Origin of the sequence: Novosphingobium subterraneum (assembly GCF_000807925.1) — a bacterium.
Lineage (GTDB): Bacteria > Pseudomonadota > Alphaproteobacteria > Sphingomonadales > Sphingomonadaceae > Novosphingobium > Novosphingobium subterraneum.
Map to the genome: position 1 here is coordinate 1 of NZ_JRVC01000006.1, position 54,950 is coordinate 54,950.

The following is a 54,950-nucleotide window of genomic DNA, read 5'->3' on the forward strand; positions in this document are numbered from 1 at the left end:
TCGAAACCGATTCGGGCACGACCACGGAACCGGCAAAATGCATGACCGCGCGCGTACCCTGTTCGGCAAAGATGCGCCCCAGAAGGTCGGCATCCTCGATATCGCCTTCGTAGAACGGCACATCATCGGGCACGGCGAAGCGGAAGCCGGTGACGAGATTGTCGATCACCGCGACCGGATGGTCCGCGTCCCTCAGCGCCAGCACGGCGTGGGCGCCGATGTAGCCTGCGCCGCCGGTGACGAGAACGGGAACCTTCGACATTGGCAATTCGCTCCGCTCTGGCGCAGGTTTCGTTGCTCCCGCGCGTTCATGGTTGCGACAGCGCGGGCGATTTACACGTCCGGCCGGGTCGCGCCTCACCCCTTACGGGAAAATTACGAATGAAAGCCAAACCGATCTTGTCTGCCGTCGCATTCCTTGCTGCAAGCTCCAGCGCGTTTGCCCAAGCCATGCCGCCGGGCAGACGGTGGGACCAGCCGATGGACCAGCGCATCGGGCGGCAAAACGGGCGGCAGAGTGCCGAGCCTTCGCGCAAGGTCGAGGTGGAGGCATTCCAGGCCGCCGATGCGGCATCTCTTCTGGGCAAGGGGCCGATCACCGTCGCCGCTGCCGAAGGCGCCGAGGCCGAATGGAAGCTGCCGGTCTATGAAGCCGCCGTCGTCGATCAGTTGGCCAAGCTTGGCTACGAAACGGCCGTGAACGGCGCGGAAGGCGGACAGATCGCGCAGATCGGCATTCGCCACGAGCAGGTCGTGCCCGAGGAAGCCAAGCGCAAGCCGGTTTCGGGCGCGATGGAGGTGGGCGTTTCCAATCGCGGCAACTACACCGCGATGGCGCTCAACATCGACCTGACCAAGGCGAAGAAGGCCATCGTCGCAACCCGGCTCGACGTGCGCATCCGCGACAAGGCGAGCAATCGCGTGCTGTGGGAAGGCCACGCCGAAGCGCAGACGCGCGAGGACGACGATGGCCTGAACAATGGCGCAGTTGCGGCAAGGCTGGCCTCGGCGCTGTTCGCGAAATTTGCCGATGCGCAGGTGGTTCCGGCGAGCTGACTGGAGCAGGTGTGCCAATTGGCATTGCGGTGAAATCCGCGGCGTAGCACCACCTGCGCCATGATCATGGGACGCAGAATGATGAAACGCCTTGTAGCCGCAATTGCCCTTGCTGCCCTGATGGCAACGCCCGTCAAGGCCAAGCCCGCACCGATCGAGGTCACGCGGTTTCACACCGCGCAGACGCTGCCCCGGCTGAAAGGCGCGGCGGTGATTGTCGAGGCGGCGCCGGGCAGTGACCGATCCAGCCTGGAAGATCAGGTCTGGCTTGCCGCGGTACAGAAGGAACTGTTTGCCAGCGGTTTTGGCAGCGCCACGCCGGGCGCCGCCGATGCCGTGGCCGAAGTGCGCGTCGACCGCGAGGTGCTCAAGCGCGAGAGGCAGCGCGGACCGGTGAGCGTCGGCGTGGGCGGATCGACCGGCAGCTATGGCGGCGGCGTGGGGCTGGGTGTCGGCATCAATCTGGGCGGAGGGCCGAAGGACTACGTCGTCACGCGCCTGTCGGTGCGCATCCGCGACCGCCGGACCGGCGAGGCGCTGTGGGAAGGCCGTGCCGAAAACCGCGAGAAGGCCAAGGCGAAGGAAGCCGACCCGGCGCTTGCCGCACCTCGCCTGGCGCATGCCCTGTTCTCGGGCTTCCCCGGCACGTCAGGGGATACTATCACTGTCAAATGACAGATATCCGCATCAATGCCGCGTTCGATTCCGGCAACATCGAAGTGCTCCAGGTTTCGGGCGCGCGTGCGAAGCTGGCGATCCGCAAGGACCGCGAATCAGAGTTCTTCCAATGGTTCCACTTTCGCGTCGACGGGGCTGCGGGGCGTGAGCTGGAGCTGAAGATCACCGGACTTGGCAATTCCGCCTATCCGGGTGGCTGGCCGGGGTATCGGGCAGCCTTCTCTGAAGACCGCGAGTTCTGGGGCCGGACCGAGACCAGCCATGATCCGGGCGAGGACGGCGGGACGCTGACCATCCGCCACACGCCCGAGGCTGGCACCTGCTGGTTCGCTTATTTCGCGCCCTATTCGATGGAGCGGCATCACGATCTGGTGGCGCAAACGGCGGCGCTGCCGGGTGTGACCCATCGCTGCCTTGGCACCAGCATCGAAGGCCAGCCGATCGACTGCCTCGAGATCGGCGAAGGCCCGAAGCAGGTCTGGCTCTATGCCCGCCAGCATCCCGGCGAATCGATGGCCGAATGGTGGATGGAAGGCGCGCTCGAACTGCTGACCGACCCTGCCGACCCACATGGCCGCAAGCTGCGCCAGCTCTGCCGCTTCCACGTGGTGCCCAACGCCAACCCGGACGGATCGTGCCGGGGGCACTTGCGCACCAATGCCGTGGGCGTGAACCTCAACCGCGAATGGCACGAGCCGACGCCGGAGCGTTCGCCCGAAGTGCTGGCAATCCGCAATGCCATGGACGAGGCCGGCGTGGACTTTGCCATGGACGTGCACGGCGACGAGGCGATCCCGCACGTGTTCCTTGCCGGATTCGAAGGCATCCCTTCGTGGACCGACGAGCTTGGCGCCTCCTACGAACGCTACCGCCGCATCCTGGAACGCCGCACCCCCGATTTCCAGACGCGGCGCGGCTATCCCATCGCCGCGCCGGGCCGCGCCAACCTGACGATGTCGACCAACCAGGTCGCCCACCGCTTCGGCTGCGTGGCAATGACGCTGGAAATGCCGTTCAAGGACAACGACGACCTGCCCTGCAAGGAACAGGGCTGGAGCCCGGAACGGTCGAAGCTGCTGGCGCGCGATTGCCTCGCCTCGCTGCTGGAGTGGCTGGAGGGTTAAGCCCTTTACCCAAAGTTAAGAGATGAGGGCGCATGGCTCGAGCATGGCCCGCACCATCGCCCTCATCCACGCGCCCCTCGCCGACTTCTCGGCGGCTGAACTGGCGCGCAAGGCGATCGTCCTCGGCTGCGCCGCTGCGCTGATCATGGCGGGCAAGCCGTTCCTGTTTTTCTGAGCTAGCACTGCCCAATCTAGGTCAAGTGGCAACGCCTGTGACCGCTCGCCGCTCTAGTCACGAAGCTCCAGAACCCGCTTTACCGCAAACCAAGTACCCCAATCGAAGGGTGCATCGCTCAGAGATCCGGACAGAGTCTCCGCAACCAAACTCATCAAATCGGCGTAGTGGCTCATGCACGCCGCATTTCCGGATCCACCGACGACTGCCCGCTCCCGCCATCGCTCGAACATGAATCCTGTACCGTCGACGCACTGGAATGCTTCGCCCCTGTACCTACCCACTTTCCGGTCAAACACATCCAAGAACAGTTTTGCCTGGCCTTTGCTAAGCGAGAAGCTTCTCTCGTATGCTGGCCCCGTCCCATCATATGCAATCGCGTAGATTGCGCCTTTGGCAGTGCCATCTAAGCGACGGTCCAACGAAATCTTGTACCGCCAGCGAGGCCATTCCGACAGAACCAGCCGCAAGCCGCCATTCGCTTCCGGGTCGAGACTATGGCGCTTTTCAAACTCACGAATGATCTTCAGATCCGCATCGTGCCATTCATCGCCAAGGACGAACTGGCGCTGTTGGGTTGTTCGGCTGTATTGGCGGTACGATTCATCCAGAACAAATAGTCCGACACCGTAGAGCACGATTGCGGCGGCCAAGAAGACAGTAGCGACGACGACGATCTTGCGAACCGATCTGTCGTTAAACTTGATCATGGCCGGGAGCTAGCCGCAAGTCAGCCAAGGCGACAATAGGGTTTGTCGAAGCTGGGCAAGAAGACCTTCAAGGTTGCGACAGGTTCCTTCGGAAGATCGCCGTCGCCCGGTGTTCGACATGGGGCTGCGCTCATTCTGCGATTATGCGCTCGGCATGACGGCTCAACAGGCGCGGCAAGATTCGCGGGAGTCTGCGAGGGGCGTCAGAAGGGAGCCAGGCCCCGTGTCGAGCACGGGGCGACGAGGGGTTTGGGGCTGGTTGGAGCGGGTAGGCTCAACCGCCGCTCCCCCTACAATATCTCCAGCACCTTTTCCTTCGGGCGGCACAGGCGGACGCCCTTTTCCGTCTCCACCAGCGGACGCTCGATCAGCTTGGGTTCGGCGGCCATGGCGGCCAGCACCGTCGCGTCATCGGCTGAGGGCAGGCCGCGTTCCTCGGCGTCGGTGCCACGCAAGCGCAGGCCCTGCTGTGGGGTGAGGCCGGCATCGCGGTAGAGCTGGGCGAGCTTTTCGGCACTGGGCGGGGTCTTGAGGTATTCGACCACCGTCACCTCCGCGCCCGCATCCTGCAGCATCGCCAAGGTGTTGCGCGAGGTGCCGCAGTTGGGGTTGTGCCAGATCGTTGCCTTCATCGCTGCCTCCTGCGTGTTCGATGCAAGCCTCATAACCCCGCGAGCACTGGCTGCAACGCCCGCGTTTTGACGCAGGTCAATGTTATTGCGAAAAATTCGCAAGAAACCCCTTGCAAGTGCGATTGACTCGCAATACTCGCCCTCTTGCGAATGATTATCGCAAACACGTGATCGTTAAGGGGACTACCGTGAACCGTCTTTCCAGCCTGCTGCTCGCCGGAACCGTGCTGATGCCTTCTGCCGCCTTTGCAGAAGATCTGGTGCCCGCAGATGCCGCGCTGGAGGCCGATGGAACCAACACCGTGATCGTCGTGACCGGCACCGCCGACGGCTATCGCCCGGTCGATGCCAATGCGGTGAAGACGCCGACCCCGCTGGTCAACGTGCCGCAGACCATCACCGTGCTTACCCGCGAGCAGCTTGACGACCAGGGCATCACCCAACTGGGCGATGCACTGCGCTATGTTCCGGGCGTGGTGCTCGGCCAGGGCGAGGGCCATCGCGACCAGATCAACCTGCGCGGCCAGAACACCACTGCCGACTTCTACCTCGACGGCCTGCGCGACGACACGCAGTATTACCGCTCGCTCTACAACATCGAGCGGGTCGAAGTGCTGAAGGGCGCCAATGCGCTCCTGTTTGGCCGTGGCGGCGGTGGCGGCGTGGTCAATCGCGTCAGCAAGACGCCCGACCTTGACCGAACCAAGGGCGAGGCCAGCGCCAATGTCGACAGCTTCGGCGCCTTTGCGCTGGCCGCCGACTGGAACCAGCCCCTCACCGAGACTGTCGGCGCGCGCTTCAACGGCACCTACGAGGAATTCGACAACCACCGCCAGGACTTCGAGGGCCGCTTCATCGGCGTGAACCCGACCATGGCCTTCCAGCCCGGCGAGAAGACCCGCATCGAGTTGTCCTACAACTATGACGACGACCGCCGTACCACCGACCGCGGCGTGCCCTCGGTAAACGGCAAGCCGCTGACCGGCTATGACGATACCTTCTTCGGCCGCTCGGACGTCAACATTGCGACGGTTGTAGCGCACATCGCGCAGGCCCGCCTCGATCACGAACTGGCCGATGGCCTCAGCTTCAACGTGCTGGGCCAGTACACCCACACCGACAAGTATTACGGCAACGTCTTCGCCGGCAGTGCGGTGAACGCTTCGAACCAGCTGACGCTCTCGGGCTATTCCAGCGCCAACGTGCGCGAAAGCTGGGTCGGGCAGACCAACCTTGTCTGGGAAGGCCGGACTGGCGGCATCGGCCATACCGTTCTGGCCGGTCTCGAGGTTTCGAGCCAGGACACCTCGAGCCTGCGTTCCGACCCGATCTTCAGCGGCTCCACCACCGTGACACTGGCCAAGCGCCTGACCATCCCGGCGGTGACTTTCGCCGCGCCCAGCCGTTCGACCTTCAGCCGGGTCGATACCTGGTCAGCCTACTTCCAGGACCAGATCGAGCTGGCCTCGTTCCTGCAGGTCGTGGCAGGGGTGCGCTTCGACGAATTCAGGATCAGCGCTGACAACCGCATCGCCACGACCACGGCCGCGCGCACGGACCGCAAGTGGTCGCCGCGCTTCGGCGTGATCGTCAAGCCGCAGGAGAACGTAAGCTTCTATGGCAGCTTTACCCGCACCTTCCTGCCACAGTCGGGCGACCAGTTCGGCTCGCTGGACGCCACGCAGGCGACGCTGGCACCGGAGGAGTTCGAGAACCTCGAGGCAGGCGTGAAGTGGGACGTGAACCCGAACCTCGCCTTCACAGCGGCGGCCTACCAGCTTGACCGCGAAAATTCGCGCTTCAACAACCCGGCCACCGGCTTCCCCGAGCTGTCGGGCAAGACCCGCGCCAAGGGTGTGGAGCTTTCGCTCGCCGGCCGCGTGCTGCCGCAGCTGCAGGTGAGCCTGGGCTATACGCTGCAGGACGGCGAAGTGCGTTCGCGGACCACGGCAGCTCTGCCCGGCACGCGGCTGGCACAGCTGCCGCGCCACCAGGCTTCGGCGTGGGCCCGCTACGACGTGAGCGACAAGCTGGGCCTTGGCGTGGGTCTGACGCACCAGTCGAAGAGCTTCACGACGATCAGCAACGCGGTAACGCTGCCGGCGTTCACGCGGATCGATGCCGCGGTATTCTATGACCTGTCGGAGAACCTGTCGGTCCAGCTCAATGTCGAGAACCTCACCGACACCGACTATTTCCCCTCGGCGCATACCGACAACAACATCTCCACCGGCGAGCCGATCAATGCCCGCCTGACGGTGCGCGCGAAGTTCTGAAACACCCCAGGCGCTCTCCCATTCCCCCCTCGCGAGGGGAGGGCGCCACCCCTTCAGCCTGCGCCGGGCGCCACGATCGCCGGTGGCGGAGCGGCGCTGATCGTCTCCTCGCCGCGCATCACGCGGGCGGCGCGCTGGATCGCGCGGGTCAAGCGCGGATAGACGCCGCAGCGGCAGATGTTGGTGATGGCGCGGCCGATATCCTCGTCGGTCGGGCTGGCGCTGGTGGTGAGCAGCGCGGCCGCAGCCATGACGATGCCCGGCGTGCAGAAGCCGCACTGGATTGCCTGCTCGGCCACCAGCGCCTGCTGCACCGGGTGCGAGCGGTCACCCGACAGGCCTTCGATGGTGGTGACGCTGCGGCCCTCGGCCTCGCCCAGCGAGAGGGTGCAGCTGGGCATTGCCTGTCCATCGACGATGACCATGCAGGCGCCGCATTCGCCGGTGCCGCAGCCGTACTTGGTGCCAGTGAGATTGGCCGCATCACGCAGCGCCCAGAGCAGCGGGGTATCGTCCTCGAGACGGTACTGCACGGGCTGGTTGTTGACGGTGAGGCGGGCCATGGCCTCCGCTTAGCGCGCCGCCACCGCTTCAATCAATCCCGCCAGCTGCGGTCGATCCTGTCGATGCGGCGGGTCCATGCGGCGAAGTCCGCCTCGCCGACGCGGCCGCCGGCATTGACCTGGCCGAGATCGCGCTGGTGGACCTTGATCACGTCCTCACCGACGTGGATCGGCGGGCGGCCCATCGAAAGCGTCGCCATCTGGATCTCGCAGGCGCGCTGCAGGCTCCACTGCGTGATGAACATCTGCTGCAGTGTCTGGGCCAGCACCACCGGGCCGTGGTTGCGCAGCATCAGCACGCGCTTGTCGCCAAGGTTGGCCAGCAGGCGCTCGCCCTCTTCGGCGCGGACGGTGACGCCCTCGAAATCGTGGTAGGCGAGCTGCCCAATGAAGTTGCAGGCGTAGAAGTTGATCGGCATCAGCCCTTCTTCGAGGCTGCACACCGCCATCGTCTCGGTCGTGTGGACGTGGCTGATCGCGTGGGCCCAGGGCAGGTGGCGGTGGAAATAGGCGTGCTGGGTGAAGCCCGCCTGGTTGACCGGATAGGTGCTGTCATCCAGCTTGTTGCCGTCGATGTCGATCTTGACGAGGTTCGAGGCAGTGACCTCGCTGTAGAGCAGGCCGAACGGGTTGATCAGGAACGCGCCTTCCTGATCCGGCACTTTCAGCGAGATGTGGTTGTAGATCGATTCGGACCAGCCCAGGTGGTCATAGATGCGATAGCAGGCGGCGAGTTCCTGCCGGGCATGCCATTCAGCGTCGCTGCATTCGATATTCGGCCGCAAATGGGTGGCCATGGCGCTCTCCCGCACATATCTGGTTGTTATGTGCAACTTGTATCGCATGACCAGCAACGTGCAAGCCATCGCGCAGATGTTCGCGCCGGTGGCCAATGCGCAGGTCAATCTGCCCGCCTTTTCCGAAATCTACCCCGATGCCGAAGCGCCCGTGCTGATTGCGCGGGGGCCGACGCGCAGGCTGGGCACGATGCGCTGGGGCTGGCCGCCGTTCGGCGAAGTGAAGCGCCCGGTGACCAATATCCGCAACCTCGCTTCGCCAATGTGGCGGGCAGCGCTGGAGGACCCGAACCGGCGCTGCCTCGTACCCGTCACGGCCTTCTCGGAGTGGTCGCAGACGCCGGACCCGGACACGGGACGCAAGCGCAAGCACTGGTTCGCCCTGAAGGAGCAGGAGTTGTTCGCCTTCGCAGGGCTGTGGCGTCCGACAGCGGAGGGGCCGCACTTTGCCTTCCTTACCTGCGGGGCCAATGCCGTGGTCGGGCGGGTCCATCCCAAGGCGATGCCCGTCATCCTCGGCACGGCGGAAGCCGCGCACCAGTGGCTGACCGCCCAAGGCGATGCGGCGGTGGCGATGCAGCGGCCCTATGCCGACGCGGCGATGGTGGAAATAGAGGTAGAGGAGAACGCGCCCGCTCCGTCGGCGCCGCGCAAGCCGGAACAGCCCAGCCTGTTCTGACGCCTACTTGTGATCATCCTCCCAGCGTCGCAGCACGCGGCGTTCGACCGCGCGGAACAGCGCGTCGAGATCTTCCGGAGCGACGTCGAGCACTTCGTCCCAATCTTCCAGGACGGCATCGAGGTCCGCACGCTCGTATGTGCCTGCCCATGTGCCCTTTGGCATGGGTGGTGCCTGAAGCGGAATGTGCGGCCATGGGTGGCCAGTGAAGTTGTTATAGAGCCACCCTGCGAAGACCAGTCCCAGCAGATTGGCGAGGAGCGGCAGAAGAAGCCCGATTGCGCTACTGGCAGGGTTAGTTGCCGCAAGCGCGCCGAGGATGGCACAGGCGCCGCCGGGTGGATGAAGGCAACGGGCCAGTGTCATCGTGGCGATCGCCATGCCCACCGCGAGGCCTACCGCAGTCAGCTGATCGCCGACCAGATGGCCTGCGGCAAGGCCGGTTAGCACAGCAACCATGCTTCCGCCGAGGACTGACCATGGCTGCGCGAGAGGGCTGGCAGGAACCGCGAAGACCAGCACCGCCGATGCACCGACAGGCGCGACGATCCATGGCGACTGCGGAGTGCCGGGGAGAAGTTTGCCGGCCACTGCTGCCAGCGCCACGCCGAAGAGCGCACCCACAGCGCCACGCGCCCAGCCGAGGCGTCCGCCGAAGCGCAACTGCCCCCATGCTGCGGGGCGCGGCAGCCTGATCATCGCGCAAGGTCCCCTCTCGTCCGCGCATGCGATGCGACGGTGGAATGCTGCAGGCAAGAAAAAAGGGGCTGGCCCGGAAGCCAACCCCTTGTTTCTGTTCTGCCTTGCAGCCGAAGCGCGATCGGCGCTTCGAGAACTGCCCGCCGAAGCGCGATTAGCGCTTCGAGAACTGGAAGCTGCGGCGGGCCTTGGCCTTGCCGTACTTCTTACGCTCGACGACGCGCGGGTCGCGGGTCAGGAAGCCGGCAGCCTTCACGGCGCTGCGCAGTTCGGGTTCGAACTTCGACAGGGCCTGGGCGATGCCGTGCTTGACCGCGCCGGCCTGGCCCGAGAGGCCACCGCCCTTGACGGTGCAGACGATGTCGTACTGGCCTTCGCGACCGGCGACTTCGAACGGCTGGTTGATCACCAGACGCAGAGTCGGACGGGCGAAGTAGACTTCCTGGTCACGGCCGTTGACAGTGACCTTGCCCGAGCCGGGCTTGAGCCACACGCGGGCCACGGCGTCCTTGCGGCGGCCGGTGGCATACGAACGGCCCTGCGCATCGACTTCGCGAGCGCGGATCACGGCAGCGGGGCCGGTGCGGACAGGAGCGGCTTCACCAGCCTCGGCCGGAGCGGCAGCCACGGGAGCAGCAGCGGTCAGGTCCTTGAGGTCGGCGAGGCTCGACACGGTGTTTTCGGTTTCGGCCATGATTATGCACCCACCTTGTTCTTGCGGTTCATCGAGGCGACGTCGAGCGCCACCGGCTGGGTGCCGCCATGCGGGTGCTCGGCACCGGCATAGAGGTGAAGGGCGCGCATCTGCGCACGGCCGAGCGGGCCGCGGGGGATCATGCGCTCAACCGCCTTTTCAAGCACGCGCTCGGGGAAGCGACCACCGAGGACCTTGTCCGCGGTGACTTCCTTGATGCCGCCGGCATAGCCGGTGTGCTTGTAGTAGGTCTTGTTCTTCAGCTTGTTGCCGGTGAACTTGACCTTGTCGGCGTTGATCACGACAACGTGATCGCCGCAATCGACGTGCGGGGTGTAGCTCGGCTTGTGCTTGCCGCGCAGATGGTTGGCAATGACGACGGCGAGACGGCCGACAACCATGCCTTCGGCATCGATCAGATGCCAGTTCTTCTCCACCTCGGCCGGCTTGATCGACCGGGTGACCTTGCTGAGAGCCTTCATGGCTACGGGTTCCCTGGATATTCGGTGCGTCGATCCGGGCGAGAATCCGCTACTTCACGACGAAGGAAGCGCGCCTTTGTTGCAAATGCCCGCGAGAGTCAAGCAAACTGCGGGTTTTCCGAGAGGTAAAATAATACCTCTTCCAATCTGCTGCTTTGCGACGCGCCTTATTGATCACCAAACTTTAGTACCAACCTGAAGGCAAGCGGCGCAAAGATCGCAGGAATGACGCTCGGCAGTCCGATGGCGCTGCTTGTGAGGAACCAGAGTGCAAGGGTGCTCGCCAGTACGGCAATGGCCGAAGCACTTACGCTCCATGGCCAAGGATGCACCCGGATTGGATCTGCAAATACTACCCCGAACACCGTCGCCAATGCGAGAAAAGGCAAACCCGAGAGAAACAGAAGCTTGGCGAGCCAAAGTCCTTCCCGACCCATGACAAGGATTGGAAGAAACGCAGCTGCATATGCGGCCATCACAGCGAGCAAGACGAGAACTCGATTGCGCATTGTCGCAGATAACATCGTCTTGCGGCGACGACACAACGAATATTCATGGCAGAAGAGGCCCGCACTCTGCCCCCAGCCAGCCCAGCGTGGCCACTCCTGCCGCATCGCAGCGCCACCCGGAGATCGCGGGCGCATCGTAGGGATGGAGCGCTTCGAGGCGCGCCACGGCGGCATCCAGCAGGTCGGCGCGGGTCTTGAACAGGACGGCAACTTCGCTGCCCTTCCCCCGCTCGCCGTTCCAGCGATAGAGCGAGCGGATGGCGGGGAGGATGTTGGCGCAGGCGATCAGGCGCTCTTCGAGTAACTGACCTGCCGCCGCCTCGGCGCTCTCGACGTCGCCGAAGGGGCACCAGATCAGCGCGGCGGTCATTGCGCGCCTTGTTTCGGGCGGCCGAGGATGTGGGCGCACCATACTGTGGTGGCGACGAGCAGCGCGCCGACCAGCTGGTGCAGCACACCGAGCCACAGGGCGACGCCGCTCCATACGGTGAAGATGCCGAGCAGGACCTGTGTGCCAAAGACCGAGTGGAGGACGACAGAAGCCTTGCGGTCCGTTTTGCGCAGCTTCCGGGCGACAACGACCAGCATGGCGACCAGGCCCCAAGCCCACCAGCGGTGGATGAAGTGGACGAGGAATGGATCGGACAACAGCGCGTGGCCTGCGCCCAGTGCCCAGTCGATGCCATCGGGATAGACCTTGCCCTGCATCAGCGGCCAGGCGTCCCAGTTGAACCAGCCGCCGCCGGCCGAAGTGCCTGCGCGCAGGCCCGCTACCAGCGCGCCGTAGAACAGTTGCAGCACCAGCATGATGAGCGCGAGCAGACCTATGCCATGCAGGCGTGAGCGACCCTCGCCCTTGCCGAGCGCGATCAGATCAAGCGCGGTCCACACGAGGCCTGCAAGCGTGAACAGCGCGACCAGCAGGTGCGTGGCGAGGCGGAAGTGGCTAACCTTGACGTCGTTGACGATGCCCGACTTGACCATCCACCAGCCGACCGCACCCTGCAGTGCGCCCAGTGCCAGCAGCGCGAGCAGCCGGGGCTTGTAGCCTTCAGGGATGCGCCGCTTGATCCAGAACCACGCGAGCGGCGCTGCAAACACGAGGCCGATGGTGCGGGCGAGCAGGCGGTGGACCCATTCCCAGAAGAAGATGAACTTGTAGGTCTCGAGCGTCATGCCCGCCGGACCGTTGACCAGCTGGTACTGCGGCGTGGCGCGATAGGCGTCGAATTCGGCCTGCCACTGCGCCTCGGTGATCGGAGGGAGCGTGCCGCTGACCGGCTTCCACTCGGTGATCGAGACGCCCGATTCGGTGAGGCGGGTGATGCCGCCGACCACGACGATGGCGAGGACCATGAAGGCGACGATGAACAGCCAGCGCGAGAGCGCAGTGGCATCGTTTCGCAGCTTGGGCGTGACGCTGTTAGTCATGGCTCCCGCCCCTGCTCCCGCCCTCCTCGAATCGCAAGAGCGATTGTCGGGCAGTACCGTAGACATTCGGACAGGAGAGAATTTCGCCACATCGCCTTGTGTGATGTAACATTGTAACATATATGAGGCTGCATGAGTGATGCCCTGCTTGCCTTGCGTGCCCGGCTTGACCGGATCGGCGTGCTCCTTTCGGGGCTGTGCCTGATTCACTGCGTGGCGGGGCTGTTCCTGGTCGGGATGCTGGGCATCGGCGGCGGGGTGCTGCTGAACCCGGACATACACCGCTGGGGCCTCGCCTTCGCGCTGGTCATCGGCGCGGCGACGATCGGGATCGGCGCGCTGCGTCATGGACGCTTGCTGCCATTGGCCATTGGCGGGTCGGGGCTGGCGCTGATGGGCGCAGCCGTTGCAGTTGGCCATGGCGATGCCGAAGTGGCGCTGACGGTGGGCGGCGTGATCCTCGTGGCAGTGGCGCACGTGATCAACATGCGCGCCTCTCACTAAGGCCATACTTGCACCCTGCCCCCGCGTCGCTAAAGCGGGCCGCATGACTGGAATGCTCTCCCTTGTCGTCAACGGCGAACCCCGCCGGGCCGCGCCCGGATCGATCGCCGATCTGGTGCGCAGCCTCGAACTCGAGCCGACCAAGGTTGCGGTCGAGCGCAATGGTGAGATCGTGCCTCGCTCCACGCTGGGCGACGTGGCGATTGCCGAGGGCGACGTTCTGGAAATCGTGCATTTCGTAGGTGGAGGACAAAGCGACGTGACGGATTCAAGCGATACCTGGACCGTTGCCGGCCGCACCTTCCGCTCGCGCCTGATTGTCGGCACCGGCAAGTACAAGGACTTCGAGCAGAACGCCGCCGCAGTCGAGGCCTCGGGCGCGGAGATCGTCACCGTGGCGGTGCGCCGCGTCAACGTGTCGGACCCCAAGGCGCCGATGCTGACAGACTATATCGATCCCAAGAAGATCACCTACCTCCCCAACACTGCCGGGTGCTTCGATGCCGAAAGTGCGATCCGCACGCTGCGCCTGGCGCGCGAGGCGGGTGGCTGGGATCTGGTGAAGCTCGAAGTGCTGGGCGAGGCACGCACGCTCTATCCCAACATGATCGAGACGATCCGCGCCACCGAAGTGCTGGCCAAGGAAGGCTTCCTGCCGATGGTCTACTGCGTGGACGATCCGATTGCGGCCAAGCAGCTCGAGGATGCGGGCGCCGTGGCGGTCATGCCGCTGGGCGCGCCGATCGGTTCAGGCCTCGGCATCCAGAACAAGGTGACGGTGCGGCTGATCGTCGAAGGGGCCAAGGTGCCGGTGCTGGTCGATGCCGGCGTGGGCACGGCTTCGGAAGCGGCCGTGGCGATGGAACTCGGCTGCGACGGCGTGCTGATGAACACCGCGATTGCCGAAGCCAAGGACCCGATCCGCATGGCCCGGGCGATGAAGCTGGCAGTGCAGGCCGGGCGCGATGCCTATCTTGCCGGACGCATGCCAACGCGCAAGTATGCCGATCCAAGCAGTCCGCTGGCGGGATTGATCTAGGTTCCGAGGCACTGCGCCCCAGCCTTCGCGGGGGCGCAAGTCCGAAAACTTAACCCACAACCCCTGCAGCCGCCAGCACCGCCAGCGTCAGGATATCGGGCGCCAGCGAGGTCATCGGTGCGATCTGGACGGGCTTCTCCATGCCCAGCAGCATCGGGCCGATCACGGCATTGCCAGCCAGTTCGCGCAGCAGCTTGGCCGAGATGTTGGCCGATTGCAGGCCCGGCATGATCAGCACGTTGGCCGGAGCGGAAAGGCGGCTGAACGGATAGTTGGCCATGACCTTGGGGTTCAAGGCAGCATCCGGGGCCATTTCGCCTTCGTATTCGAAGCCCGGGTCTTCGGCATCGAGAATGGCCACCGCACCGCGGATCGATTCCAGCCAGCGGCCATAGGGATTGCCGAAGGTCGAGTACGACAGGAACGCAACGCGCGGTTCGTGGCCCATGCGCCGTGCGACGGCGGCCGTTTCCTTGGCGATATGCGCCAGGTCCTCGGCCGAAGGACGCTCGTTCACGGTCGTATCTGCCAGGAACACCGTATAGTTCTTGGCGACCATGAGATGGATGCCAAAGGGCAGGTGGCCGGGCTTGGGATCGAGAACGCGGCGCACTTCCTTCATCGACTGCGCGAAAGTACGCGTCATGCCGGTGATCAGTGCATCGCCATGGCCGAGCGCGACGAGCAGCGAGGCAAAGACGTTGCGGTCCTGGTTGACCATGCGCTTGACGTCACGCTCAAGATAGCCGCGGCGCTTGAGGCGTTCATAGAGGTAGGCAACCATCTCGGGCACCAGCGGCGAGACCGCGGAATTGTGGATTTCATAGGACGAAGGATCGCTGACGCCGAGTTCGGTCAGCAGATCGAGCACGCCCTGGGTGCGTCCGACCAGCACCGGGGTGCCATAGCCGAAGTCCTTGAACTGGATCGCGGCACGCAGCACCACCTCGTTCTCGGCCTCGGCAAAGACGACGCGCTTGGGATTGTCCTTGGCCTGGGCGAACACGTTGGTCAGCACCGAGGTTGTCGGGTTGAGGCGCGCCTTGAGACTGGTGCGATAGGCGTCCATGTCCTCGATCGGCTTCTGCGCCACGCCCGAATCCATCGCTGCCTGCGCCACTGCCGACGACACGACTTCCATGAGGCGCGGATCGAACGGTGCGGGAATGATGTAGTCGAGACCGAAGGTGTGGTTGATGCCGTAGGCGGCAGCGACTTCCTCGGGGACAGGCTCGCGAGCGAGCTGGGCAATCGCCTCGGCTGCCGCGATCTTCATTTCTTCGTTGATCGCGGTCGCCTGAACGTCGAGCGCGCCGCGGAAGATGAAGGGGAAGCCAAGGACGTTGTTGACCTGGTTCGGATAGTCCGACCGGCCCGTGGCGATGATGCAATCCGGGCGCACCGCCTTTGCTTCGGGCGGAGTGATTTCCGGGTCCGGGTTGGCCATTGCGAAGATGATCGGCTGCGGCGCCATCTTGGCCATCCAGTCCGATTTCAAGGCCCCGGCTGCCGAAAGGCCAAGGAAGATGTCTGCGCCGACCAGAGCATCCTCGAGGCTCCGGGCCGAAGTATCGACCGCGTGCGCGCTCTTCCACTGGTCCATGCTGTTCTCGCGGCCGCGGTAGATCACGCCAGAACGGTCGCACATGATGACGTTGTTGTGGCGCACGCCCATCGCCTTGATCAACGCGGTACAGGCAATGGCCGCAGCGCCCGCGCCGTTGACGACAACCTTGACGTCCTCGAGCTTGCGTCCGGTCAGGTGGCAGGCATTGAGCAGACCTGCGGCGGAAATGATTGCCGTGCCGTGCTGGTCGTCGTGCATCACCGGTATCTTCAGGCGGTCCTTCAGGGCCTGTTCGATGATGAAGCATTCGGGCGCCTTGATATCTTCAAGGTTGATGCCACCGAACGAGGGCTCCATCAGCGCAACAGCTTCGATGAAAGCGTCGGGATCTTCGGTGGCGAGCTCGATGTCGATCGAATCGACGTCGGCAAAGCGCTTGAAAAGCACGGCCTTGCCTTCCATCACCGGCTTGGAGGCCAGCGCGCCAAGGTTGCCAAGCCCAAGGATGGCAGTGCCATTGGAAATCACGGCAACAAGGTTGCCCTTGGCGGTGTAGTCATAGGCGGTGGCGGGATCTTCGGCGATAGCGCGGACCGGGACCGCGACGCCGGGAGAATAAGCCAGCGACAGATCACGCTGGGTCGCCATCGGCTTGCTGGCGATGATCTCGATCTTACCGGGGCGAATCGTGTTGTGGTAGAAAAGCGCCTCGCGTTCGGTGAAGCGGACGTTGCTTTCCTCGGACATGGTTCCCCCGTATCTGACCGGACTTGTTGTGATGGCAGTGTCCGACCTTTGACGTTACGTCAAGGCGCGCGGACACTGCAGAGTCGATGCAAATCTATCGAAAATGCCGGATGCGGAATCGGACTGCCGGTTTAGAGGTCCTTCGGCTGCCACGTCGGGATGCCGAGCCGCCTTACCTTGAACAACAGGCTGCGGCCCTCCTGCCAGACCAGTTGCAAGCGAGGATCGGCGCGTCGCGGCAAGCCGGTATCGATCAGCCAGACATAGTCCACGCGCTCGATCGGGGCGTACTTCAGCGCGGTATCGACGCTGCGACGCCAGCCACCGGCGCAACCGCGCGACCAGACGAACTCTGAAGGGTCCGCCGTGAAGTTGCGACCCGGACGAAAGCGCGGCACGACCATGTGCAGGCCGGGGACCGCCCAGTTGTCGTTGACCCAGGCCTGCCGGTAGAGGCTCGCGAGGCTGGCGAGGTGATCGCGGCGGGTGTTGCGCCAGGATTCGTCGAGGCACGAATGCTCCACGAAAGCGAGGACGCGGCTGCCGGGTTCGACATGGGTCAGCGCGGAAAGCTGCTTGTTGTAGTCTTCGGCATAGCCGTTGAAGCTCCATGCCGTCACGGTGAGGCGCACGGCAAGCAGGGCCATGCCGGCATAAGCGACCGCGCGCGCCCACTGCGGGCGGCGGGCGCCGCTCCAGTCCTGCAGGCCGAGGCCGAGCATGGCCGCGACCGGAAGGATGCGGATGTCGACGAAGGCCGAACCGTTGATGTCGCTCGGGATCGCAAGGAACAGCAGGAACACCATCAGCGCGGGCATGCCCTGCCGGAAGCGCCACTTTGCGCCGAGGAACGGCCCGACCAGCACCAGCAGGCAGGCGATGATCGTGGTCCCGGCATCGAGCAGCTTGGACTGGTCGCGCAAGGTCAGCACGAAGGACCACGCCTTCTGGTCCCAGCGCCAGATGTTCATCGACTGGACGGGCGGCGAAAACGCCTTCCACAGCACGATCGTGATCACCGTGGCCAGCAGCGGCCAGCAAGCTTGCCAGAGGCGCAAGCCAATCGCCTTCCAGTCAAGCGTGCGCAGCCACTGGCGGTTGGTCAGGTCGCGCCAGCGCCAACCTTCGGGCAGTTCGTCCATCGCGCGGCCGAAAGCATGGGCGCCTACCAGCAACGCCAGCAGCAAGCCGCCGATCGCGTGGCAGAGCATTGCCACCGGCTGCGCGACCACGAGCATCGCGGCGCGCGCCTTTGGGTTGCGTTGTTCAAGCCAGAGCGAGGCGCCGAACGCGGTCAGCGAAAGGCCGGTGGCAAGGATGTAGTTGAGGAAGCCCGTCAGCAGCGGGAAACTGAACACGAACATCAGCGACCATGCCGCGGCGTGCCCACCCTTGGGATTGAGCATGCGGATGGTCCACAAGCAGCCGCCTGCAAACAGGCCCGTGGCAAGCACCGTGCTCCACCAGCCTGCAGCGAGGATGCCGAACTGCGCTCCGAGCACCTTCATCAGCACGCCGCCGCCGATGTTCAGGGTGAACACCCACTTCCAGGTGAAGTACTGTTCGAGCGGATTGCCGGGGCCGGCAGCCTCGATCGCGGCGGCGCCCATGTGGCCGGGCACGTCGATCAGTGGCGGCACTTCGACCAGCGCGAAGGGGGCGCAAACGAGCAGCACTGCAATGAGGATGCCGGGGCCCGAAAGCCACGGCAGCGCTCCTGCGCGCGCCCAAGCGGCCTTCAGACCCTGGAGCCAATCCTTTTCGCGGACTTGCGTCAAACCGTAAGTACCCCCACAAGACCGGAACCGTCCCCATGCTGCCTGCTCTGCACAGGCTGTGCGCTGGAGTTGCGGATATCCCGGTGTCGATGGTTTGAGAAACACGTCGCGCTCGTCTAGCCACGTGCGCGTGACGCCTAATGCCCCAACTCCGATGATGGCGCAATATCTTGCGCTTAAACAGCAGGCTGGCGACTGCCTGCTGTTCTACCGCATGGGCGACTTCTTCGAGCTGTTCTTCGACGACGCCAAGATCGCCACGCAAGTCCTCGACATCGCGCTGACCAGCCGCGGCGAACACGGCGGCGCGCCGATTCCGATGTGCGGCGTGCCGGTCCATTCCGCCGAGGGCTACCTTGCCCGGCTGATCAAGGCGGGCTGCCGCGTGGCCATCGCCGAACAGGTCGAAACGCCCGAGGAAGCGAAGAAACGCGGTGGTTCGAAGGCGCTGGTGGCGCGCGACATCGTCCGATTCGTGACAGCGGGCACGTTGACCGAGGAAGCACTGCTCGAACCGCGCCGGGCGAACGTGCTGGCCGCGGTGTGCGAGGTGCGCGGCGCGATCGGCATTGCCGCCTGCGACATCTCCACGGGCCGCATGGAGCTTGAGGAATGCACGCCCGATGAGATGGGCGCGGCGCTGGCCCGGCTTGGCGCGAGCGAGGTGGTCGCGCCCGAATCATGGGAGAACGCGCCGATTGATTGCGTTTCGCGTCCGAATCGGTCGTTCGGCAGCGACGAAGGCGAGGTGCGGCTGAAGACCGTGCATGGGGTCTCCACACTCGACGGATTCGGGCAGTTCAGCCGCGCCATGCTGGCTGCGGCGGGCGGTCTCGTCGCCTACCTCGATCATGTCGGCCGTGGCGCGCTGCCCCTGATCCTGCCGCCGGTGGCGCGCGAGGCCGGCACGCACATGGCGATGGACGAAGCCACGCGCAGCAGCCTTGAGATACTGGTCAGTTCGAGCGGTACCCGGCGAGGCTCGCTGGTCGAGGCGATTGATCGCTGCGTAACGGGGGCCGGGGCGCGTCTCCTGGCCGAGGACCTGTCAGCCCCGCTGACCGATACGCGCGCGATCAACCGGCGGCTGGAACTGGTCAGCTGGCTCCACGACGATCCGCTGCTGCGGGGCGACATCCGCGGCATAATGCGCAGCCTGCCCGACGTCGGCCGTGCGCTGGGCCGGGTCGTGGCTGGGCGTGGCTCTCCACGCGATCTTGGCCAGTTGCGCGACGGGCTTTCCGAGGCACGCCGCCTGCACGACGTGCTGCGCGCGCGCTCCGACCGGCCCGGCCCGCTCGACGAGATGCTGCCCTCGCTATCGGGCCATGGCGCGTTGTGCGATCTCTACGCCCGTGCGCTGGTGCCAGCGCCGCCGACCGAACGGTCGCAGGGTGGCTATATCGCCGAGGGCTACGACGCCGCGCTCGACGAGTTGCGCCGGGTTTCCGGCAACGCCCGCCGCGCCATTGCGGCGCTGGAGGCGAAGTACCGCAACGATACCGGGGTCGCCGCGCTGAAGATCCGCCACAACGGCGTGCTGGGCTACTTCATCGAGGTTCCGGCGCGCCACGCCGACCGGCTGATGGCGCCCGAATCAGGCTTTACTCATCGCCAGACCATGGCGGGCGCAGTGCGCTTCAATGCGCTGGCCCTGCATGAGGAAGCCAGCCGGATTGCAGAAAGCGGTGGCCATGCGCTGGCAGCGGAAGAAGCGCATTTCGAGGACCTCGTCGGTCACGCCGTGCGCGCCAGGGAAGCGATCGCTGCCACGGCGGCAGCACTTGCCCGCATCGACGTGGCCGCGGGACAGGCCGAGCGGGCAGCCGAAGGCGGCTGGGCGCTCCCCCGCGTGGTGGACGAGCCCTGTCTTGAGATCACCGGCGGGCGGCATCCGGTGGTCGAGGCAGCGCTGGCGGCCAAGGGCGAGCGTTTTGTCGCCAACGACTGCTGCCTGCATCCGCAGGATCGGCTCTGGCTGGTCGGCGGGCCGAACATGGGCGGTAAATCCACCTTCCTGCGCCAGAACGCACTGATCGTGCTGCTGGCACAGGCCGGCGGCTTCGTGCCCGCGCAAGCCGCGACGATCGGCCTGGTCGATCGCCTGTTCAGCCGCGTCGGCGCATCGGACAATCTGGCGCGCGGCCGCTCGACGTTCATGGTCGAAATGGTCGAGACGGCGGCGATCCTGTCTCAGGCGACCGAGCGCAGTTTCGTCATCCTCGACGAAGTGGGCCGGGGTACATCGACCTACGACGGCCTGTCGTTGGCCTGGGCGGTGGCAGAGGCAATCCATTCGATCAACCGCTGCCGCTGCCTGTTCGCCACGCACTACCACGAGCTCTCGCGTCTTGCCGAAGCTTGCGATTCGCTCTCGCTCCACCACGTCCGCGCGCGGGAATGGAAGGGCGATCTGGTGCTGCTGCACGAACTGGCGGAAGGGCCGGCAGACAAGTCCTATGGCCTTGCCGTGGCGCGGCTGGCAGGCGTGCCGGCGCCGGTGATCAAGCGCGCCAAGTCGGTGCTGGAAAAGCTCGAGAAAGGCCGCGCCGCCACCGGTGGCCTTGCCGCAGGGCTCGACGACCTGCCCCTGTTCGCCGCCGCGATCGAAGCGGCAGAGGAAAAGGTCGATGCCCTGCGCGCGCGCCTGAACGGCCTCGACATCGATGCGCTGTCGCCCCGCGAGGCTTTGGATCTGCTCTATCAGCTGAAAGCCCAAGCCAATGGTTGAACTGACGCAGCTCGGCACCAAGCGTGCGCTGTTCGTGATGGCAGCAGAGCCTGAATATGGCCCGCACCTGCGCGCGCGGTTCGTGCCGCTGATTACCGGAATCGGCCCGGTGGAGGCCGCACTGCACACAGGCATTGCGCTGGCGCGACTGGAGGCGGCGGGCACCCTGCCCGACCTGATCGTCTGCCTCGGCTCGGCCGGATCGCGGCGCTGCGCTCTGGGCTCGATCCACCAGATCGGCAGCGTTTCGTGGCGCGACATGGACGCCTCGGCGCTAGGCGTGGAGCCGGGCGTGGTGCCCTATCTCGATGAGCCCAAGGACCTGCCGCTGGACACGCCGCTGGACCTGCCCATCGCCACGCTATCGAGCGGCGGCGACGTTGTCAGCGGCGATCACTGGAACCGGGTGAGCGCCGACATGGTCGACATGGAAACCTACGCCGTCGCCCGCGCCGCCCGCACCTTTGGCGTGCCGCTGATGGGCCTGCGCGGCGTGTCAGACGGCCCCGGCGAACTGGCCGGCGCGCACGACTGGCACAAGCTGCTGGGCTACCTCGACGGCGAACTCGCCAAGGCGGTAGACCTTCTTGCAGCGCATTACTGCTGATCTACTCGGCCCGGTTGTACTTGCCGGTTTCTAAATCGCGCATGAAAGCGCTGCCGATTGGCGCATCCAGCAGGGCAAGGAAGCTGTCATCCCTGTTCAGCAGAGCGCCCAGAGCGACGTAGCTGGCAGTGCGGTCATCGAGAGGATCGGCATCTGGATGGCCATCCGTCCCCCGTATTCGCCAACCGCTGTCGGGGTCTTTGTCGTCCTCGCCAGCCATGTCCGGCTCTTCGCGATAGATGTACTCGACCGGCACGCTTCCATCCAGCACGCAATCGTCGACAAGGCACCGCTCCCAGTACGTCTGATGCCGATGGAATGGCGGATGTGCTTCAGGATTGTCCCATTCGATATCGAGGATGTGCCCGACACCGAACGCCACCTCCAAGCCGATCTCCAGTCCCGGCTCCCACGGCTGATTGTCCAATGTTCCTGTGAAATCGAGCCCAGACTTGCGGGTGACTTTCGCCCACATGCGCTCTCCACTGTACTGCTGCGTCTCCCACTCATACTCGAAACCAAGCTTCACCAGATCGCCGACCGACACCTGCACCCGCTCCTCAAGCAGCGGGATGAAGAAGGTATAGGGAGATTCGGCAACAGCGGCATCGGCGTCGCGCAGATGGAAGGGGAAGCTGTCCGTCACAGAGACAGAAACAGCCCCGCCAATGCGGCGCTCATCAGATTGCTGAGCGCGCCTGCTACCAGCGCGCGGATGCCGAGTTTGGCGATGATCGGGCGCTGGTTGGGGGCAAGGCCGCCGGTTACCGCCATCTGGATCGCGATCGAGCTGAAGTTGGCAAAGCCGCACAATGCGAAGGTGACGATGGCAACGGTGTGGGCCGACAGCGCGGTGTCCTTGCCGAGTTCGATGAAGGCGACAAATTCGTTGAGCACGATCTTGCTGCCGAACAGGCCACCGGCCTGCATCGCCTCGCTCCAGCCGTCGGCACCCAGCAGGTAGAACACCGGCGCAAAGACATAGCCCAGCACCATCTGGAACGAGAGGTCGGGCGTGCCGAACCAGCCGCCGATCCAGCCGAGCACGCCGTTGGCGAGCGCGACCAGCGCGACGAACGCCAGCACCATGGCGCCCACGGCAACGGCGAGCTTCACCCCGGTCTGCGCACCCTGGCTTGCCGCCATGATGATGTTGGCGGGGCGCTCTTCCTCGTCCGAGGCGAGGCTGGGTTTGACGTGCGGGTTGGGCAGGGCCTCGTCGGCAACTTCGGCGGGCACCGGCGGCTCGTCGGGCATCATCAGCTTGGCCATCAGAATCCCGCCCGGCGCGGACATGAAGGCAGCCGCCACCAGATAGTCGATGCGGATGCCCATGCTGGCATAGGCCGCCAGGATGGTCCCCGCCACGCCTGCCATGCCCACCGTCATCACGGTGAAGAGCTGGCTGGGGTTGAGCGCGGCAAGATAGGGCCGGATCACCAGCGGCGATTCACTCTGGCCGACGAAGATGTTGCTGGCAGCGCAGAGCGATTCAACCTTGCTGATGCCGGTGACCTTTTCAAGCGCGCCTCCGATCCAGCGGATCACCAGCTGCATCACGCCAAGGTAGTAGAGGATCGAAATCAGCGCGGCGAAGAACACGATCACCGGCAGGGCCGAGATGGCAAAGCTGGTGCCGCCGATCGCCGGGTCCGCCAAGGGGCCGAAAAGGAAGGCCACACCGGCGCGGGCGAAGCCTAGCAGGCTTTCGACCCCGCCCGCTGCGCCCTGCAGCAGGCGATTGCCGACCGGCACGTACAGCACCAGCGCGGCGAAACCCGCCTGCAGGGCAAAGGCCGCGGCTACCACGCGCAGGCGGATCGCCCGGCGGTTCGACGAGAGCAGGAAGGCGAGGGCAAGGATGAGCACCATCCCGAGAAGACTTGAAGCGACACGCATCGGGAAGGATCTGCTCCGCACGCAAATTGGTTTCAGCCGAATCTAATAGCGAATTGGCGGGAGGTTAAAAGCGCGCTATCGGCCCGAAATGCACGATACCACCGCGCCCGCCATCGCAATCCCCCGTTCGCTGTTCCTCTTCGCGCTGTTCTATGGCGGCATGGTGACGTTGGGCGGTGTGCTGGGAGCAAAGCAGGTTGCGCTTGGTCCGCTGGCGGTGGAGGCCGGGATATTTCCCTTCCTCACTCTCGTCGCCATTTCCAGCGGGATAGCCGAGCTTCATGGCAAGGACGCCGCAGACCGCCTTGTCCGCTATGGCTTCCTGCCGCTGGCCTTTGCCATCGCGCTGACGTTGTTCGTGCTGAACCTGCCGACTGACCCGGGCATGTACGAACCGGCCAAGGAAGCCTTCCCGATCATCCTTGGCCAATCGTGGCGCATGATGCTAGCCGGGATCATGGCCTATGGCGTGTCGGTGACGCTGAACGTGTGGATCTTCAACCGCTTGCGTGGTGCGGCTGGGCGGTTTCTTGCCGTGCGCGGTTTCATTGCCGCGGCACTTTCGCAGGTTGTCGACACCCTGATCTTCATTTCGGTTTCGTTCTATGGCGTACGGCCTATTGCCAGCCTGATGGCGGGCCAGATGCTGGCCAAGGTCGTGCTGTCGGCAGTGCTGGTGCCGCTGATCATTGCGCTGGTGATGAAGATCGGTCGCAGGCTCGACAGCCCATCCTGATTGGACGGCATAAGCTGCCGTCACGCGCGCAACGCCAATATTGGATTCTGCAAGCATTGCGCGTAAGGGCGCGCGCATGAGCCAGAACCACGACCCCGCGATGCTTGCCAAGGCAGAGACCCTGACCGAGGCGCTGCCCTATCTCCAGCGCTATGCCGGCAAGACTTTCGTGGTGAAGTATGGCGGCCACGCGATGGGCGATCCCGAACTGGCGCAGGACTTTGCCGAGGACATCGTGCTGTTGAAGGCCGTGGGCATCAACCCGGTCGTCGTCCACGGCGGCGGGCCGCAGATCGGGCGAATGCTGAAGGCGCTGGGCATCGAATCGCAGTTCGTCGACGGCCTGCGCGTGACTGACAAACAGACCGCCGAAGTGGCTGAAATGGTCCTGGCCGGCGCCATCAACAAGGAACTGGTCAGCTGGATCGCCCGCGCGGGCGGCAAGGCCATCGGCATTTCCGGCAAGGATGGCGGCATGGTGGTCGCCCGCAAGGTCCAGTCGAAGAAGTCGCCCAAGGCCATCGAAGGCGAGGATGGCGATCCGATCGTGGTCGACCTCGGCTTCGTGGGCGAGCCCGACCGCATCGACACGACCGTGATCGACACCATCGTCAACGCCGGAATGATCCCCGTGATCGCGCCGATCGGCGTCGGCGAGGATGGCGAGACCTACAACATCAATGCCGACACCATGGCAGGTGCGATTGCCGCCGCACTCGGTGCCTCACGCCTGTTCCTGCTGACCGACGTTCCGGGCGTGCTCGACAAGGACAAGAACCTGCTGACCGACCTCAGGCCCGCCGACATCGCGCGACTGGCCGAAGACGGCACCATCAGCGGCGGCATGATCCCCAAGCTCGAGACATGCGTCCACGCCGTCGAGGCGGGCTGCGAGGCGACGGTCGTGCTTGATGGCCGCGTGCCCCATGCCATGCTGCTGGAGATCTTCACCGCGCGCGGTGCGGGGACGCTGATCCGCGCCTGAGGCGCCGATTCGACCGGAGATTATGTTTCCATTAAGCGCGGAACCGGATCGGCCCGCGTTCGTCCCTGCGGCATGATCCGCACCGCTCTTGTCACGGCCGCCATGTCGGCGCTGGTCTTTCACCTTGGCGGTTGTCAGCGGGGACCGGCGTCGCCTGCAGAAGACAGCACCGCGATGGCTGCGCCCGCTGCTCAGCCGACAGCCGGTCCTGCACAGCGATTGGAGCCTGCAGCATCCGGAAAAGTGGCTCAGCCCTCTCTTGCCAAGCGGCCCGAGGACGTGCTCGATGCCTTTGCCGCCGCCATCGAAGCCCGCGACTGGCGCAGTGTCCGCGCTTTCTGGGCAGACAAGGGGGATCGCAGCGGCATGGACGCGAGGCTTTTCGCCGAGACTTGGGGCAGGCTCAAGGCTCCTTCGGTAGTGATCGGCGAAGGCCAGCAGGAAGGCGCGGCGGGTTCGATCTATTATACCGCCCCGGTGGTCATAACCGATGGTGACCGCACGATAACGGGCGACGTGATCTTGCGAAGGGTCAACAACGTGCCCGGAGCGTCGGCGGAGCAGCTGCGCTGGCATATCGACAGCACGACGCTCAACCCAGGCAAGCCCTGAGGACAACAGCGGCGAAGCTTGCCTAAATTGTAAGTAGCACATACAGAGCCGCGCAAGTGTCGCCCCGTAGCGACACTGCGGGCACTTGTGGCCCGGCAAGAGGGTCGGCTAGGAGCATGGCTCGCTCTCAATCTGCCGACGAGGATATGCACCGATGCTGCTTTACACGCTGATCGCCATGATCAACTACCTCGTGAACATCCTTGTCGTAGTCGTCATCGTGCAGTTCGTGCTGAGCCTGCTCATCTCGTTCAATGTCGTCAACATGCACAACAACGCGGTTGCCGCAGTGTGGAAGGCCCTGAACGCTATCCTTGAGCCGATGCTGCGCCCGATCCGCAAGATCCTGCCCGATACCGGCGCGCTCGATTTCTCGCCGATGGTACTGATCATCGGCCTTAACCTGCTGACGATCCTGCTGAGCGGCATTGCCGCATCCTCGGCGGGAATGTGACACACAAACTCGCTGGATTATAGACGATGACTGCTGCCGTGATCGACGGAAAGGCCTTCGCCGCCACCCTGCGCGCCCGCGTGGGCGATCTTGCCGCTGCGTTCGAGGCCCAGGCCGGGCGCAAGGCTGGCCTGGCCGTGGTGCTGGTGGGCGAGGACCCGGCAAGCAAGGTCTATGTCCGCTCCAAGGGCAAGAGCACGGTGGAAGCGGGCATGAACAGCTTCGAGCACAAGCTGCCAGCCGAAACGTCCGAGGCCGATCTGCTGGCGATGGTCGAGCAGCTCAACGCTGATCCCGCGGTCGATGGCATTCTCGTGCAGTTGCCGTTGCCCAAGCATATCGACGAGCAGAAGGTCATCGCCGCGATCAACCCCGACAAGGACGTCGACGGCTTCCACGTCACCAACGCCGGCCGCCTTGCCGTGGGCCAGCCGGGTTTCGTGCCCTGCACGCCGCTTGGCTGCCTGATGCTGCTCAAGGACAAACTCGGCAATCTATCGGGCCTCGACGCGGTGGTGATCGGCCGCTCCAACATTGTCGGCAAGCCGATGGCGCAGTTGCTGATCGCGGAAAGCTGCACGGTGACGGTGGCGCATAGCCGCACGAAGAACCTCGCAGACGTGGTGAAGCGGGCTGATATCGTCGTGGCTGCCGTTGGCCGACCAGAGATGGTCAAGGGAGACTGGATCAAGCCCGGCGCGACCGTGATCGACGTAGGCATCAACCGCGTACCCGGCGCCGAAGCAGGCAAGACCAAGCTGGTGGGCGATGTCGACTATGAAAGCGCCGCGCAAGTCGCCTCGGCCATCACGCCGGTGCCCGGTGGCGTCGGCCCGATGACGATCGCGGTGCTGCTGCGCAACGCGCTCGTCGCGGCCTATCGCAACGAGGGTCTGGATCTGGCGGCGGACGCAATCTGATCTGCCCCTTGGCGGGATAGGTTTGGCGGGGTGGGCAGGCTGCAGCGCATCGGCTAGGCTGGTGTGATGAAGCGCCTGATCCCCCTCGCATTCCTCCTTGCAGCCACGCCCGCACTCTCTCAATCGGCCCCGGATTCGCAAGAGCCTGGCCGCCCGCAGCGCGCCTATGCCAATCCTTCTGCGCTGATCGCCGCGGACATCGGCTTTGCCCGGCTGGCGCGGGAGAGGGGACAATGGACCGCCTTCCGCGAGACGGCGGACGAGACCGCCGAGATGTTCGAAGACGGACGCCAGCTGGCCAGGACATTGCTCAAGGACCGCAAGGACCCGCCCGCGACGGTAAAGTGGGCTCCGCACCTTGCATGGATCAGCTGTGACGGCACCGCAGGGCTGACCTATGGCGCATGGCAGGGACCGTCGGGAGGGGACGGCGAATACGTCACCGTGTGGCAGCGCCAGTTCAAGGGCAAGGTCGACTGGAAATGGGTGCTCGATGACGGGCAGGACCTCGCCTCGCCATTGGGCGAGGTGGACTGGGCCGAGGGCAAGGTTGCCGATTGCCCGGCCCGTCCTCGTCCGCCTGGAGACCCAGCGCCGCAGCCCGGCAGCAAGCGCGAGCGCAAGGAGGGCGGCAAGCTGCCGCCCATGCGTCCGCTTGCCGGAGCCATTCCGGCAGCCGAAGGCGGCGACAGCAAGGACGGCCAATCGCGCGACGGCAGCCTGGCCTGGCGTTCGACCGTTCTGCCTGACGGCAACCGTCGCTTCACTGCTTGGATCTGGAAAGACGGCGCGATGCGCGAAGTGATCGCGCGCAACTTTAAAGCGAACGGAGCCTGAGGCGATGCTGCAGCTATTCCTCTCCGCCTTCGTCACGCTGTTCGTGGTCATCGACCCGCCCGGCTGTGCGCCGATCTATGCGGGCCTCACCGCCAACGCGACGGCGAAACAGGCGTTCTCCATGGCCTTGCGCGCCTGCCTGATCGCCACCGGCATCCTGCTGGTCTTTGCATTGTTCGGCGAGGATCTGCTGGGCGCATTGCACATCGAACTCGACAGCTTCCGCATTGCCGGCGGCATCATGCTCTTCCTGATCGCGCTCGACATGGTGTTCGAGAAGCGCACCGAACGGCGCGAGGAGCGGGCCGAGAAGGTACGTTCCGCCCAGCCGCAGGTGGAGGACGTCTCGGTCTTCCCGATGGCCATGCCGATGCTGGCCGGCCCCGGCTCGATCGCATCGGTCATGCTGCTGACGGCACGGGCCAACGGGCTGGAGGAAACCGCCGTGATCCTTGGGGCGCTCGCCGTGGTGATGGTGCTGAGCTTCATCGCGCTGGTCGCGGCGCGACCACTGATCCGGGCGCTGGGTTCGCAGGTGGAGGCGGTGATCACCCGCCTGCTCGGCGTGCTGCTGGCGGCTCTCGCAGCGCAGTTCGTGATTGACGGAATTCAGGCCCAGTTCTGAAGTTCGTTGCAACTACTGCAACGTCACCCGCCCGCCATCGTCGCTGTCGCGCTTGCCGAAGAACTGCATGAGCTGGACCAGCAACTCGCACCGTGCCGCCAGCGAATCGGCTTCGAGCAGGGCCTGCTTGGCCGCTGCGTCGAATGGGGCGATCTGCGAGACGCCGTTGATCAGCGACATGTCATCCAGCCGTCCGACCGAATCCCAATCGACCGCATAGCCCTGCGCATCGGCGAAGCGGCGGGCTTCCTGTTCGAAGGAAGCGCGCTCGACCGCGCTGAGCGCTTCTGCCATGTCGTCGGCGAGGAGTTCGGCTTCGATCTGGCGGAACGGGGTGGTCACGTCCAGTTCGCGGATCATGCGGAACCTGGCGATGCCTTCAAGCACGAGATTGAACCGCCCGTCCTCCAGCGCCTCGACGTCGGCGATCTTGCCGACACAGCCCACGCTGAACAGCGGCGCGCCATCGACCGGCGATTGCGGCTGGATCATCGCGATGCGCCGATCACGCGCCAGTGAATCGCTCACCATCGCACGGTAGCGGGGTTCGAAGATATGCAGCGGCAGTTGCAGGCCTGGATAGAGCACCGCGCCTGTCAGCGGGAAGATCGACAGGCGCGTCGTGTTTGCGCTCGCGCCCATCACGCTCAACCGAACAGCACGGCGGAGAGCTTGCGCCGCGTGGCCGCAACCCAGGGATCCTCCAGCCCGATCGCTTCGAAAATCTGCAGCAGGCGGGCCTTGGCCGCGCCCTCGTTCCACTCGCGGTCGGCGGCGATCATGGCAAGGAGCTTGGCGGCAGCCTCGTCTCGCTGGCCGGCGGCATAGAGTCCGTTGGCGAAGGCAAGCTGGGCGTCCATGTCGGCCGGGCGTTCTGCCGCCGCAGCGCGCAGGGCAGCGAGTTCGCCCTCTTCCGGCGCATCCTCGGCCAGTGCCAGCGCGGAGCGCGCTTGAGCGAGGGCCGGATCCGCAGCGAGCTTGGGGTCGAGCGAATCGAGTACGGCCTGTGCTTCGTCCTTCTGGCCTGCCGCGATCAATGCGCGCACGAGGCCGGCGTGGGCCTGAGCATTATCGGGCGCGATCTCGACGATCTGGGCAAAGATGCTGGCAGCGCGTTCGCCATCGCCTTCAGCCAGCACTTCCTCGCCCATGGCAAGCAGCGGCGTCACGTCCTGCTCGGGCTCGCCCGCCTGCACCGGCAGCTTGGCGAGGATCTGGTCGAGGTACTGCTTCAGCTGTGATTCGGTGCGCGCAGGTGTCAGGTCCGCCACCGGCTGGCCCTGAAACATCGCATAGACCGTGGGGATCGAGCGTACCTGGAACTGCGCGGCGATGAACTGTTCCTCGTCGACGTTGACCTTGGCGAGGACCACGCCCTTGTCGGCATATTCTGCGGCGACCTTTTCGAGCACTGGCGTGAGCGCCTTGCACGGCCCGCACCACTCCGCCCAGAAATCCAGGATGACGAGCTTGGTCATCGACGGCTCGACCACGTTCTTGCGGAAGCGGTCCACTGCCTTCTGTTCGTCGAGATTGAGCCCCATGCTGGCCAAGATGCGTCTCCGGTCGATGTTTTCAGGTTTGCCGCACAATGTGGGAACGCTTCGCGCTTCGGCAAGGGGAATCGGGGGTTTTGCGAAAGACTTCGCCTTCGATGCATTTTTGGTGTTGCGCTCTTTCCGAGTCGCCGTTAGAGGCCCCCACACCCCAGCCGGACGGGGCACTTCCCACCGGCCAGAAACGCACGAGCGGGCGTAGCTCAGGGGTAGAGCACAACCTTGCCAAGGTTGGGGTCGAGGGTTCGAATCCCTTCGCCCGCTCCAGTTTCCACTATCACCTCATCGTTGAATTCGGGCTTGGTTCCTCCCTTCGGGGAAACCTTACTGCTCGATTTGCAAGTGCGGTGCCTTGCCCGTGGGGTTGTGGGCCCGGCCTGCGCCGGGGCGACGATCCTTGCTGATCGTTGGTTAGCCGGATGCTGGCTCGCAGGTTCTTGGCTTGCGAAGCGACTTCCCACTTCGTGCGTCATCCCGGCAAAGGCCGGGATCCATTCACTTGGGTTCGCGCATCTCTCATCGGAACCATTGCTGAATTGCGACAGGATGAACAACCTTCGCGATAACTGTGATAGAACTAACCCGTTGGTCTGCAAACATTGAGCGAATTATCCGATTGCCAGCCCGCTATCGCGCGGGGCAACAGGAGGAGAGAAACTCATGCAGATCAGCAGGATTGCACTGGCCGCCGTGCTTGTGGCCGCCTTGCCGCTCGGCAGCGCTGCAATGGCCGAAACCGTTACGCCGACGAGCGAGCCCGCTGCGAAGGAATGGTATCCCAAGACGCTCGACCTGACCGCGCTGCGCCAGAACGAGGCGACCAAAGCCAATCCCTATGGCCCGGACTTCGACTATGCCAAGGAATTTGCCTCGCTCGATCTCGATGCGGTGAAAGCCGATATCCGCAAGGTGCTGACAACGCCGCAGCCGTGGTGGCCCGCCGACTATGGCCACTACGGCCCGTTCTTCATCCGCATGGCCTGGCACAGCGCGGGGACATATCGCACCGGCGACGGGCGCGGTGGTTCGGACGGCGGCGAACTGCGCTTCGAGCCGCTCAATTCCTGGCCGGACAACGTCAACCTCGACAAGGCCCGCCGCCTCGTCTGGCCGATCAAGCAGAAGTACGGGCGCAAACTTTCGTGGGGCGACCTGATGGTCCTGACCGGCAATGTTGCCATGGAGGACATGGGCTTCAAGACCTTGGGCTTTGCCGGTGGCCGCGTCGATGCCTGGCAGCCTGACCTCGTGTTCTGGGGACCCGAGACCAAGCTGCTCGACGACAAGCGCCGGGATGGCAAGGGCAACCTCAAGGGGCCGTTGGGCGCGACGCAGATGGGCCTGATCTACGTGAACCCGGAAGGCCCGAACGGCGTGCCCGATCCTCTTGCGGCTGCGGCCGACATCCGCCGCGCCTTCGGCGCAATGGCGATGACCGATGAAGAAACCGCGGCGCTGATCGCTGGCGGCCACACCTTCGGCAAGGCGCACGGCGCGCACAAGCCCGAGGAATGCGTCGGCAACGATCCGGGGCAGGGCAAGATCGAGCAGCAAGGCCTTGGCTGGGCCAACAAATGCGGCAAGGGCAATGCCGAGGACACGGTGACGAGCGGGCTGGAAGGCGCATGGTCGGCCAACCCGATCGCCTTCACCACGCAGTATCTCGACAATCTTTACGGTTTCGAATGGGTCAAGACCAAGAGCCCGGCCGGGGCGACGCAGTGGATCCCGAAGGACCCGGCGGCGGCAAACCTCGTACCCGACGCGCACCGGCCCGATGTGCGTCACGCACCGATTATGTTCACCACCGACATCGCGATGCGCGAGGACCCCGGTTTCCGTAAGATCACGCAGGGCTGGCAGAAGAACCCGCAAGCCTTCAGCGACGCCTTTGCCCGGGCCTGGTTCAAGCTGACCCACCGCGACATGGGACCGCAAGCGCGCTACCTTGGCAAGGATGCGCCGAAGGTGACGATGACATGGCAGGATCCGCTGCCCAAGGCGAACTACGCCATGGTCGACGCCGCGGACATTGCCGCACTGAAAGGCAGCATCCTGTCATCCGGCCTGACCACGGCCGAGCTGGTGCGCACGGCCTGGGCCTCGGCCTCGACCTTCCGCGCGACCGATATGCGCGGCGGGGCCAACGGTGCTCGCGTGCGGCTTGCCCCGCAGAAGGACTGGGCGGTCAACGATCCGGCAGAGCTGGCGAAGGTGACGGCCAAGCTCGAGGCAATCCGCCTCGGCTTCAACAAGGCGGCCAAGGGTGGCAAGCAGGTGAGCCTGGCTGACCTGATCGTGCTGGGCGGCAATGCCGCGATCGAGCAGGCAGCCAAGGCCGCAGGGCATGACGTGAGCGTGCCGTTCACGCCGGGCCGGGTCGATGCCACGCAAGCGCAGACCGACGTCGAATCGTTCAATTACCTCCAGCCAGAGGCCGATGCCTTCCGGAACTACTACGCGGCGGATTCCTTCTACGGGCCGACCGAAGCGCTGGTCGACAAGGCAGACATGCTGGGGCTGACCGTGCCGGAGACGACCGTGCTGCTGGGCGGAATGCGAGCACTCGGCGCGAATGCCGCTGGATCGAAGGCGGGCGTGTTCACCGACCGTCCCGGCACGCTGAACAATGACTTCTTCGTCAACCTCCTGTCGATGGACACGGTTTGGACGAAAGCGGCCGCACCCGGCCTCTACGAGGGCAAGGACCGTGCAAGCGGTGCCCTGAAGTGGACGGCGACGCCGGTCGACCTCGTGTTCGGTTCGAATTCCGAACTGCGCGCGGTAGCGGAAGTCTATGCCTCGGATGACGCGAAGGACAAGTTCGTGGCCGACTTCGTGGCGGCCTGGACCAAGGTGATGAACGCCGACCGTTTCTGATCGGTCAACCAATGCAGGGCGGCGGCGGAGCGATAGGCTACGCCGCCGTTTCCTGTTCGGGATCGCGCTGCCCCAGCCGCGGCGCGATCAACGCGCAGGCGATGAGCTGGAGTTGATGGAACACCATCACCGGCAGGAGCACGATGCCGACCGAAGCGGCCGGGAACAATACACCGGCCATTGGCACACCCGAGGCCAGGCTCTTCTTCGAGCCGCAGAACAACAGGACAATGGCATCCTCGCGCGGTAGCTTCATCGCCTTGGCGGTCTGCCAGGTTGCAGCAAGGACCAGCGCCAGCATGACGAGGCAGACCAGCGTGAGCACGAGCAGGCTTAAGGGGGCAACGCGCTGCCACAGTCCCTCGACCACGGCGGCGCCGAACGCGGCATAGACGACGAGCAGGATCGAGCCGCGATCGACCTTGCCCACCCATGCCTTGTGGCGGGCGATGAAGCCGCCGATCCACGGACGCAGCAGGTGCCCCGCCACGAACGGGAGGAGCAACTGCAGCACGATCGTTTCGGCAGAGGCCCAGGAGAACCCGCCTGTTGCCCCGCCCATCAACAGCGCAACAAGCGCCGGCGTGACGAAAATCCCGGCGAAGTTCGAGAACGATGCAGCGCAGACCGCAGCCGCCACGTTCCCGCGGGCGATGGCGGTAAAGGCAATCGAGGACTGGACCGTGGAGGGCAGCAGAGCAAGGAAGAGCAAGCCCGCACCGAATTCGACCGGGAGAAACGGCAGGGCGCGAGCGGCAAGCCCCAGCAGCGGGAACAGCGCGAAAGTCATCGCCAGCACGGCCAGGTGCAGTCTCCAGTTGCGGGCCCCCTCCCAGATCGCTTCACGCGACAGCTTGGCACCGTGGAGAAAGAACAGCAGCACGATCCCCGCATCTGCCGCTCCATCGACCAGCGGCACGAATGCGCCGCGCGCCGGCAGCACGCTGGCGAGGACGACCGTTGCAACAAGAGCGAGCAGGAATGGATCGAGCAGGGAGGCGATGCGCCGGAACATATAAAGGACCTGCTTCAACGAAAAGGGTGCGGACCTCTTGTGCGCTTGCGACAGTGTGTCAAGGCACAGGGTTCTGGCGTTGGAGCAGGGACCTGACACTGGCGCGCGCAACTGGCGACCGTCTCAGCGAATGGCAATGGCGCACCCGACAGGATTCGAACCTGTGGCCTTTGCCTTCGGAGGGCAACGCTCTATCCAGCTGAGCTACGGGTGCAGGGCCGAGACGGCACCTAGCAGCGGCTTGGCGGGCATGCCAGCGATTTTGTGTTCCAGTCGCGTTTAGCAATTTGGGAACGGGTTGCGGGCTAGGCCGAAACCATGAACGGGGTTTCGACGTCATCAGGTGATTCGCGCGCCGCGCTGCCGCAGGCGGGCCGGGCCGAGTTCGGCCATGCCGCTGGCAATGCCATGTCGATGAAGTGGTCGGCATTGCACGATGCCGCTGCCGTGGTCTGCACTCTCGCGGGTTTGCAGCAGGAAATGCGCAAGCCCGAAGTGCGCAACTTCCCGGCGATCATGCGTGATACCGGTGGATGGCGCTATGACTTGGCGAAGCAGGGCGTTGACGATCTCGCCGCGATCATGGAGCCGGGATTGGCGGCATTGCTTGCGGTTTCGGCGCGCGGGCAAAGCCCCGGCCCGGCCGCGACGGCGCTGTGGCATGAATTCCTCGCATCGCGCGCCGCCTTGCTGGCGCTGGTACCGCCATTGGGCATCAAGCGGCGGGCCTGATCAGCTTTCCCAAGCGGCGCAATGGGGATCAATGCCGACAAGCTGACGGCGCAACGAGGCGCGGGCAAGACGTTCCACTTCGGCCTTGCGGCGTGCAGCAGCCAGCGGAATGGTGGGCGCAGGGCGCAGAATCTCGGCATCATAACCGTCGGCGACGATTACCCCGCAAGCATGCGGCAGGAAATTGTCGGTGTCGAGCACGGCACGGTCAAGATGCGGCGCAAGTCCCCAGTAGAACCGGTCGCAATGATCCAGGTAATCGGTCCACTTGCCATCGCCCAGCAGGTCGGCCCGGGAGACCTTGATCTCCACGATCACGACCTGCCCCTTGGCGTCGATGCCCATGAGATCGGCGCGCCTGCCGGAACGAAGCGGCATTTCGGGCAGGCACCAGATGTCGTTGCGCGCGAACAGGCGGCAGATGCCGCGCGCGACGGCGCGTGCTTCGCGTTCGACGACATCCGGGCTTGCGCCGGGACCAGTGGCAGCTGATTCGATCATGCCGCCAGTTTAGAACAAATGCCGAACGCGTAAAGGCTTAGAAGAAGCCCAGTGTCTGAACGAACAACCACACGCCGGTGGCAACGAGCAGCGCGGCGGCAACCATTCGCACGATGTCGAGCGGAACACGCTTGATCAATTCGTTGCCGAAGATCACGGCTGGGACGTTGGCAATCATCATGCCAAGCGTCGTACCGGCAGTGACCGCGATGGCATCGTTGAAGCGTGCGCCCAAAGCAATCGTGGCGATCTGCGTCTTGTCGCCCATCTCGACGATGAAGAATGCCACCAGCGTAGTGAGAAATGCGCCGTAGCGCGAAGGCTTGGGTGCTTCGTCCTCGTCCATCTTGTCCGGCACCAGGGTCCACAGGCCCATGGCGACGAAACCGATGGCAATGGCGAAGCGGAACCACTGGCCATCGAGGAAGGCGGCGGCGGTCGCACCGAGCAGGGCAGCGAGGAAGTGGTTGGCAAGCGTTGCGCCAAGGATGCCGAGGACGATCGGCAGCGGCCTTTTGAACCGGGCGGCGAGGATGATTGCGAGCAATTGCGTCTTGTCGCCAATCTCGGCGAGCGCGACAATCGCGGTGGACGTGCTGAAGGCTTCGAGCATCGACAATTCCGGGGCCGGGCGGAGCGATCAGGCCAACGACAGCTTACCCCTCCGCCCGGCCCGGACGATGGGTTCGCTGTCATTGGTCTCGCCCGGTGGACAAAAGTCCTGCCGCCTGCGCCATGGTCTCTCGACCAAGCATGTTGACGCTGAGGGCCGCGCCAGGCCCGAAAACCTGCCAGCGGTGGCTACTCCCCAAATGACGTGGGGTGCCGTTAGCTGCGTATGGCGTGGCATGCAAGTGCAGGCTATGGGCAGTAGCAACGCTATCCGACCACGGGTGCGCCGGGGAAAGTCAGATCGTGAAGCGCATTGCCGTTGCCGTCCTTGCCTGCAGCATTGCGCTGCCCGCGCAGGCCGAGGAAGGCCCGTGGACGTTGTCAGCCTCGGCGCGGCTGCGTGTGGAATCGATCGGCGGGCAGTTCCGCCCCGCCCCTGCCCCCGCAACCGACACGATGGTTTCGCTCAGGACCGAGCTTGCCGCCGGCTATGATGCCGGGCCGGTGCGGTTCAATGCCGAGCTCTGGGACGCGCGGGCTTGGGGACAGGACGCGCGCTCTTCAGCGAACACTGGCGAGGTCAACGCGCTCGAACTGGTGCAGGCGAACATGGCGGTGAAGCTGGCGGGCAAGAGCACGCTGACGCTGGGGCGCTACACCCTCGACCTCGGCAACCGGCGCATGGTGGCGCGTCAGCGATTTCGCAATACGACCAATGCCTTCACGGGCGCGCATCTTGAGCTGGACGGGGGCAAGGGACGCAGGCTCGACCTGATGTTCGCCCTGCCCCACCAGCGCCTGCCGGACGACGTTGCGGGCATTCGCGAGGACCGGGTGAAGTGGGACCGCGAGAACTTCGACGTCATGTTCTTTGGCGCGCATGGTACGCTGCCGCAGGTGCTTGGTGGGACCCTTCAGCCCTATGCCTTCGGACTGATCGAGCGCGACGGCGCGGGGCTGGCGACAGCGAACCGGCGGATCGGCACGGTGGGCGCGCGCCACTTCGTGAAGGCAAGCGCCGGGGCTTGGGACCACGACGTCGAAGGCGCGGTCCAGTTCGGCAAGGCACGGCGGACATCGGGGGTGGCGGATGTGACCGATCTCAACGTGTTCGCCTGGTTCGTCCACGCCGATGCCGGCTATACCTTTGCCGGTGGCTGGAAGCCCCGCGTGGTGGCGATGTTCGACGCCGCGAGTGGCGATAAGGGCAGCGCGCGCAAGTTCACCCGTTTCGACACGCTCTATTCGGCGCGGCGCTTCGAATTCGGGCCAAACGGGCTTTACGGGCCGTTTCGGCGGAGCAACATCGTCTCGCCCTCGCTGCGTCTGGAAGTGACTCCCTCGAAGCGAACCGACGCTTTCGCGGCGTGGCGCACGGCCTGGGCCGAGAACCGGCGCGACCAGTTTGCCGCGACCGGGGTGCGTGATGCCAGCGGAGCCTCAGGCAGCCTCGGCGGGCACCAGATCGAAGGGCGCGTACGGCACTGGATCGTGCCGGGGCTGCTGCAGGTGGATGGCGGAGCGGCAGTGCTGTTCAAGCGGAGCCTGCTGCGCGACGCGCCGAATGCGCCGCCGACCGGGAATACGACCTACGGCTATTTGGATGTCACGCTGACGCTCTGACGCGCAGCGAGGTCGCGCAGGATCGCGTGCTTGTGCGCAGCCGATGCCGTGAACCATGCCGTGATTTCAGCCAGTGTGCGATGGCAACCGCGGCACTGCGTGCTGACCGGATCGATTTCGCAGACACCGGTGCATGGGCTGGGCGGGTGATCGTCGTTCACCGGTCGGACTTTTCCGCCGCCAGCCGCGTCATCAGCAGGGCAGCGCGCTTGGCCTGGGTCCAGATGCTGGCGACATCGACAGTCTCGCCGGGCGCATGGTCGCCGGTGGAATGGGGGCCGAGGCCGACGAGACCGTCAATGTATTCGGCAACGAAGCTGATGTCGCCCGCGCCGCGCTTCATCGGATCGAGCGGCTGCATCTCAGGCAGATCGAGCGTGGCGTTGACCCGATTCAGCTTGGCGAGGAGCGCCTTGTTGCCTGCGGTCGGCGCCATCGGCGGGTAGCCTTCGCTGAACGTGATCTTCGCCGAGGTGACGCCTGGGTAACTGCGCGCCACGATCCACTCCATCTTGCGCATCGCGGCAGCGTTCTGTTCGAGGCTGAGTGTGCGCAGGTCCCCGCGCGCCACGACCTTTCCGGGGATAATATTGGTCTTGCCCTGCGCCGAAACATGAGCGTTGTCATCGGCCACGTCAGCTTCCGCCCCACCCGCGATCAGGCCCACGTTAAGGGTAAGGTAGGGTTCGGGCAGTTCCTCCCGGAAAGCGCTCAAGATCCTCGACGCAGCATAGATGGCGCCATCGCCGGCATTTGCCCCCCAGACACCGCTGGAGTGGCCGGACTTCGCCTCGACCGTCAGCGTCCAGCTTTGCGAGGAGCGGCGGGCGATCGATCCCATGTCCTTGCCATTTTCGCGGCTCAGCCCTTCGAAATCGAGCGCGACATCGGCAGCCTTGGCTGCGGTGACAAGATCTGCGCGTGCGACTTCGGTGGGGGAGCCTGCCTCTTCCTCGTCACCGGTGAGGAATACCTCGATGTTGGCGTTCTTGAGCGTGCCTGCCGTTTGCATGGCACGAACGGCGGCGAGGATCACGGCGATACCGCCCTTGTCGTCACCCACGCCGGGACCGGTCGCCTTGTCGCCGTTCAGCACATAGGTCTGGAACGGGGAATCTGGCTCGAACACGGTATCGAGGTGGCCGATCAGCAGGAGCTTCTTCCCGCCCTTGCGACCCTTGTGCGTGAGCACGAGATGCCCGGCGCGCCCGGTCTGCCCCATCGGAATCCAGCGCGAAGTGAATCCCAGAGCCGTGAACTCGGGCGCAACGATATCGCGCAACCTTCGTACGCCTTCGAGATTGCGGCTGCCCGAGTTCTGGTTGACCATTGTTTCAAGGAACTTGAGGGTGCGCGCCTGTTCGGCATCGACGGTGGCGACCATCCTTGCCTCGGCCCCCGTGGGCGCGGCCTGCGCAGAGCTGCCGACAAGGACGAAGGCAGAAACCAGACCAATCGTGAAACGCATCGACCCACTCCTTTTGCGGGCACGTTGGCGAGCTGGACGAAGCCTTGCAACCGCCTTTTGCCCGAATTTCCTTGCTTTAACGGGAAGTGCTGCCTATGTGCACCGCAGCAAGACCGGTGGCGGGCAACCCGCTGCAGTCCGGATGCTGGCGTGAGATTTCGCTGAAACGGCAGAAATCCGCTCCGGACGAACGGTTGTTGCCCCGCCCGCTTCCCCTTTCACGCATGGGTCGCATGATCGACCCCGCTCGTGCCCTTCAGGCGCGTGCGCCCAGCGAATTCAACTCGCGCGTCGGCCCTGCGCCGATACGCCCACGAAAGCATATTCATGTCATTCTTCGCCGAACTCGGCCTTGCCGAACCCATTCTCCGCGCCCTTGAAACCAAGGGCTACAACGATCCCACGCCAATCCAGCGCCAGGCCATCCCGGCCCTGCTGCAGGGCCGTGACCTGCTTGGCATCGCGCAGACCGGCACCGGCAAGACCGCCGCGTTCTCGCTGCCTTCGCTGCACCGGCTTGCCGCCAACCCGCAGCCGCGCAAGCCGGCCTCGTGCCGCATGCTGGTGCTTTCGCCGACGCGCGAACTGGCCGCACAGATCGCTGACAACATGAAGGGCTACGCCCGCAACCTCAACATGTCGGTAGACTGCGTGTTCGGCGGCGTGCCCGTCGGCAAGCAGGCCCGCCGCCTCGTGCCGGGCGTCGACATTCTGGTCGCCACGCCGGGCCGCCTGCTCGACCTGATCGACCAGCGCGCGCTGACGCTTGGCCGCACCGAAATCTTCGTGCTCGACGAAGCCGACCAGATGATGGACCTCGGCTTCATCCACGCGCTGAAGCGCGTGGCCAACCTGCTGCCCAAGACCCGCCAGAGCCTGTTCTTCTCGGCCACGATGCCCAAGGCCATCGAAGATCTGGGCAAGCAGTTCATCGTCAATCCGGTGCGCGTCGAAGTCGCCCCGAACTCGACCACGGCCGAGCGGGTCGAGCAGTACGTGACCTTCATCAACCAGGCCGAGAAGCAGGCCCTGCTGACGCTGCGCATCCGTGCGCTGCTGGCATCGAAGGAACTGGACCGCGCGCTGGTGTTCACCCGCACCAAGCACGGCGCCGACCGCGTGGTGCGCCACCTTTCGTCCGCAGGGATCGACGCTCGTGCCATCCACGGCAACAAGAGCCAGGCGCAGCGCACTGCCGCGCTCGAGGCTTTCCGTCAGGGTTCGTGCCCGGTGCTGGTCGCTACCGACATCGCCGCGCGTGGCATCGACGTTTCGGGTGTGAGCCACGTGTTCAACTTCGAACTGCCAAACGTGCCAGAACAGTACGTCCACCGCATCGGCCGCACCGCGCGTGCCGGGGCTGACGGCATTGCCATCAGCTTCTGTGCGCCGGACGAGAAGCCCTACCTCAAGGACATCGAGAAGCTGACCCGGGTCAAGATCGACACCATGGGCCTGCCCGAGAATTTCATGGCCGAAGCCGCCAAGCTGCCTGCACCGAGCCGCAAGCCTGCGGAAATGGAGCAGGATGCCCGCCGTGACGCGCGCGATGCACGCGGCAATGGCGGTCGTGGTGCCGGCGGTCAGGGTCGCGGCGGCGAAGGTCGTGGTGGGCAGAACCGCAACAGCCAGGCCCACGGGGGCCGCGCGCAAGGCCGGGACGGGCGCCCGCGCGATGTCTCGCCGCGTCAGGAGCGTCGTGACGGCGGTGCCGCCGATCGTGGTCCGGTGCGCAATCCGGTGCTCGAAGCCACACTCAACGGTGGCGAGCGCGAGGACGGCAACAAGCCGCGTCGCTTCCGTCCGCGCGGTGCGCCGGGCGTCGGTGCGCACAAGCACAAGGTTCGCCGCGCGAGCTGATCTGCGGAAGGCTCGGCCCTGCCCCAAGGCAGGGCTGTCCTCCGCCTCAAAAGCTTGGCATAGGGACGCGCAATGGACAGCGTTCTAGCCTCGGCGATTGCCATGACCGTGATCGTCGCGGTGCGCTATCTGATCACCAGCGGAATGTTCGCCTGGGCGACGCACAAGGTGCGGCCGGGGCATTATGCTGGCCTTGAAAAGCAGATCCGTTCGGAGATCACCTGGAGCCTCGCCACCGCCGCAATCTACGGCGTGCCGGCCGGCGTGGTCGCGTGGGGCTGGCAGCAGCGCGGATGGACCAAGATCTATGTCGACCCGCTGGCCTATCCGCTGTGGTGGATGCCGGTCTCGCTGCTGCTTTACCTCTTCATCCATGACACCTGGTTCTACTGGACGCATCGCTGGATGCATCGTCCGCAGGTGTTCCGGCGCATCCATGCCATCCATCATGCCAGCCGCCCGCCCACGGCATGGGCCGCCATGAACTTCCATCCAATCGAGGCGGCAATCGTCTCGCTGCTGATTCCGGCGCTGGTCTTCGTCATCCCGATCCATGTCGGGATGCTCGGGCTGGTGCTGCTGGTGATGACCGTGATGGGCGTGACCAATCACATGGGCTGGGAGATGTTCCCCCGCTGGCTCGTTCATTCTGGCGCAGGGAACTGGCTGATAACGGCGAGCCATCACCATCGTCATCATGAACTCTATCGCTGCAACTACGGTCTCTATTTCCGTTTCTGGGACCGGCTGTGCGGCACAGACAAGGGACTGTCCGCACCATGAAGCGCGCCTTACTCCTTCTGCCATTTCTTCTCGCCGGAAATGCCCCTGCGCCGACAAGCATCACGGTCGACATCAATGGCCTGCGCAATGCCAAGGGCATGATCTGGCTGTGCATGAGCGCAAACCCCAAGCTGTTCCCGGAAGGATGCGACAAGGACCCCAATCGCCGCACCGCGTCGATCCGGGCAGACCAGCCCGGCCCGCTGGTGATCCGCGACGTGATGCCGGGGCGCTATGCCATCGTTCTCCTGCATGACGAGAATGGGAACAAGAAGATGGACAAGACGCTGTTCCTGCCGAAGGAAGGTTTCGGCTTCTCGCGCGATGCGCCGGTCAAGATGTCGGCGCCCAAGTTCGAGGCGGCGGCCTTTGACGTTACCGGCGGCGCACCTGTCCGCATGAAGATGAAGGTCCGATACCTGTAGTGCCAGCCGCTTCTGCCAAGCCTGTCCATGGAAGTCCCCTAGCACCGTTCCGTTACCCCGCATTCCGGGCAATCTGGACGGCCAACCTGTTCTCCAACATCGGCTCGATGATCCAGTCGGTGGGCGCGGCATGGCTGATGACCGAGCTGACCACCAGCCACGTGCTGGTGGCGCTGGTTCAGGCCTCGGCAACGATCCCGATCCTCCTGCTGGGCGTATTCGCGGGCGCCATTGCCGACAACTACGATCGCCGCCGGGTGATGCTGGCGGCACAGACCGGCATGCTGATCGTGTCCTCGGTGCTGGCCGTGCTCGCCTATACCGGCAATGTCGGGCCATTCTCCTTGCTGGCGCTCACGTTGATGGTGGGTATGGGTACGGCGCTGAACGGCCCCGCATGGCAAGCGTCGGTGCGGCTGCAGGTGGGGCGGCAAGACCTGCCGCAAGCAATCTCGCTCAATGCGATCTCGTTCAATCTGGCAAGGAGCGTCGGGCCAGCGCTCGGCGGGATACTCATCTCGCTGTGGGACACGAGCCTTGCCTTTGCGCTCAACGCAATCAGCTATCTCGGCATGATCGTGGTGCTGTCGCGCTGGCGGCCCGAATCGCTACCGCCGATGCGCGAGCCGATGCTGGCGGCGATCGGCCGGGGCGTGCGGTTCTGCGCCTCGTCCTCGCCGATCCGCAAGGTGCTGCTGCGCGGTCTGGCCATCGGCTTTGGCGCGGCAGGCCTGCAGGCACTGATGCCGAGCGTGGCGCGCGACATGCTCAAGGGCAGCGAGCTTGATTACGGCCTGATGCTGGGCGGGTTCGGCATCGGTTCGATCGTGACGGCACTGTTCGTCTCGAAAGTGCGGCAACGGCTTGGCAGCGAGACCGTGGTGACCGGGGCGACGCTGATCTTCGCCTGCGCGCAATTGCTGATGGCTTCGGCCACGGGCATCCCGATGGCCGTGCTCGCCGCCTTCGTGGGTGGCATGGGTTGGGCCAGCGCAATGACCAGCCTCAACGTGGCGATGCAGTTGCGCAGTCCGGAAGACATTCTGGGCCGCTGCCTGTCGATCTATCAGGCGGTGACCTTTGGCGGCATGGCGCTGGGCGCGTGGTGCTGGGGCTCGGTGGCCGATCTTGCCAGCTTGCCGACCGCACTTCATGCCGCAGCGGCGTGGCTGGTGCTTTCACTTGCCATGCACTTTTTTGCGCCTATGCCGACGCGCGAAGAGGGGCGGCTGGACGCTGTCCCTGCGCCAAAACGCTAGAAGTTCGAAGGTTCTCGCCATGACCGACGCCCGCCCCTTGCGCTCGCTTCTCTACATGCCGGCCAGCAATGCCCGGGCGATGGCCAAAGCGCGCAGCCTCGATTGCGATGCAGTGTGCCTCGATCTGGAAGACGCGGTGGCGCCCGAAGCCAAGGCCGAAGCACGCGCGGCGCTGGTCGCCGAGGTACAGGCAGGAGGCTTCGGTCATCGACGACTGATCGCGCGGATCAACGGCCTGTCGACGCCATGGGGGCATGACGATCTCGCTGCGCTCGCACAGGCTCCGGTCGAGGCAGTGCTCGCTCCGAAGGTCGATGACTCTGCCAACGTGCAGGCACTTTCGGCCGGGATGGACGCTGCCGGCTTCGCGCCCGACGTGAAACTGTGGGTAATGGTCGAGACGCCGCGCGCCGTTTTGGCGCTGGAGCGGATTGCCGATTGCGCAAGAGTCACGCGGCTTGCAGGCTTCGTGCTGGGGCTCAACGATCTCGCCAAGGATAGCGGCATTGCCCAGTTGCCGGGGCGCATTGCCTTCCTGCCGGTGCTGACCATGGCCGTCCTGGCGGCGCGGGCCAATGGCCTCGTGATCCTCGACGGCGTGTGCAACGCAATCGAGGATACCGCGCGGCTCGAAGCCGAATGCGTGCAGGCGCGCGAGTCGGGATTTGATGGAAAGACGCTGATTCACCCGGCGCAACTTGCCACCTGCAACCGTGTGTTCGCACCGAGCGAAGCCGATATCGCCGAAGCGGAGTCCATCGTCGCGGCCTTTGCCGACCCGGCAAATGTCGGCAAGGGCGCGCTGCGCCTCAACGGGAAAATGGTGGAATTACTGCACCTTGCCCAAGCCGAGAAGGTATTGGCCACCGCCGCCGCCATCGCTGCGCGTTAACCCCGTATAAGCTCCACTGGCGCAACTTAAGCACTTCTTCACGAAGTTGCGCCAGACCAGTCCTCAATCAAGGGGACCAGGTGAGCCTGATGGATACTTTGCGTGGATTTGATCGTGACGCCGCCGAGGCCGAACTCGACCTCTCCGGTTTCGAGGACGACGTTCCGAGCGAGCCGCCGCCGCCGGTGGTGGGGCAGGACGAGCGCCGCATGCAGGTGCGCGCCTACAACTACTGGGCCGGCCTGCTCGGCGAACATTCGTTCCCGCTGGTCACCCCGCTCCTCTCGGGCACTTATCCGGACTTTGCCGACAACCTCGTGCTGCTGCACTTCGACGAGGGGATCGAGGACCCGGCGATTGCCTTTCTCGGCGCCAGGCTGGCCGACGAGTGCGGCACGGAAAGCTCGATCACCCGCCTGAGCCAGGTGCCCGGCCGCTCGCTGCTGTCACGCATCACCGACCACTACATGCAGATCATCGCCAATCAGGCGCCGATCGGCTTCGAGGCCGAGTTCGTGAACCACTTTGGCCGCACGATCCTCTACCGTGGCATCCTGCTGCCGTTCTCGTCGGACGGCACGCGCATCGACTACATCATGGGTGCGATCAACTGGAAGGAACTGGCCGACCAGGCGACGACCGACGAGTTGCTGCTGGAAATCGGGCAAGCGCTCGATTCGGCGCCGATCAAGAGCCAACCGCGCCGTCCGCTGATCGAGCCGACCGATGCCTGGGCCGATGGCCCCACCTCGCTTGATGCCGATATCTTCCCTGAGCCCGCCTTCGGGCTCGACGACGATATCCTGCCACTGCCCGCAGGCGCGCCTGCCGATGAACCGGAAGCCCTGGCCGATTGGCTCGCCTCTGCGCGCGAACTGGCCCTCGTGGCCAATTCGAGCGAAGACCGCACTCGCAGCGCGCTTTATGCCGCGATCGGGCGGGCCTGGGACTTCGCCCTTGCAGCGCAGGCAGAACCGGAAGAGTTTGCCGAACTGCTCGAAGACGCAGGGCTGACCATGCAGGAGCGCGCGCCGATGACGCCGGTGGTCAAGCTGGTGTTCGGCGCCGACTACGACAAGACGCGCCTCACCGAGTACGCCACCGCGCTGACCCATGCGCAGCGCATCGGCCTCGGCCGGGGTGAGCTGGGCGCCTACCTCTCCGAAGCCGCTGGTGGCCTCAAGGGCGTGATCAATGCCGAGCGCCGCCTGCGCCGCGAGGAAGCCGGCAAGGCGCTCGCCAAGCGCGGCCCTGAAGCGCTTGCGCAGTCGCTGCGCGCGCTGCCGGCACGCAAGGTCACCGAGATCGCGCCACCCGAAGGCGAGGAATTCGCGCTGGTGGTGGTGCGTCGCCTCGAGAGCGGCGAGATTGTCGCTCTTGGCGAGGTGCACGATGACGCGGCCCTGTTCGAACGTGCAGCGCGCCATCTGATCGGCTGACAGACCGCACCTGCAGGTGCCTTGCGCAATGGCGGCAGCCTGCTAGCCAGTGCCCCATGGCACGGACGGTGAAGGGCAGGCGGCGCATGGGTTGGATCGGCTGGGCGGCGCTTTGCTTCGTCCTGCTCGGATTGGTCGGCTATGCCGCCTACAGCCATGCCATGCGGAATAATGCTGTTGCCGTGCTGGACGGTGCCGACAAGCTGCTCAACGGTGGCGATGGCGCGATCCAGCTGGTCGCGGCCGAGCGCTATGGCAAGAATCCGGCGCAGAAGCTCGAGATGTTCGTGCCGCAAGGCGCCAAGGGCGCGCTGCCGATCGTGGTGTTCGTGCATGGCGGCAGCTGGGCGAGCGGCGATCCCCACGACTATCGCTTCATTGCGCGGACGCTGTGCGCGCAGGGCTATGCGCTCGTGCTGGCGGGTTACCGGCTCTATCCGCAGGCGAAGTTTCCCGGCATGCTGGAGGACGGCGCGGCGGCGCTGCGCTGGGTGCAGGACAATGCCGCCAGGTATGGTGGCGATCCGGCGCGCATGGCGCTGATGGGGCATTCGGCCGGGGCCTACAACGTGGTCATGCTCACGCTTGATCCGCAGTGGCTGAAGGGCGTGGGGCTGGACACGCAGGCGATCCGCGGGACGGTCTCGCTCGCTGGACCGTTCGATTTCCTGCCCCTCGATTCCCCGGCAACCATCAACAGCTTCGGCGGTGCGCCTGATCTTTCCAGAACCCAGCCGGTCAACTTCGCGCGCAAGGACGCCCCGCCGCTCCTGCTGGTGACGGGCGATGCTGATACCCGGGTCAAGCCGCGCAATTCGCAGGCGCTCGCCCAGCGACTGACCGAAGCAGGCGCGCCGAACCAGCCGGTCCTGCTCGAGGGTGTCTCCCATGAAGGCATCATCATGATGTTCGCGCGCCCGTTCTCGCGCGATACCCGCGCGCTTGACGCAGTGCTGCCGTTCCTCGCCAAGGTCACGGCACCTTCAGTTTCCGTTCAGGCGCCGGGTCGATAGTCCAGGCGTCGTGACGGTCCGAATCCCCGCCCTGCTCCTCTCGCGCCTGCTCGCGCTGGTCGCCGCGCTGTCGCTCTGCATCCAGCCAGCGGCTGCGCAATCGGTGCTGCGCGATGCGGAAACCGAGGCGCTGTTCCGCGATGCCTCTGCCCCGATCTTCAAGGCGGCGGGGTTCAACCCCAAGGCGATCGATCTGGTCCTGCTCAACGACGGGTCGATCAACGCCTTCGTTGCCGGAGGACAGGCGATCTATATCCATTCGGGGCTGATAAGCGCGGCTGACAACGTCAACGAACTGCAGGGCGTGATCGCGCACGAACTGGGCCACATCACCGGCGGCCACATCATCCGGTACAACGAGGGGCTCAAGCCGGCCACCGGCATCACCGTGCTTTCGCTGCTGCTCGGCGGTCTGGCCGCTGCGGCAGGTTCGCCCGACGCGGCGCTGGGCGTGTTCATGGCCGGGCAGCAGGCCGCGCTTGGCAAGTTCCTCGCCTTCAGCCGCGCGCAGGAAAGCTCGGCAGACGCAGCGGGCGCAAAGTTCCTTTCCGATGCCGGCATTTCCGGACGCGGTTCGATCGAGTTCTTCAAGAAGCTGCAGAACCAGGAATTCCGCTATGGCTACAATGCCAGCAAGAATCCGGACGCGGAGTTCTACAGCACGCACCCGATGACGTCCGACCGCCTGACCACGCTCCAGGATGTCTACGAGAAGGACCCGGCGTGGAACACCCCGCCCCCGGCCGAGCTGCAGGCGCGGTTCCAGCGGGTCAAGGCCAAGCTCAACGGCTATCTTGCCGAACCGCAGGACACGCTGCGCGCCTACCCCGATTACATGACCGACATTCCCGCGCGCTATGCCCGCGCCTATGCCTTCCACAAGGAGGCCTATGTCGACAAGGCTTTGGCGGAGACCAGGGCGCTGATCGCCAGCGATCCGGACAATCCCTATTTTCTCGAGCTGGAAGGACAGATCCTGCTCGAATCCGGTCGCCCCGCGGATGCCGTGGCGCCGCTGCGCAAGGCTACGCAACTGACCGGCAACGAGCCATTGATCGCCACCACCTTTGGCCACGCCCTGATCGCCACCGAGGACAAGGACAATTTCGCCGAAGCCGAAAAGGTGCTGAAGACTTCGGCCTCGCGCGACCGGGACAATCCCTTCACCTGGTACCAGCTCGGCGTGGTCTACGAAGCCAAGGGCGACATTCCCCGCGCGCGCCTTGCCAGCGCCGAACAGCAGCTTATGAACATGCGGCTGGCCGAAGCCGTACGCAGCGCCGAGGCCGCCGAGGCCGCACTGCCCAAGGGCACGCCCGACTGGCTACGCGCGCAGGACATTGCGATGTCGGCGCGGGCAATGATGGAACGCCAGAAGAAATCCCGCTAGGCACCAGACAATGTCAGATACAAAGCCCCGCCGCATAGGCGCCTTCGCCGCCTTCGCCCTGCTCCTTGCCGCAGGCGGGGCAGCTGGAGGATGGTGGTACGCCCACCGCGACGCCGATACTGCGTCAGGCGACGACGCGGACCTTGAAGCCTCGCTGGCGAGCGCGGGAATCAATGGCAAGGAACGCGCCGCGATCGAAGGACTGGTGCGGTCCTATATCCTCGAACACCCCGAAGTCCTGCCCGAGGCGATGGAGCGGCTGCAGCAGCGCGAGGCGGCAGCGCAGATCGGTCCGATGCGCGGCGCGCTTGAAACACCCTTCCCCGGTGCGGTCATGGGCAATCCCGACGGCAAGGTCACGCTGGTGGAGTTCACCGACTTTGCCTGCACCTATTGCCGGCAGAGCGTGAAGACCCTGGACGCGCTGATCGCGAAGAACCCCGACTTGCGCGTGGTTGTGCGTGAACTGCCGATCATCGCACCCGAAAGCGCGCCCGCCGCGCGCATGGCGCTGGCGGCGGCAGCGCAGGGCAAGTATCCCGCCTATCACAAGGCGATGTTCGAGGGCGCCCGGCCTTCGGATGCCAGCATCACCGCTGCGGCGACCGCGGCGGGGCTAGACCTCGCCTCGGCACGCACCTTTGCAGCCCGGCCCGATGTCGAGGAAGAGCTCAAGCGCAACCTTCAGCTGGCCCGCCAGCTTGGCATCAACGGGACGCCCGCATGGGTGATCGGCGAACAGCTGGTTCACGGCGCAGTTCCGCAGGAAGACCTGCAGGCTGCCATCGATGCTGCACGCAAGAGCTGAGGCGGAAGTAACAGGGGCGGGCTAGCCTAGCCCGCTCCGAACGGTTACAAACCTTTTCATGGCAGCCTTGCCGTTCAGACCGACGCCGTTCTTCGGCAACAAGAACAGAGCCTTCTGGCGCCTGCAGTTCATGGGCTGGGGCGGCGCGATGCTGCTGCGTGCGATGTCGTCCATCGCCAATGCGCAGCCGTGGTCGTTCCTCGTCATCGTCGTCATCGCCACGATCACCGGCTTCTCGATCTCGCTGATCCTGTCGGTAATCTACCGCGCGCTGATCAACCGGCGGCCGATTGTCACCTGGGGCGTGACTGCCATCGCGATGTCGGTGGCGGTCGGTCTTTACGCCTTCATCGATTCGTGGGTCATCAGCCTCTACCGGCAAGGCGGCGATGCCAGTTTCGCGCAGCTGTTCCTCGGGGTGTTCTACCTCGACCTCACGCTCGTGATCTCGTGGACCGGGCTGTATTACGCGATCAACTTCTTCCTGCAGGTGGAAGAGCAGAACGACCAGCTGATGCGGCTGGAGGCACAGGCAACCTCGGCCCAGCTGGCCATGCTGCGCTACCAGCTCAACCCGCACTTCTTGTTCAACACGCTCAATTCGATTTCCACGCTGGTCCTGCTCAAGCAGACCGAACCGGCCAACGCGATGCTTTCGCGCCTGTCCTCGTTCCTGCGCTACACGCTGGTCAACGAGCCGACCGCGCGGGTGACCGTTGCCCAGGAAATCGAGACATTGAAGCTCTACCTCGATATCGAACGCATGCGCTTCGAAGAGCGCCTGCGCACCGAGTTCCGCATCGATGATGCCGTCCGCAATGGCCTGATGCCTTCGCTGCTGCTGCAACCGCTGGTCGAGAATGCCATCAAGTATGCGGTCAGCCCGATGGAGTACGGCGCGGAAATCACCGTCGAGGCGCAACTCGTCGGCCCGATGCTGCGGGTCACCGTGTCGGACACCGGGCCGGGCTTGCCACCGGGCACCGATCCTTCAAGCGTGTTCGGCGTGAGCAGTGACAGCACCGGGATCGGTCTTGCCAACATCCGCGACCGTCTGGTCCAGGCCTATGGCGAGAACCAGCGCTTTGACATCTCAAACCGCCCGGAAGGGGGTTTTCAGGTCGTGCTCGAACTGCCGTTCGAAGCAAAGGCAGAGCCCGTACAGGCTATGCCCGTCCGACGCCCGATCGGGGTCGGCATGGGGGTTGGTGCATGATCTCGGGAACCGACTGCCACTTTACCCGTCCTGCCATCAGGCAGACTCCAACGGGGGACCGTTTCGGGGGCGCAACGTGATCCAAGTCTGGACAAGACCCAAGGGAACCGCATGACGATCCGCACGATCCTCGTCGACGACGAGAAACTGGCCATTCAGGGGCTGCAGCTCCGGCTTCAGGCCTTCCCCGATGTCGAAGTGATCGACACCTGTTCGAACGGCCGCGAGGCCATCCGCAAGATCAAGACCGAAAAACCCGACCTCGTCTTCTGCGACATCCAGATGCCCGGCTTTGACGGCTTCTCGGTGGTCAAGGGCGTGATGGAAATCGACCCGCCGCTGTTCGTTTTCGTGACCGCTTATTCCGAGCACGCGATCAAGGCGTTCGAGGCCAATGCCGTCGACTACCTGCTCAAGCCGGTTGAGGAAGACCGCCTTGCCGACGCACTGGACCGGGCACGCACGCGTCTGTCCGAGAAGCGCGGCCGCGAAGAAGCCGAGAAGCTCAAGACCGTGCTCGCCGAAGTGGCGCCCGATGCCATGCCGGAGATCGAGGACGAGGGCGAGCCCGTTGCCGGCCGGTTCGAAAAGCTCATCAACATCAAGGACCGTGGCAAGATCTTCCGCGTCGATGTCGACACGATCGAGCGCATCGAGGCTGCGGGCGACTACATGTGCATCTACACCGGCGACAATTCGCTGATCCTGCGCGAGACGATGAAGGACTTGGAGCGTCGCCTCGATCCCCGCGTGTTCCAGCGCGTGCACCGCTCCAAGATCGTCAACCTCGATCAGGTGCGCCAGGTCAAGCCGCATACCAACGGCGAATGCTTCCTTGTCTTGGAAAGTGGTGCCGAGGTGAAGGTATCGCGCTCCTACCGCGACGTGGTAGCGCGTTTCGTTCACTGACCAAATTCGCCTCACACTTCCGCTCATGCTGAGCTTGTCGAAGCATGCCCGAGCCGGTAGCTGCGAAGGACGTGCCTGCCTCGCGTCCTTCGACAGGCTCAGGACGAGCGGAGTGCTTTGATGCAAGAATTTCTCATCCCCGGCTTTGATCTCGAAGCCTTCGTCACCGCAACGCTCGCCGAGGACCTTGGCGAAGGCCTGCCTGGCGGCGGGCATGACGTGACCAGCGAAAGCGTGATTCCGGCCGATGCGCGCTTTTCCGGCGTGATGGACAGCCGCGACGCGATAACGGTGTGCGGCTTGCCGATTGCCGCCGCATTCTTCCGCGCGCTCGATCCTACCATGAAGATCGAAATTCTCGTCGCAGAAGGCGCGCAGGTTTTGCCCGGCTCCGACCTGATGCGGCTCGAAGGCAATGCCCGTGCGATGCTGACGGCAGAGCGCAGTGCGCTCAACACCGTCCAGCACCTTTCGGGCATTGCCACGCTCACCCGCCAGTACGTTGATGCCATGGGCGAGACGAACGCGAAATTGCTCGATACCCGCAAGACCATCCCCGGCCTGCGCCTCCTCGAAAAGTACGCCGTGCGCACCGGTGGCGGCACCAATCATCGCATGGGCCTGTGGGACGCGGCGATGATCAAGGACAACCACGTACTCGTCGCAGGTGGCGTGGCCGAAGCCGTGCGCCGCGCGCTGTCTGCAGGGGTCAAGGACGTGATCTGCGAGGTCGATCATATCGACCAGATCGAACCCGCTCTCGATGCCGGCGCAACCCGCCTGCTGCTCGACAACATGGGACCAGACTGCCTGCGCGAAGCCGTGGCGCTGGTTGCCGGCCGCGTCCCATGCGAGGCTTCGGGCGGGGTGCGGCTTGACACCATCGGCGCGATTGCCGCCTCGGGCGTGGATTACGTATCGGTCGGCCGCCTGACGCAGAGCGCGCCCGCCGCCGACATCGGCCTCGACTTCACGCCAATCGCCTGAACGGAACCCCAGATGCGCCCCGCCACCATCCGCGCCTTTGAAATCAGCGTGATCGCCAGCCAGCTGATCCGTATCGTCAACATCGTCGCCAATGCCGGCGCGATGGCAGCCGCGCTGGAAGTCGGCCGCAATGAGTTGCTGATCGGACCGTTTGCCAACGCGCTGGTCGCCATCGGTCTTGCGCTCGCAGTTTCTCGCGGCCGGTTTGCGATAGCGCGCTGGTTTCTCGCCGCCGTGATCGCGCTCGACGTGCTGGGCCTGGGCGGAATTCCGGCCGTGGCGACCATGATCGGCGTTCCCTTCGCGATCTTCTCGGTCATCGCCATCCTGCTGATGATTGCCGCAGGCGTGCTGATGTTCCTGCCGGCATCGACGGCGTGGCTGAAGCAGGACAAGGCTGGCTGAGACAATGCGATCACGCATCGCGGCGATTGCCTTCGGCCTCACCGCCACTCCTGCCCTCGCGCAAGGCTGGCAATGCCAGGTGCCACCGCAGATCAGCGTACCCGCCCTACCCGAGCCTGACGCGCCGCCGCGCATCGTGCCAACGACCGGCTACACGCTCGCCATAAGCTGGTCGCCCGAGTTCTGCCGCACACGCAAGCTCGACCCCGCCCATGCCACCCAGTGTTCGGGCAGGCAGGGACGCTTCGGCTTCGTGCTCCACGGACTGTGGCCAGATGGCAAGGGCGGCAAGTATCCGCAGTACTGCCCCTCGCGCCTGCGGCCGGATGCGCAGGTCCTGCGCCGCAACTTCTGCACCACGCCCTCGGCCGACCTGATGATGCACGAGTGGGCCAAGCATGGCACCTGTATGGGGATTACCCCTGCGGAATACTTCAACAAGGGCCGCGCGCTGTTCCAGGGTCTGGAGTTTCCCGACATGGCCCGTCTCTCGCGCACCGAGGGGCTGGACGTGGGCAAGGTCAAGCAGGCGCTGGTCATCGCCAATCCGCGCCTCCGGCCGGAAATGATCCGCCTGCTGCTGGGTCGCGACGGCTGGCTGCGCGAGGTGCACCTGTGCCATTCGCGCAAGCTCAAACCGGCGCGCTGCCCGATCGGCAACAGCGGCCCGGCAGATGCCGTGCCGGTGAAGATCTGGCGCTCTTTCTAGCGCCGCTCGCGGAAGAACCGGCGTAGCATCTCGGCCGCTTCATCCTCGCCCATGCCGGAATAGACTTCGGGCCGGTGCAGGCAGGTGGGCTGTTCGAACACGCGCGGCCCATGCTCCACCGCGCCGCCCTTGGGATCGCTGGCGGCGTAGTAGACCCGTGCGATGCGGGCGTGGGCAATGGCCCCTGCACACATCGCGCAGGGCTCGAGGCTCACCCACAGGTCACAACCTTCGAGCCGCTCCTGCCCGAGCGCCGCAGCCGCAGCCCGAATCGCCAGCACTTCGGCATGGGCGGTGGGGTCGCAGAGTGTGCGCGGCTGGTTATGGGCCGCAGCGATGACCTTGCCGTCCTTGACGACCACCGCACCGATCGGCACTTCGCCCTCATCGGCAGCAATACGGGCTTCCGCAAAGGCCAGTCGCATCGGTTCAGGCAGGGGCCAGCGGATCATGGTGCGGGGTATAAGGAGCAGATTGCTGCTTTCAAACTCCGAATCCTTGACTTCGCCCGGTGAATCGATAAGAGCCGCGCCTTCCCGATAGGTATTATCGAACACAAGCGAGTTTTAGCCATGTCGCGTATCTGCGAACTGACCGGTAAGGGCCGCCAAGTCGGTCACAACGTAAGCCACGCCAACAACAAGACCAAGCGTCTGTTCCTGCCCAACCTGCAGAACGTCACGCTGATGAGCGAGAAGCTGGAGCGCAGCTTCAAGTTCCGCGTTTCGACGCATGGTCTGCGTTCGGTCGAACACAACGGCGGTCTCGACAACTGGCTGCTCAAGCAGTCGGACACCAAGCTCTCGACGCGCGCCCTCAAGGTGAAGCGCGAGCTGGTCAAGGCGAACGCCGCCTAATCTTTCTGCCCGCAAGGGTTTGAAAATCGAAGGCCCCCTTTCCCTAACCGGATCGGGGGCTTTTGCTGTACCTGCTATCGGGCGGAAAGCGTCGCCGGATCGAACCAGAGCCTCAGCAGCCGTGTCTGCTGGAACGTCGAGGCGTTGGCGTCGGATACCAGCCAGAGTGACAGCCCGTCCGTGCCAGGCGTCAGCGCCATCCCTTCCCAGTTCTCGCGCATGGCTGGTCCTTCGAGGCGGGCCAGTTCCGTGGTCGGCAGTGGCCGCCGGGGCTCGAGGCGCGAGAGATCGGCCAGCACGATTCGCGCCGAGAAGCCGGGTGGTGAAAAGCCCAGCTTGCGCACAAGAATGAGCAGCCTGCCATCCGGCAGCGGCACAGCGTCCACCGGATCAAACGCCGCAGGGACGATGAATCCGAACTTTTGCGCCTTCGACAGTCCCGGACGACCTTTGAACAACAGCCCGAGATGAAGCCCGCCCCGACCGGTGCCGCAGGATTCGCACAGCATGATCCAGCGGCCATCGGGCAGGCCGGCCATCGCCTCGGCCCCGCCATTGCGGGGCCAGTCCCGCGTTTCGTTCACCGGGATGAGATTGGTGGCACCGGTGCCGGGGTCCGTCCGGACCACGCGCCAATCGTCTTCCAGCCCGGTCCAGAGGCTGCCATCGGCAGAATCACGCACGACACTTTCGGTATCGAAGCCAACGCTGGTGTGTCCATCGGGCCAGCGCTGCACCACCATGTTCGGCATCGATGAGGTGAAGGCGCCGGGCGTCAGCGACAAGGGGATCGAAAGCGTGCGGTTGCGGTCGCTGATGGCAAGCAGTCCGCCATCTTGCGGCACCAGCGCCGAATAGCCGCCGAAGCGGTGGTCCGCCCCTTCCAGCAACCAGGCCTGTTGCAGAACGAAGGGGCCAAGCTGCTTCCGCTCCGCCGCGGGGATTCCCGGCATGAGGTCAGTGACGACAACCCGTCGGTCGAACGTGAAGGGGTCCTTGCGCTGCGTTGCCCAGACCAGCACGGCCAACGGCAGCAGGACGAGGAAGGTGAAGAGTTTGCGACGC

Annotated in this window: 59 protein-coding genes, 2 tRNA genes and 1 riboswitch (1 of these 62 running past the window's edge); of the genes, 36 read left to right on the top strand and 25 right to left on the bottom strand. The window is 64.9% G+C overall.

Going from position 1 to position 54,950, the window contains the following annotated elements:
- On the bottom strand, positions 1–262 hold a 262-nt coding region (locus tag NJ75_RS07130; protein WP_039332956.1), incomplete at its 3' end, for an NAD-dependent epimerase/dehydratase family protein.
- 119 nt (positions 263–381) lie between these two features.
- Between NJ75_RS07130 and NJ75_RS07135 the strand changes: the two genes are divergently transcribed.
- The 4 genes from NJ75_RS07135 (at position 382) to NJ75_RS25300 (ending at position 3,033) form a co-directional block, all read left to right on the top strand.
- The gene (locus tag NJ75_RS07135; protein ID WP_052242164.1) at positions 382–1,056 is read left to right on the top strand and encodes a DUF4136 domain-containing protein; all 675 of its coding nucleotides are present in this window, start codon (positions 382–384) and stop codon (positions 1,054–1,056) included.
- Positions 1,057–1,137: 81 nt separating this feature from the next.
- Positions 1,138–1,731 carry a DUF4136 domain-containing protein gene (locus tag NJ75_RS07140; protein WP_039333304.1) on the top strand — a complete coding sequence of 198 codons (594 nt, stop codon included), beginning with the start codon at positions 1,138–1,140 and terminating at the stop codon, positions 1,729–1,731.
- Positions 1,728–2,858, top strand: coding sequence for a M14 family metallopeptidase (locus tag NJ75_RS07145; RefSeq protein ID WP_039332958.1), 1,131 nt, complete (start codon positions 1,728–1,730; stop codon positions 2,856–2,858). Before NJ75_RS07140 ends, NJ75_RS07145 begins: the two co-directional genes overlap by 4 nt.
- 43 nt (positions 2,859–2,901) lie before the next feature.
- Positions 2,902–3,033, top strand: a complete 132-nt coding sequence (locus NJ75_RS25300) for a hypothetical protein (protein ID WP_255527758.1) — start codon at positions 2,902–2,904, stop codon at positions 3,031–3,033.
- A gap of 53 nt (positions 3,034–3,086) precedes the next feature.
- Here NJ75_RS25300 and NJ75_RS07150 read toward each other — a convergent pair whose 3' ends face one another.
- Both NJ75_RS07150 and arsC read right to left on the bottom strand, forming a co-directional pair.
- Complete coding sequence (locus tag NJ75_RS07150) at positions 3,087–3,743, bottom strand: hypothetical protein (protein ID WP_039332961.1); 657 nt, start codon at positions 3,741–3,743, stop codon at positions 3,087–3,089.
- 290 nt (positions 3,744–4,033) lie between these two features.
- Positions 4,034–4,375 (bottom strand): arsenate reductase (glutaredoxin), encoded by a 342-nt coding sequence (gene arsC, locus NJ75_RS07155; protein ID WP_039333306.1) that lies wholly within the window; start codon positions 4,373–4,375, stop codon positions 4,034–4,036.
- Positions 4,376–4,563: 188 nt separating this feature from the next.
- On the opposite strand from arsC, the gene NJ75_RS07160 reads away from it, so the two are divergent.
- Positions 4,564–6,651 carry a TonB-dependent receptor gene (locus NJ75_RS07160; protein ID WP_236727087.1) on the top strand — a complete coding sequence of 696 codons (2,088 nt, stop codon included), beginning with the start codon at positions 4,564–4,566 and terminating at the stop codon, positions 6,649–6,651.
- 53 nt (positions 6,652–6,704) lie between these two features.
- Here NJ75_RS07160 and NJ75_RS07165 read toward each other — a convergent pair whose 3' ends face one another.
- A complete protein-coding gene (locus NJ75_RS07165; protein WP_039332965.1) occupies positions 6,705–7,214 on the bottom strand; it encodes a (2Fe-2S)-binding protein in 510 nt (169 codons plus the stop codon).
- Between the two features lie 32 nt (positions 7,215–7,246).
- Complete coding sequence (locus NJ75_RS07170) at positions 7,247–8,011, bottom strand: class II aldolase/adducin family protein (protein ID WP_039332968.1); 765 nt, start codon at positions 8,009–8,011, stop codon at positions 7,247–7,249.
- Positions 8,012–8,039: 28 nt separating this feature from the next.
- Here NJ75_RS07170 and NJ75_RS07175 point away from each other — a divergent pair, with 28 nt between their 5' ends.
- Positions 8,040–8,690, top strand: coding sequence for an SOS response-associated peptidase (locus NJ75_RS07175; RefSeq protein WP_052242201.1), 651 nt, complete (start codon positions 8,040–8,042; stop codon positions 8,688–8,690).
- A gap of 3 nt (positions 8,691–8,693) precedes the next feature.
- Here the strand turns inward: NJ75_RS07175 and NJ75_RS07180 are convergent, their stop codons facing one another.
- The 6 genes from NJ75_RS07180 to NJ75_RS07205 form a co-directional block, all read right to left on the bottom strand.
- Positions 8,694–9,389, bottom strand: coding sequence for an HPP family protein (locus tag NJ75_RS07180; RefSeq protein WP_039332969.1), 696 nt, complete (start codon positions 9,387–9,389; stop codon positions 8,694–8,696).
- 154 nt (positions 9,390–9,543) lie between these two features.
- A complete protein-coding gene (gene rpsI / locus NJ75_RS07185) occupies positions 9,544–10,083 on the bottom strand; it encodes a 30S ribosomal protein S9 (protein WP_039332972.1) in 540 nt (179 codons plus the stop codon).
- 2 nt (positions 10,084–10,085) lie between these two features.
- Entirely contained in the window at positions 10,086–10,565 is a 480-nt protein-coding gene (gene rplM, locus NJ75_RS07190) for a 50S ribosomal protein L13 (RefSeq protein ID WP_039332974.1), read from the bottom strand.
- Positions 10,566–10,732: 167 nt separating this feature from the next.
- The gene (locus tag NJ75_RS07195; RefSeq protein WP_039332976.1) at positions 10,733–11,041 is read right to left on the bottom strand and encodes a hypothetical protein; all 309 of its coding nucleotides are present in this window, start codon (positions 11,039–11,041) and stop codon (positions 10,733–10,735) included.
- 76 nt (positions 11,042–11,117) lie between these two features.
- Entirely contained in the window at positions 11,118–11,444 is a 327-nt protein-coding gene (gene cutA, locus NJ75_RS07200; protein ID WP_039332978.1) for a divalent-cation tolerance protein CutA, read from the bottom strand.
- Positions 11,441–12,505 carry a COX15/CtaA family protein gene (locus NJ75_RS07205; RefSeq protein ID WP_052242166.1) on the bottom strand — a complete coding sequence of 355 codons (1,065 nt, stop codon included), beginning with the start codon at positions 12,503–12,505 and terminating at the stop codon, positions 11,441–11,443. Before NJ75_RS07205 ends, cutA begins: the two co-directional genes overlap by 4 nt.
- Positions 12,506–12,637: 132 nt before the next feature.
- On the opposite strand from NJ75_RS07205, the gene NJ75_RS07210 reads away from it, so the two are divergent.
- Both NJ75_RS07210 and thiS read left to right on the top strand, forming a co-directional pair.
- Entirely contained in the window at positions 12,638–13,009 is a 372-nt protein-coding gene (locus NJ75_RS07210) for a MerC domain-containing protein (protein WP_039332980.1), read from the top strand.
- A gap of 43 nt (positions 13,010–13,052) precedes the next feature.
- Positions 13,053–14,048 (top strand): sulfur carrier protein ThiS, encoded by a 996-nt coding sequence (gene thiS, locus NJ75_RS07215; protein WP_082013311.1) that lies wholly within the window; start codon positions 13,053–13,055, stop codon positions 14,046–14,048.
- Positions 14,049–14,097: 49 nt separating this feature from the next.
- On the opposite strand, the gene NJ75_RS07220 is transcribed toward thiS, so the two are convergent.
- Together NJ75_RS07220 and NJ75_RS07225 are read right to left on the bottom strand one after the other, a co-directional pair.
- Positions 14,098–16,362, bottom strand: coding sequence for an NADP-dependent malic enzyme (locus tag NJ75_RS07220; protein ID WP_039332981.1), 2,265 nt, complete (start codon positions 16,360–16,362; stop codon positions 14,098–14,100).
- A gap of 131 nt (positions 16,363–16,493) precedes the next feature.
- Positions 16,494–18,140 carry a hypothetical protein gene (locus NJ75_RS07225; RefSeq protein ID WP_236727088.1) on the bottom strand — a complete coding sequence of 549 codons (1,647 nt, stop codon included), beginning with the start codon at positions 18,138–18,140 and terminating at the stop codon, positions 16,494–16,496.
- A 154-nt stretch (positions 18,141–18,294) separates the two neighbouring features.
- On the opposite strand from NJ75_RS07225, the gene mutS reads away from it, so the two are divergent.
- Positions 18,295–20,871: a DNA mismatch repair protein MutS gene (mutS, locus tag NJ75_RS07230; protein ID WP_039332982.1), complete on the top strand. Its 2,577-nt coding sequence runs from the start codon at positions 18,295–18,297 to the stop codon at positions 20,869–20,871.
- Positions 20,864–21,478, top strand: coding sequence for a 5'-methylthioadenosine/S-adenosylhomocysteine nucleosidase (locus NJ75_RS07235; protein WP_039332983.1), 615 nt, complete (start codon positions 20,864–20,866; stop codon positions 21,476–21,478). The genes mutS and NJ75_RS07235 overlap by 8 nt, the downstream gene beginning before the upstream one ends.
- A gap of 1 nt (position 21,479) precedes the next feature.
- Here NJ75_RS07235 and NJ75_RS23235 read toward each other — a convergent pair whose 3' ends face one another.
- Together NJ75_RS23235 and NJ75_RS07245 are read right to left on the bottom strand one after the other, a co-directional pair.
- Complete coding sequence (locus tag NJ75_RS23235; RefSeq protein WP_052242168.1) at positions 21,480–22,124, bottom strand: immunity protein Imm33 domain-containing protein; 645 nt, start codon at positions 22,122–22,124, stop codon at positions 21,480–21,482.
- On the bottom strand, positions 22,121–23,377 hold the full coding sequence (locus NJ75_RS07245) for a NupC/NupG family nucleoside CNT transporter (RefSeq protein ID WP_039332984.1): 1,257 nt from the start codon (positions 23,375–23,377) through the stop codon (positions 22,121–22,123). The genes NJ75_RS23235 and NJ75_RS07245 overlap by 4 nt, the downstream gene beginning before the upstream one ends.
- Before the next feature lie 88 nt (positions 23,378–23,465).
- Here NJ75_RS07245 and NJ75_RS07250 point away from each other — a divergent pair, with 88 nt between their 5' ends.
- The 7 genes from NJ75_RS07250 to NJ75_RS07280 all read left to right on the top strand — a co-directional run bounded on the left by NJ75_RS07250 (position 23,466) and on the right by NJ75_RS07280 (position 28,546).
- Complete coding sequence (locus NJ75_RS07250; protein ID WP_039332986.1) at positions 23,466–24,113, top strand: queuosine precursor transporter; 648 nt, start codon at positions 23,466–23,468, stop codon at positions 24,111–24,113.
- Positions 24,114–24,189: 76 nt separating this feature from the next.
- Complete coding sequence (gene argB, locus NJ75_RS07255; protein ID WP_039332987.1) at positions 24,190–25,098, top strand: acetylglutamate kinase; 909 nt, start codon at positions 24,190–24,192, stop codon at positions 25,096–25,098.
- 72 nt (positions 25,099–25,170) lie between these two features.
- Positions 25,171–25,710 (top strand): hypothetical protein, encoded by a 540-nt coding sequence (locus NJ75_RS23240; protein ID WP_052242171.1) that lies wholly within the window; start codon positions 25,171–25,173, stop codon positions 25,708–25,710.
- 154 nt (positions 25,711–25,864) lie between these two features.
- A complete protein-coding gene (locus NJ75_RS07265; protein ID WP_039332988.1) occupies positions 25,865–26,164 on the top strand; it encodes a YggT family protein in 300 nt (99 codons plus the stop codon).
- A gap of 26 nt (positions 26,165–26,190) precedes the next feature.
- The gene (gene folD / locus NJ75_RS07270; RefSeq protein WP_039332990.1) at positions 26,191–27,084 is read left to right on the top strand and encodes a bifunctional methylenetetrahydrofolate dehydrogenase/methenyltetrahydrofolate cyclohydrolase FolD; all 894 of its coding nucleotides are present in this window, start codon (positions 26,191–26,193) and stop codon (positions 27,082–27,084) included.
- Between the two features lie 66 nt (positions 27,085–27,150).
- Entirely contained in the window at positions 27,151–27,921 is a 771-nt protein-coding gene (locus tag NJ75_RS07275) for a hypothetical protein (protein ID WP_039332991.1), read from the top strand.
- 4 nt (positions 27,922–27,925) lie between these two features.
- The gene (locus NJ75_RS07280) at positions 27,926–28,546 is read left to right on the top strand and encodes a MarC family protein (protein ID WP_039332992.1); all 621 of its coding nucleotides are present in this window, start codon (positions 27,926–27,928) and stop codon (positions 28,544–28,546) included.
- A gap of 12 nt (positions 28,547–28,558) precedes the next feature.
- Here NJ75_RS07280 and NJ75_RS07285 read toward each other — a convergent pair whose 3' ends face one another.
- Together NJ75_RS07285 and NJ75_RS07290 are read right to left on the bottom strand one after the other, a co-directional pair.
- Positions 28,559–29,188, bottom strand: coding sequence for an LON peptidase substrate-binding domain-containing protein (locus NJ75_RS07285; RefSeq protein ID WP_039332993.1), 630 nt, complete (start codon positions 29,186–29,188; stop codon positions 28,559–28,561).
- Positions 29,189–29,193: 5 nt separating this feature from the next.
- Entirely contained in the window at positions 29,194–30,090 is an 897-nt protein-coding gene (locus NJ75_RS07290; protein WP_039332994.1) for a tetratricopeptide repeat protein, read from the bottom strand.
- 204 nt (positions 30,091–30,294) lie between these two features.
- Between NJ75_RS07290 and NJ75_RS07295 the strand changes: the two genes are divergently transcribed.
- Positions 30,295–30,369 (top strand) — tRNA-Gly (locus NJ75_RS07295).
- Between the two features lie 393 nt (positions 30,370–30,762).
- Entirely contained in the window at positions 30,763–32,982 is a 2,220-nt protein-coding gene (katG, locus tag NJ75_RS07300; RefSeq protein ID WP_039332995.1) for a catalase/peroxidase HPI, read from the top strand.
- A gap of 37 nt (positions 32,983–33,019) precedes the next feature.
- Here the strand turns inward: katG and NJ75_RS07305 are convergent, their stop codons facing one another.
- Positions 33,020–33,997: a bile acid:sodium symporter family protein gene (locus tag NJ75_RS07305; protein WP_039332996.1), complete on the bottom strand. Its 978-nt coding sequence runs from the start codon at positions 33,995–33,997 to the stop codon at positions 33,020–33,022.
- Between the two features lie 137 nt (positions 33,998–34,134).
- A tRNA-Arg gene (locus tag NJ75_RS07310) sits at positions 34,135–34,211 on the bottom strand.
- Positions 34,212–34,315: 104 nt separating this feature from the next.
- Between NJ75_RS07310 and NJ75_RS07315 the strand changes: the two genes are divergently transcribed.
- Entirely contained in the window at positions 34,316–34,729 is a 414-nt protein-coding gene (locus NJ75_RS07315; RefSeq protein ID WP_039332999.1) for a hypothetical protein, read from the top strand.
- Here the strand turns inward: NJ75_RS07315 and NJ75_RS07320 are convergent, their stop codons facing one another.
- Positions 34,730–35,230, bottom strand: coding sequence for an MmcB family DNA repair protein (locus NJ75_RS07320; RefSeq protein WP_039333001.1), 501 nt, complete (start codon positions 35,228–35,230; stop codon positions 34,730–34,732).
- A gap of 37 nt (positions 35,231–35,267) precedes the next feature.
- Positions 35,268–35,843 carry a TMEM165/GDT1 family protein gene (locus tag NJ75_RS07325; protein ID WP_039333003.1) on the bottom strand — a complete coding sequence of 192 codons (576 nt, stop codon included), beginning with the start codon at positions 35,841–35,843 and terminating at the stop codon, positions 35,268–35,270.
- A gap of 25 nt (positions 35,844–35,868) precedes the next feature.
- Positions 35,869–36,053: riboswitch (yybP-ykoY riboswitch) on the bottom strand.
- A 92-nt stretch (positions 36,054–36,145) separates the two neighbouring features.
- Here NJ75_RS07325 and NJ75_RS07330 point away from each other — a divergent pair.
- On the top strand, positions 36,146–37,465 hold the full coding sequence (locus tag NJ75_RS07330) for an alginate export family protein (RefSeq protein WP_039333005.1): 1,320 nt from the start codon (positions 36,146–36,148) through the stop codon (positions 37,463–37,465).
- Here the strand turns inward: NJ75_RS07330 and NJ75_RS23720 are convergent.
- Entirely contained in the window at positions 37,438–37,626 is a 189-nt protein-coding gene (locus NJ75_RS23720) for a DUF1289 domain-containing protein (RefSeq protein WP_039333007.1), read from the bottom strand. The two genes, NJ75_RS07330 and NJ75_RS23720, sit on opposite strands and share 28 nt — an antisense overlap.
- Positions 37,623–38,933, bottom strand: coding sequence for a M20/M25/M40 family metallo-hydrolase (locus tag NJ75_RS07340; protein WP_039333009.1), 1,311 nt, complete (start codon positions 38,931–38,933; stop codon positions 37,623–37,625). The genes NJ75_RS23720 and NJ75_RS07340 overlap by 4 nt, the downstream gene beginning before the upstream one ends.
- A gap of 327 nt (positions 38,934–39,260) precedes the next feature.
- Between NJ75_RS07340 and NJ75_RS07345 the strand changes: the two genes are divergently transcribed.
- The 14 genes from NJ75_RS07345 (at position 39,261) to NJ75_RS07410 (ending at position 53,028) form a co-directional block, all read left to right on the top strand.
- On the top strand, positions 39,261–40,793 hold the full coding sequence (locus NJ75_RS07345; protein ID WP_039333011.1) for a DEAD/DEAH box helicase: 1,533 nt from the start codon (positions 39,261–39,263) through the stop codon (positions 40,791–40,793).
- A 72-nt stretch (positions 40,794–40,865) separates the two neighbouring features.
- Positions 40,866–41,576: a sterol desaturase family protein gene (locus NJ75_RS07350; RefSeq protein ID WP_039333013.1), complete on the top strand. Its 711-nt coding sequence runs from the start codon at positions 40,866–40,868 to the stop codon at positions 41,574–41,576.
- Positions 41,573–42,001 carry a DUF2141 domain-containing protein gene (locus tag NJ75_RS07355; protein ID WP_039333014.1) on the top strand — a complete coding sequence of 143 codons (429 nt, stop codon included), beginning with the start codon at positions 41,573–41,575 and terminating at the stop codon, positions 41,999–42,001. Before NJ75_RS07350 ends, NJ75_RS07355 begins: the two co-directional genes overlap by 4 nt.
- A complete protein-coding gene (locus NJ75_RS07360; RefSeq protein ID WP_039333016.1) occupies positions 42,001–43,260 on the top strand; it encodes an MFS transporter in 1,260 nt (419 codons plus the stop codon). Before NJ75_RS07355 ends, NJ75_RS07360 begins: the two co-directional genes overlap by 1 nt.
- A 19-nt stretch (positions 43,261–43,279) precedes the next feature.
- Positions 43,280–44,152 (top strand): HpcH/HpaI aldolase/citrate lyase family protein, encoded by an 873-nt coding sequence (locus tag NJ75_RS07365; RefSeq protein ID WP_039333018.1) that lies wholly within the window; start codon positions 43,280–43,282, stop codon positions 44,150–44,152.
- Positions 44,153–44,241: 89 nt separating this feature from the next.
- A complete protein-coding gene (locus NJ75_RS07370; RefSeq protein ID WP_039333020.1) occupies positions 44,242–45,591 on the top strand; it encodes a PAS domain-containing protein in 1,350 nt (449 codons plus the stop codon).
- A gap of 56 nt (positions 45,592–45,647) precedes the next feature.
- On the top strand, positions 45,648–46,604 hold the full coding sequence (locus tag NJ75_RS07375) for an alpha/beta hydrolase (RefSeq protein WP_236727089.1): 957 nt from the start codon (positions 45,648–45,650) through the stop codon (positions 46,602–46,604).
- 10 nt (positions 46,605–46,614) lie between these two features.
- On the top strand, positions 46,615–47,994 hold the full coding sequence (locus tag NJ75_RS07380; RefSeq protein ID WP_039333022.1) for a M48 family metalloprotease: 1,380 nt from the start codon (positions 46,615–46,617) through the stop codon (positions 47,992–47,994).
- A gap of 10 nt (positions 47,995–48,004) precedes the next feature.
- Entirely contained in the window at positions 48,005–48,802 is a 798-nt protein-coding gene (locus tag NJ75_RS07385; protein ID WP_039333023.1) for a DsbA family protein, read from the top strand.
- Between the two features lie 58 nt (positions 48,803–48,860).
- Positions 48,861–50,018, top strand: coding sequence for a sensor histidine kinase (locus NJ75_RS07390; protein ID WP_039333024.1), 1,158 nt, complete (start codon positions 48,861–48,863; stop codon positions 50,016–50,018).
- A 111-nt stretch (positions 50,019–50,129) separates the two neighbouring features.
- Positions 50,130–50,927, top strand: a complete 798-nt coding sequence (locus tag NJ75_RS07395; RefSeq protein ID WP_039333025.1) for a LytR/AlgR family response regulator transcription factor — start codon at positions 50,130–50,132, stop codon at positions 50,925–50,927.
- Positions 50,928–51,047: 120 nt separating this feature from the next.
- Complete coding sequence (gene nadC, locus NJ75_RS07400) at positions 51,048–51,914, top strand: carboxylating nicotinate-nucleotide diphosphorylase (protein ID WP_039333026.1); 867 nt, start codon at positions 51,048–51,050, stop codon at positions 51,912–51,914.
- A 12-nt stretch (positions 51,915–51,926) separates the two neighbouring features.
- Positions 51,927–52,319: a hypothetical protein gene (locus NJ75_RS07405; RefSeq protein ID WP_039333027.1), complete on the top strand. Its 393-nt coding sequence runs from the start codon at positions 51,927–51,929 to the stop codon at positions 52,317–52,319.
- Positions 52,320–52,323: 4 nt separating this feature from the next.
- Positions 52,324–53,028, top strand: a complete 705-nt coding sequence (locus tag NJ75_RS07410; protein ID WP_039333028.1) for a ribonuclease T2 — start codon at positions 52,324–52,326, stop codon at positions 53,026–53,028.
- On the opposite strand, the gene NJ75_RS07415 is transcribed toward NJ75_RS07410, so the two are convergent.
- Entirely contained in the window at positions 53,025–53,480 is a 456-nt protein-coding gene (locus NJ75_RS07415; RefSeq protein ID WP_039333321.1) for a nucleoside deaminase, read from the bottom strand. The genes NJ75_RS07410 and NJ75_RS07415 overlap by 4 nt on opposite strands.
- Before the next feature lie 120 nt (positions 53,481–53,600).
- On the opposite strand from NJ75_RS07415, the gene rpmB reads away from it, so the two are divergent.
- Complete coding sequence (rpmB, locus tag NJ75_RS07420) at positions 53,601–53,885, top strand: 50S ribosomal protein L28 (protein ID WP_039333029.1); 285 nt, start codon at positions 53,601–53,603, stop codon at positions 53,883–53,885.
- A 74-nt stretch (positions 53,886–53,959) separates the two neighbouring features.
- Here rpmB and NJ75_RS23245 read toward each other — a convergent pair whose 3' ends face one another.
- Positions 53,960–54,950, bottom strand: partial view of an esterase-like activity of phytase family protein gene (locus tag NJ75_RS23245; protein WP_169745706.1) — the 3' portion only. Its footprint extends 2 nt past the window's final position; the window shows 991 of its 993 coding nt (coding positions 3–993); only part of the start codon is in view: it crosses the right edge, with 1 base visible at position 54,950; it ends in the stop codon at positions 53,960–53,962.

Coding starts and splice junctions, on each gene's coding strand:
- NJ75_RS07135 (WP_052242164.1), top strand. CDS start 382: ATGAAAGCCAAACCGATCTTGTCTGCCGTCGCATTCCTTGCTGCAAGC.
- NJ75_RS07140 (WP_039333304.1), top strand. CDS start 1,138: ATGAAACGCCTTGTAGCCGCAATTGCCCTTGCTGCCCTGATGGCAACG.
- NJ75_RS07145 (WP_039332958.1), top strand. CDS start 1,728: ATGACAGATATCCGCATCAATGCCGCGTTCGATTCCGGCAACATCGAA.
- NJ75_RS25300 (WP_255527758.1), top strand. CDS start 2,902: ATGGCCCGCACCATCGCCCTCATCCACGCGCCCCTCGCCGACTTCTCG.
- NJ75_RS07150 (WP_039332961.1), bottom strand. CDS start 3,743: ATGATCAAGTTTAACGACAGATCGGTTCGCAAGATCGTCGTCGTCGCT.
- arsC (WP_039333306.1), bottom strand. CDS start 4,375: ATGAAGGCAACGATCTGGCACAACCCCAACTGCGGCACCTCGCGCAAC.
- NJ75_RS07165 (WP_039332965.1), bottom strand. CDS start 7,214: ATGGCCCGCCTCACCGTCAACAACCAGCCCGTGCAGTACCGTCTCGAG.
- NJ75_RS07170 (WP_039332968.1), bottom strand. CDS start 8,011: ATGGCCACCCATTTGCGGCCGAATATCGAATGCAGCGACGCTGAATGG.
- NJ75_RS07175 (WP_052242201.1), top strand. CDS start 8,040: ATGTGCAACTTGTATCGCATGACCAGCAACGTGCAAGCCATCGCGCAG.
- NJ75_RS07180 (WP_039332969.1), bottom strand. CDS start 9,389: ATGATCAGGCTGCCGCGCCCCGCAGCATGGGGGCAGTTGCGCTTCGGC.
- rpsI (WP_039332972.1), bottom strand. CDS start 10,083: ATGGCCGAAACCGAAAACACCGTGTCGAGCCTCGCCGACCTCAAGGAC.
- rplM (WP_039332974.1), bottom strand. CDS start 10,565: ATGAAGGCTCTCAGCAAGGTCACCCGGTCGATCAAGCCGGCCGAGGTG.
- NJ75_RS07195 (WP_039332976.1), bottom strand. CDS start 11,041: ATGGCCGCATATGCAGCTGCGTTTCTTCCAATCCTTGTCATGGGTCGG.
- cutA (WP_039332978.1), bottom strand. CDS start 11,444: ATGACCGCCGCGCTGATCTGGTGCCCCTTCGGCGACGTCGAGAGCGCC.
- NJ75_RS07205 (WP_052242166.1), bottom strand. CDS start 12,505: ATGACTAACAGCGTCACGCCCAAGCTGCGAAACGATGCCACTGCGCTC.
- NJ75_RS07210 (WP_039332980.1), top strand. CDS start 12,638: ATGAGTGATGCCCTGCTTGCCTTGCGTGCCCGGCTTGACCGGATCGGC.
- thiS (WP_082013311.1), top strand. CDS start 13,053: ATGACTGGAATGCTCTCCCTTGTCGTCAACGGCGAACCCCGCCGGGCC.
- NJ75_RS07220 (WP_039332981.1), bottom strand. CDS start 16,362: ATGTCCGAGGAAAGCAACGTCCGCTTCACCGAACGCGAGGCGCTTTTC.
- mutS (WP_039332982.1), top strand. CDS start 18,295: ATGATGGCGCAATATCTTGCGCTTAAACAGCAGGCTGGCGACTGCCTG.
- NJ75_RS07235 (WP_039332983.1), top strand. CDS start 20,864: ATGGTTGAACTGACGCAGCTCGGCACCAAGCGTGCGCTGTTCGTGATG.
- NJ75_RS07245 (WP_039332984.1), bottom strand. CDS start 23,377: ATGCGTGTCGCTTCAAGTCTTCTCGGGATGGTGCTCATCCTTGCCCTC.
- NJ75_RS07250 (WP_039332986.1), top strand. CDS start 23,466: ATGCACGATACCACCGCGCCCGCCATCGCAATCCCCCGTTCGCTGTTC.
- argB (WP_039332987.1), top strand. CDS start 24,190: ATGAGCCAGAACCACGACCCCGCGATGCTTGCCAAGGCAGAGACCCTG.
- NJ75_RS23240 (WP_052242171.1), top strand. CDS start 25,171: ATGATCCGCACCGCTCTTGTCACGGCCGCCATGTCGGCGCTGGTCTTT.
- NJ75_RS07265 (WP_039332988.1), top strand. CDS start 25,865: ATGCTGCTTTACACGCTGATCGCCATGATCAACTACCTCGTGAACATC.
- folD (WP_039332990.1), top strand. CDS start 26,191: ATGACTGCTGCCGTGATCGACGGAAAGGCCTTCGCCGCCACCCTGCGC.
- NJ75_RS07275 (WP_039332991.1), top strand. CDS start 27,151: ATGAAGCGCCTGATCCCCCTCGCATTCCTCCTTGCAGCCACGCCCGCA.
- NJ75_RS07280 (WP_039332992.1), top strand. CDS start 27,926: ATGCTGCAGCTATTCCTCTCCGCCTTCGTCACGCTGTTCGTGGTCATC.
- NJ75_RS07285 (WP_039332993.1), bottom strand. CDS start 29,188: ATGGGCGCGAGCGCAAACACGACGCGCCTGTCGATCTTCCCGCTGACA.
- NJ75_RS07290 (WP_039332994.1), bottom strand. CDS start 30,090: ATGGGGCTCAATCTCGACGAACAGAAGGCAGTGGACCGCTTCCGCAAG.
- katG (WP_039332995.1), top strand. CDS start 30,763: ATGCAGATCAGCAGGATTGCACTGGCCGCCGTGCTTGTGGCCGCCTTG.
- NJ75_RS07305 (WP_039332996.1), bottom strand. CDS start 33,997: ATGTTCCGGCGCATCGCCTCCCTGCTCGATCCATTCCTGCTCGCTCTT.
- NJ75_RS07315 (WP_039332999.1), top strand. CDS start 34,316: ATGAACGGGGTTTCGACGTCATCAGGTGATTCGCGCGCCGCGCTGCCG.
- NJ75_RS07320 (WP_039333001.1), bottom strand. CDS start 35,230: ATGATCGAATCAGCTGCCACTGGTCCCGGCGCAAGCCCGGATGTCGTC.
- NJ75_RS07325 (WP_039333003.1), bottom strand. CDS start 35,843: ATGCTCGAAGCCTTCAGCACGTCCACCGCGATTGTCGCGCTCGCCGAG.
- NJ75_RS07340 (WP_039333009.1), bottom strand. CDS start 38,933: ATGCGTTTCACGATTGGTCTGGTTTCTGCCTTCGTCCTTGTCGGCAGC.
- NJ75_RS07345 (WP_039333011.1), top strand. CDS start 39,261: ATGTCATTCTTCGCCGAACTCGGCCTTGCCGAACCCATTCTCCGCGCC.
- NJ75_RS07350 (WP_039333013.1), top strand. CDS start 40,866: ATGGACAGCGTTCTAGCCTCGGCGATTGCCATGACCGTGATCGTCGCG.
- NJ75_RS07355 (WP_039333014.1), top strand. CDS start 41,573: ATGAAGCGCGCCTTACTCCTTCTGCCATTTCTTCTCGCCGGAAATGCC.
- NJ75_RS07365 (WP_039333018.1), top strand. CDS start 43,280: ATGACCGACGCCCGCCCCTTGCGCTCGCTTCTCTACATGCCGGCCAGC.
- NJ75_RS07370 (WP_039333020.1), top strand. CDS start 44,242: ATGGATACTTTGCGTGGATTTGATCGTGACGCCGCCGAGGCCGAACTC.
- NJ75_RS07375 (WP_236727089.1), top strand. CDS start 45,648: ATGGCACGGACGGTGAAGGGCAGGCGGCGCATGGGTTGGATCGGCTGG.
- NJ75_RS07385 (WP_039333023.1), top strand. CDS start 48,005: ATGTCAGATACAAAGCCCCGCCGCATAGGCGCCTTCGCCGCCTTCGCC.
- NJ75_RS07390 (WP_039333024.1), top strand. CDS start 48,861: ATGGCAGCCTTGCCGTTCAGACCGACGCCGTTCTTCGGCAACAAGAAC.
- NJ75_RS07395 (WP_039333025.1), top strand. CDS start 50,130: ATGACGATCCGCACGATCCTCGTCGACGACGAGAAACTGGCCATTCAG.
- nadC (WP_039333026.1), top strand. CDS start 51,048: ATGCAAGAATTTCTCATCCCCGGCTTTGATCTCGAAGCCTTCGTCACC.
- NJ75_RS07405 (WP_039333027.1), top strand. CDS start 51,927: ATGCGCCCCGCCACCATCCGCGCCTTTGAAATCAGCGTGATCGCCAGC.
- NJ75_RS07410 (WP_039333028.1), top strand. CDS start 52,324: ATGCGATCACGCATCGCGGCGATTGCCTTCGGCCTCACCGCCACTCCT.
- NJ75_RS07415 (WP_039333321.1), bottom strand. CDS start 53,480: ATGATCCGCTGGCCCCTGCCTGAACCGATGCGACTGGCCTTTGCGGAA.
- rpmB (WP_039333029.1), top strand. CDS start 53,601: ATGTCGCGTATCTGCGAACTGACCGGTAAGGGCCGCCAAGTCGGTCAC.